Origin of the sequence: Bacillus kalamii, from assembly GCF_047238185.1 — a bacterium.
Lineage (GTDB): Bacteria > Bacillota > Bacilli > Bacillales > DSM-1321 > Bacillus_AD.
On the sequence record NZ_JBDFMI010000006.1, the window covers coordinates 846,412 to 904,082 of the forward strand.

The following is a 57,671-nucleotide window of genomic DNA, read 5'->3' on the forward strand; positions in this document are numbered from 1 at the left end:
CCACAGACAGACTGGTCGGCATTAGTGAACATGCCTAATGGAGATTGGATTGGAGGCGTATTGCCGGCAATCTCTATCATTATTGCAGGTTCCGCACTGAGCTGGGCTATGTGCGCAAGTGATTACTCTTGCTATCAAAGTCCAAAATCAAGCAATAAATCCATTTTTATCACAACGACGTTAGCATCATCTATTCCATTGTTTGTGATTATGTTTCTGGGTATCCTAATGAATGCAACAAACCCTGAATTAATCAGCTCAGCTGATCCAATTGCAGCATTGGCACAGCAAATGCCAGCATGGATGGTCATCCCTTACTTTATCACAGCTTTAGGCGGTATCATTCCACCTGCTGTAATCTCACTGCGTTCTGCACGGAATGCATTAGAAGCAACAAATATTAAAATCTCTGACCGGACTTCAATCATTTTCCATGGTATTATCATGATTCTTCTGCCGATCTACGTTTTATTCATTAATGGCGATTTCCTTGGATCATTCCAAATGTTCCTAGGATTGGTTGGAATCGGTTTGGCTGCCTGGACAGCTGTCTTCATGGTTGACTATATCGTCCTTCGTAAAAAACAAGGATACGATCCGGAGCTCCTTTCGGAAGGATCGGCTAATAAAGTCAATAAGGGAAATGTCGCAATCTGGTTTGCTAGTGTAGTAATCGGATTCTTGTTTACATCTAACCCTGTGTTCCCGGCTCCATTCGCAAAAGGAATTTTCGCGGACAATAGCTTGGGTGTTCTATTAACCTTTGCTGCTGGATTTATCATGAGCTTGATATATGTTCAATATCAGAAAAAAGCCCAAGGAAAAGGGACAGGAAGCATCAAGAAAGCTTCTTAAAAACAGATAACTACCTATAGATCATTCAGGAGGAAAATATATCATGAGTATCCATTTAAACGCTAAAGAAGGCCAAATTTCTGAAAAGGTATTAATGCCGGGAGATCCGCTAAGAGCAAAATATATTGCGGATACATTCCTTGAAAATGTAGAGTGCCATAATACAGTCCGTGGAATGTACGGTTATACGGGCACATATAAAGGGCACAAGATTTCCATTCAATCATCAGGTATGGGTGCTCCTTCAATGAGCATCTATGCTACTGAATTAATTAAAGATTACGGTGTTAAAAACATTATCCGCATCGGTACAATCGGGGCGATGAAACGTGAAGTGAAAATCCGTGATATTATCATGGCTATGGCAGCAACGAATGATTCCAAAATGCAGAATTTGATATTCCCGCAAATCAATTACGCTCCAAATGCCAGCTTTACATTACTGGAAAGAGCATTCCGCCTGTCTAAGGCATATGAAGATATGACTGTCCGTGTTGGCAATGTATATACAGGGGATGCTTTTTATGAAGATGATGATTCAATGATTCATAAATTGGCTGATTACGGTGTATTGGGAGTCGATATGGAAACGTCCGCCCTTTATACATTAGGTGCTAAATACGGCATTGACGTATTAAGCATTATGACAGTCAGCGACCATGTAATCACTGGTGAAGAAACAACAGCGGAAGAACGCCAAACGACGTTCAATGATATGATTACTGTGGCGTTGGAAACGCTTGTGAACGAATAAGGAATAAAGTCCAACCGGATTGCACATGCTGCAATCCGGTTTTTTTCTGCGTTCCCATGGGTAAGAGGTAAGTGGCTAACGTATGGATGAAACGGAGATATATAGTAAGATAAAAGAGTTGAAAAGATCCTTCGGAAATGATTAGCGAAGGTTTACTAGAAATATAGAATTAGTGGGAGTGTAGAGTATGTTTACCATCTTCATCGCAGTCAGTCTGTTTATTCTTACATTAGTGCTTGTCATTTGGCAGCCGCGTGGGCTGGGAATCGGCTGGTCCGCTTGCGGAGGAGCCTTTTTGGCATTGCTTTTTCAGATTGTCAGCTTACAGGATGTATGGGATGTCACAAGTATTGTATGGAATGCCACTCTTACATTTGTCGCACTCATTATTATTTCATTGATTTTGGATGAGATCGGTTTCTTTGAATGGGCAGCTCTCCATATGGCCCAATTCGCCAAGGGAAACGGTATTCGTATGTTTCTCTTGATTTCTATTTTAGGGGCGGTCGTTTCGGCTTTATTTGCGAATGACGGAGGAGCTTTAATATTGACGCCTATTGTTCTGGCAATGGTGAAAGCCCTCAACTTCAGGGACCGGATGATCATCCCTTTTATCATGGCTAGCGGTTTTATTGCAGATACAACGTCTCTGCCTCTAGTCGTCAGCAATTTGGTGAATATTGTATCGGCTGATTTCTTTGATATTTCTTTTGGCGAATATGCCTCGAGAATGATTATCCCGAATTTTTTCAGTTTAGCTGGAAGTATGCTGGCTCTCTTTCTATTATTCAGGAAGGATATCCCAAAAGTATATGAAACCGAGAAATTGAAAAAGCCGGAAACAGCTATTAAGGATCCGCTTATGTTCCGCTATTCGTGGCTAGTACTTTTACTATTATTAGTCGGGTATTTTGGAGGCGAATCCATTGGCCTGCCGGTCTCTTTCATTGCATTAACGGTTGCATTCCTATTTTTGCTTCTGGCCAAAAGAAGCAGGGCAGTCAATATTCCTGTTATTTTAAAGGGCGCTCCCTGGAATATTGTCTTTTTTTCAGTGGGAATGTATGTTGTGGTATACGGTTTGCGCAATGCAGGTTTAACGGGCTTACTGGCAGGTTTCATTCAATCCCTTACAGAGCACGGTTTGTTTGCAGCTACTTTGGGGATGGGATTCTTATCCGCTATCTTATCTTCTGTGATGAACAATTTGCCGACTGTGATGATAGATGCATTGGCCATCAATGATGTCCATGCCGTTGGAGCTGTCCGTGAAGCATTAATCTATAGCAATATAATCGGCTCTGATCTAGGGCCGAAGATTACACCGATTGGTTCTTTGGCTACGCTTCTATGGCTGCACGTATTGAGAAATAAAGGATTTCATATCTCCTGGGGATATTATTTCAGAGTAGGTTTAATATTGACGATTCCTACACTTTTTATCACTTTATTAGGATTATACATATGGTTGCACTTTCTGCATTAATTGATTGAGGAAAAGGTCATTCATCTACTTGTAGCCGGTCAAGGAATGTTAGGCTATTCATAGATAATTGTTTCTTTATCGTTCCTGTACGAACAACGTACATAGCCTCTGAATTGATTTTCAAGCAATTCGCCCAGCTGAAAGATGGCATTCTCATTTTTGGGGGAACTGATAATTTGGACGGCAATCGGCATTCCTTCCCGATCTTCACCGACCGGAACCGTCAGGGATGGCAGACCCCATACATTTGCATAAGCAGTGAAGGGCATGAATGTTTGGAAGGTTCTACGCGGTGAGAAAAGCTCTTTGAATACCTGGCCATGTTTAGGCGCTGCAGAGTGATATACAGGAAGAACAAGCAGTGATTGATGGAAGAACTCCTCTACTAGGGTATTTCCTTGCTCTATCGTTTTTTCGATTTCTTCCAGTTGTTCTTTTTTGGGCTGAAGCCATTTTGCTCCAATTAACGCCCAAGTTAAAAAGCGGTGGTGGTCGGAAACTCTGAGGAGTTTTTCTTTTACATATTCCTTCCATATTGGCGGTTTTGGATGGGAAAAAGCAGTTCTGGCAATATCATTGGCGCCATCAATGGACATGATTAGTTGCCACATCAAGGCAGAAGCTTGATAATAAGGAGGTTTTTGATCCGATACAGGGAAGGATTTTTGAAGAAAATCCCGTATATCCATAAGAAGTGTACGTGTTTTGGAGCTGATAGGATAGTTGATTTGGCCGAGAGGAAGAATGATTTCATACGAATGCAAATCTTGATTATCAGGGATTTTCTCTGATAAGACCTCGTTTATAAGCTTTGCATCGCGAACAGATTTAGCGATGGCCCCTACACCAAGCATTCGCTTTTGCAAAGGAATCGTCACTTCAGGGAATCCCCCTTCATAGCTGATTTTTCCATAGCTGCTTTTGAAGCCTACTGTACCGTTAAAATGGCTGGGTATACGAATAGAACCTCCAATATCTGAACCGATTCCAACTGCTGCGCCTCCAGATGCGACCAAGGCTGCTTCGCCCCCAGAAGAACCGCCTGCAGTCCGCGCTGTATTCCACGGATTATTTGTTCTGCCAAACAGTTTATTATCTGTTTCCTGGTAAAAGCACATAGCTGCCGTATTGGTTTTGCCGATGATAATAGCTCCTTCATTCTTTAATAGGTGAACAATATGGGCATCATCCGTACTTTGATGGTTTTTACGAGAACGGAGTCCTCCGGTGGTTTTCATTCCTGATACATCCAGGCATTCTTTCATGCTAATGGGGACGCCGGCTAATCTTCCTGCGTATACCACCCCTTGGTCCAATAAATGATCCATTTCTTCTGCTTCCGCAAGAGCTGCTTCAAAGCGGTCTTCTATCACGCAGTTTAACACAGGATTTATAGTAAGGATGGCTTTTATATATATGTTGACTGCATCAACTGAACGTATGGAACGGTTCCTGATTTGTTCAGCTATAGCAGTGGCATCCATATCAAGAATAGCTGATGGATTACTATTATTTTTTAATTCAATCATATCATCGCTCCTATTTTCTGAAATTTCAAAAACTGTCTATATAATTAAGTATAATGTTTTTTTGCCCGGGACCCAATAAATATATTATAGAAAGGAGTGGTTTGTTTTCAGCAGCTGGAAGGAGCCATTATGTCAAGATTGTATTTTGGGCAAGGTCAAGATATGATATGTGAAAGGAGGAATGATAAGTGAAATTCTTGAAAATTAGCTTCCTAATTATTGTGATTCTTGCAGCAGCAGGATATGGCGTTTACTATTTCGGTACGAATTATGCCTCAGATAAAGTAATGAATATGGTTTCAGACCAGTTAGAAAATAGCGGGCAAGTGGATGAAGTGAAAAAGGCGATTGAAAAAGATCCAGATCTTAAAAGGTTTGTCCAAGAAGGTGCAAATGCCGATGAAAGCAAGCTGCCATTCAATACGAAAGAAGAAGCTACACGCGTTCTTGTTAAGAAGGTGGGAGTAAGTGAATTAAAGCGGATTTCTACTGAGGTCAAAAATGGGACAGCTTCCAAACAAGAGATTATGAATGAAGTAGAAAGTAAGTTGTCACCGGAAGAAATCCAAGCTCTTAAAGTGATTGCATATAAAGAACTATCAAAGAAATAAAGAGTAAAAGCATTGCAACCTGTGCAGTGCTTTTTTGTTTGGAGTTTTTCTGGGCATGCGTCTTTTTTTAGGGGAAAAAAGATTGCTTGTTCACAAGTTGTTCCTTTTTTTCATAATATAACCAGAAAAACATAGAAAGGGTGATCATATAGTGGGGAAAAAATATTCAAATTGCTATTCGGATAATTATCAACATTTTTGTCCACAAGGCGGATTTCCCGGGGCAGGCGGTATAAGACCACCTTTTCCTCCTGGACCGCCATTTTTAGGACCAACAGGGCCAACAGGGCCAACAGGTGCAACAGGAATAGGATTAACAGATGTTGTGGTGTTTGACCCAGCATTGGCACCGACTTATCTAGCTGGTCAAATTGTTTACTATGAAGGCGGTTTATACGTAGCGAATGTAAATGGACCAGTCGGAGAACCAGGTGTATCACCAGATTATACAGTTATCCTCCCGGCAGGATCATTGGGAGGAAGCGGAACTACCGGAGCAACAGGTGCGACCGGAGCGACAGGAGCCGATGGAGCGACAGGCCCAGCAGGAGCCACGGGAGCAGCCGGAGCCACAGGAGCAGCCGGAGCCACAGGAGCAGATGGAGCCACAGGAGCAGATGGAGCAACAGGAGCAGCCGGAGCCACGGGAGCAGCCGGAGCCACAGGAGCAGATGGAGCCACAGGAGCAGATGGAGCCACAGGAGCAGCCGGAGCAACAGGAGCAGATGGAGCAACAGGAGCAGCCGGAGCAACAGGAGCAGATGGAGCAACCGGTCCAGCCGGAGCCACGGGAGCAGCCGGAGCCACGGGAGCAGATGGAGCAACAGGAGCAGATGGAGCCACAGGAGCAGCAGGGGCCACAGGAGCAGATGGAGCAACCGGTCCAGCCGGAGCCACGGGAGCAGATGGAGCAACTGGTCCAGCCGGAGCCACGGGAGCCGATGGAGCAACAGGAGCAGCCGGAGCCACGGGAGCAGCCGGAGCCACAGGAGCAGCCGGAGCAACCGGAGCAGATGGAGCCACAGGAGCAGCCGGAGCCACGGGAGCAGCCGGAGCCACAGGAGCAGATGGAGCAACCGGTCCAGCCGGAGCCACAGGAGCCACAGGAGCAGCCGGAGCAACAGGAGCAGATGGAGCAACAGGAGCAGCCGGGGCCACAGGAGCAGATGGAGCAACCGGTCCAGCCGGAGCCACGGGAGCAGATGGAGCAACTGGTCCAGCCGGAGCCACGGGAGCAGCCGGAGCCACGGGAGCAGATGGAGCAACAGGAGCAGCCGGAGCCACGGGAGCAGCCGGAGCCACGGGAGCAGATGGAGCAACCGGTCCAGCCGGAGCCACGGGAGCAGATGGAGCAACTGGTCCAGCCGGAGCCACGGGAGCAGCCGGAGCCACAGGAGCAGATGGAGCCACAGGAGCAGCCGGAGCCACGGGAGCAGCCGGAGCAACCGGAGCAGATGGAGCCACAGGAGCAGCCGGAGCCACGGGAGCAGCCGGAGCAACCGGTCCAGCCGGAGCAACCGGTCCAGCCGGAGCAACAGGAGCCACAGGAGCAGCCGGAGCAACAGGAGCAGCAGGAGCCACAGGAGCTACTGGAGTTACGGGAGCGACTGGAACGGGAACGACTGCAACGAATGCTTATGCAGCTAACACAAGCGGTTCTGTCATTGCGGTCGTTTTAGGAGGAACAAATATACCTCTTCCGAATTCGCAGGACATTGGCCCTGGTATTACATTTGCGACGGATACGTTCACACTTGCTGAAGCAGGAACATATTATATGGAATACACGATACAACTAACGGCAGGCCTATTAGTGGGTTCACGATTAGTAATTGGGGGAACTCCAAATACAGCTTCAACTATTGCACCGGTCCTAACGTTATCAGGATTTAAGAATAGTGTTATTGTAACTGTGCCTGCAGGAACTACAGTCGCATTGCAGCTGTTTGGTTTATTGGGTGCAGCAACGCTAGCATCTGCAGGAACAGGAGCTAATGTCGGTATCATCCGGCTTTCATAGTTCCGGCGATTGATGAATCATTAGGAAATAAAATAAGGGGATCGATACTTTTTAGTGTTGGTCCTTTTATTTGCTTCTAAATAAATCTAGGGAAAACATGCTTATGAGAGCTAAGACATTCCTATACCTGCATACATTGATAACAGCTTTTGAATAGGAGGGGGTTTTTTGATTTCGGTCAGTTTATGCATGATCGTCAAAAACGAGGAGAAAGTATTGTCCAGATGCCTGGAAAGCGTAGCAGATATGGTAGAAGAAATCGTTATAATCGATACAGGTTCCACTGATGAAACGAAGAAGATTGCAAAAAGGTATACAGATAAAATTTATGATTTTGAATGGGAAGATGATTTTGCCAAAGCGCGCAATTATGGATTCAGTAAAGCAACTAAGGAATATACACTATGGCTGGACGCCGATGATGTAATTCTCGAAGAAGACCGAAAAAAATTTCAAGAGCTTAAGGAGTCGCTAGATCCTTCCTATGATTCTGTCCAGATGGTGTATGTATTGGCTACCGATGGAAATGGTGCAGCTACCAGCAGTTTAAATAGAAATCGTTTGGTGAAAACGTCTAGAGGATTCAAATGGATCGGTGTTGTACATGAGTTTTTGGAAGTGTACGGAAAAATATTTTACAGCGATATCTGTATAACACATAAAAGTGTAAAGACAGGAAAGTCGGATCGCAACCTTAAAATATATGAAAAGAAATTGGCGCAAAAAGAGGAATTCAGTCCGAGGGATTTGTATTACTTTGGGAATGAGTGCTTTGATCATGCATTGTTTGATCGGGCGGTTGAGAACTACCGTGCCTTTCTTGATACTAAAAAGGGATGGGTGGAAGATTGTATCAGGGCATGTGACCAAGCGGCTGAAGCCTTAATTCAGTTAACCAAAAACAAAGAAGCGGAACAATATATCTATGAGTCTTTTTCGTATGATCTGCCAAGGGCAAGCCTTTGCTGCAAATTAGGATATCTTCGTCTAGCAGAAAAGAAGTTCGAACAGGCTATTTTTTGGTATAAACAGGCTGCAGAATCTGATTTTGACAGAGTAAAAGCAACGGGGACGATTGTTAACTATGCGTATTATACATGGCTCCCCCATCTGCAGCTATGCGTCTGCTACGACTCTGTAGGAAAATACGAGCAAGCCTATTATCATAACGAGATGGCAGGCCTTTATCAGCCTTTCAATCCAAGTGTGCTGCATAATAAGCGTTATCTGGAAAGCTTACTGTCAGCCAAGGAGGTGTAGGAATTGCCGACAAGTTGGTATCAAGCAGTTCCGGCAATTATTGATTTAGTTGTAATGGACCAACCTAAGTCTGTATTGGATATTGGAGTTGGTTTTGGAAAATATGGACTTTTGCTCCGTGAAGCATTCGATATTCCGTACGAAAGGTATGAGAAAGCGGATTGGCATTTGCAAGTGGACGGCATTGAAGGATTTGAAGGGTATAGAAACCCAGTACATGATTATGTATATGACCGCATGCATTATGGGAATGTTTTTAACATTCTTCCCGAGTTGGACCAGAAGTACGACACTTTATTATTAATCGACGTCCTTGAGCATTTTGAAAAAGAAGAAGGGCTCCGGTTAATTGATGACCTATTATCGATCACGAACACATCATTGATCGTCTCGACTCCCATCATTCCTTCTCCACAAGGAGAATATTTAGGGAATGTCTTGGAAACGCACAGAAGCCGATGGTCGATTGTAGACTTTGCCGATTATGATTATCACTTTAGTGAAGTGAAAGTAGGCGATAATGGAGCTTATATTTTTAAGTTCTACCCTACTCCAAAAAAAAAGGCTGAAACAGGGGATCCTTTAAAGATTGGTTATTTATTGCCTCATCATGGCATGACAGGCGGCATGAAAATGCTATTGAACCAAATGGATTTACTTCGCAAGAGAGGGCATCATGTAACAGCTTTTTTTAAAGGGGAGGAGGGATGTTCAGTATTGCCGGATTGGACAGATGTAATCGTGGATAAGGAAGTTTTGGTGCCGCACCACCATCTGTTGAAGGACCACACGGATGAGTGCGATGTAGTGGTTGCAGGTTGGATCTATCAATTGGTAGAAATGCAGAATTGGGAAGGGGCAGTCTTTTACTGGGAACAAGGCCACGAGTCCTTGTTTGGGGATATTCCTGAATACTCGCATATAAACGGCATCCGGAGTAGCTTGGCGCTGTGCTATAAAACAGGCATCCCGATCATCAGTGTATCCCGTTTTGTGTCGAGAGTACTGTCTGCCCGTTATGGTCTGGAATCAGAAGTTCTGCCTAATGGGATTGATCCGGATAAGTATGCCCCGGCCGAAACGAAGGCTATCAGCAGCGAGCCTACTATTCTATTGGTCGGTAATCCGAATTTGCGATTCAAATCTTTTAATGATGCTATCAAAACATTGAATATCGTATGGGCGCGCGGACACCGGTTTAAGGTGAAATGGATTTGCCAGGCCCGCCCAAATGTAACGGCCGCTTTTCCTATTGAATATATTGTCCATCCAAAAGAAACGGATTTGATAAACCATTATCAGCAGGCAGATTTATTTTTGTATACTTCCTGGTATGAAGGCTTCGGCATGCCGCCGTTAGAGGCAATGTCCTGCGGGGTTCCAGTGATAACGACAAATTGCGGAGGCGTTGAAGAATATGCCTTCAATGGCTACAATTGTTTGATGGCAGAGCCAGGGGACAGTTGGAAATTGGCGGAACATGTCGCTGCACTTTTAGATGATCCGGCGAGAAGGGAAACACTGGCGGCTAACGGCAGAAGGACTGCTACTACGTTTCATTATGATCAAATTATCCCGCAGCTGGAATCTTATATGAGAAAACTGCTGCATGAATAAAGAAGCCCCAGCCAGTTAAATGGCTGGGGCTTGCTTTACTAGTAGGAAACTTCATCTGTGAATATCTTTAGCTGCAAGCGCCATCCCCCTTGAGGTCATCATCCAAGCTACTGTCAAAGGCAAAGAGCCTTCTTTGACAGTGTCCCGTTTTATGCTTTCCGGGGATAAGCGGGCGTTTTCCACAGTAGTGGTTAATCAAGTGCAGATTGGCTTGACGCCCGAGACTTGCCGGCTAGTGAAACGATCCCGATTAAAATGGCTGCTAAGACTAGATAAATAAGCAGGATAGCCATATTGCCCCATGCCGAACTGAGATTATCCAAGGATATGAGGGCGCGGAAGCTATCGATTGAATAGCGCATCGGCAGCCATGCACTTAGTGTGCGCAGGCCTTCAGGAAGCATGGCGACAGGCAAGCTTGCCCCTGTAGTGGATAATTGAAGGACAAGGAATGCAACAGCAAGAAAACGACCGATGTTTCCGGCAAGTGCGATCAGGAAGAAGACAATTGCTAAAAACGTAATACTGGCTACAATCGCAAAAATCATCAAAAGAAGGCCATTGGTGACATTTAATTTGATAAAGAATAAAGTAAAAGCACTCATGACTATAGCTTGTATAGCAGCAAGCCCAGCCAATTTAGAGAATGTGATTCCAAACCATTTCAAAGCAGAGATTTCACTGTCTGCCGGTCTTCTGATGTCAAATAATAAGGTCAAAATAAGTACGCCTACAAAAAGGGCAAGAGACAGGATATATGGAGCATTAGCATATCTGTACATCGGAAATGAATGAATGGTTTTACCCTGAAGTTCAACAGGGGAGGCGAACATTTGAATATTATTATCGTTCACGCTCAGCTCATTGACCCGATCTCCGCCGCTTTTTAATCCGGAAGCCAGTTGCATACTGCCGTCTTCCAGCTGGCCAATGCCCGCATTCACTTTTGTGACACCATCTGTAAGGGCTGTCCATCCGGTTTTAACAGTTTGGTTCCCGTCATTTACTTGAACCATGCCCGTATTTAATTTTTGGGCGCCGTCTGTAAGCGTTTTCCATCCGCTGTTTACTGATTGGTTTCCATTGCTGATTGTTGCCATTCCGTTATCCAGTGTAGCGACAGAAGAGGTTAACTTATTCCAAGAACCCGTTAAGGAAGCGTTTCCATTTGAAAGCTGGCCTGCTCCGTTTGCTAATTTGGAAGAACCCTGTACGATTTGTGTTTGTCCTTCTACTAATTTAGCAAGGCCTCCATTTAATTGTGCAGCTCCTGGAACGGCCTGTGCAAGACCTCCGGCTACTTGATCGGCCCCTGCTTTCAGCAATCCGGACTTATCCTTTAATTGATTCAATCCGCCTGCTAATTGTTTACTGCCTGTGAGCAATTTTTGGAAGTCTGGGCTGGCAGCCAAAATCGGCCCCAGTAAAGGATGTTTGGCCATTTGTTCAAGCCCAGCCGCAATTTGCTGTGCTCCCGGTTCCAATTGGGTTCCGATAGCGCTGGCGGCAGCGCCTACTCCATTGGCTAATTCTTTGCTTCCCGGGGCTAATTTGGATAAGCCGTCATTTAAAGCGCTGCTTCCATTTTGAGCAGATTTAAGGCCGGATAGAACCTGGCCTGATCCTGCCTGAAGGGAATTGGCACCTTTCTCAAGTTCCTTTGCACCGGCGGCAAGTTGATTGATGCCTCCTGATCCTCCGCGCAATGCTTGCAACAATTGGCTTGTTCCGTTTTTGGCCTGAACAGTCCCAGCAGCCAATTTGGAGATATCGGATGTTTTCGACTGAAGAGATTGAAGCATTGTGTTTGTGCCATTTTTCAATTCATTTGTTCCGTCAGCCAATTTAGAGATATCAGCGGATTTTGTTTGGAGAGACTCAAGAATCTTTCCTGTTCCGTCTTTTAATGTAACTGAACCTTCATGGAGTTTATTGGAGCCTTCTGCGCCGTCAGTAAATCCGGATGCTACTTGTCCCAGTTGTGCAAACATGTTCTGGGCGTAAGTTGCCGTGATTTTGTTGGCTAATTGTTCCCGAATTTTTTCAGTGGCACTCTTGGTGACTTGAGCTGCCATGAAATGCAATCCTTCATTTTGAGTGTATTTCAGTTCGGGAATGGTCGGATTGGCTGTTAATACGGTAGTGACTTTCTCTGAAAAATCTTTAGGAATTTCGATGACCATATAATAGTCTAAGTTTTTCATGCCTTCTTTTGCTTCTCGGGCACTGACGAAATCCCATCCCATTGTCTTGTTCTGCTTTAAATCAGCTACTAAATCTTTTCCGACATTGACCGGTGTATCGCCTGACATAGCACCATGATCTTCATTGACGACAGCGACAGGCAAATTGGACAGGTTGTCGTAAGGGCCCCAGGAAGGTGTTAAAATAATGGCTGCAAAAATGAGGGGAACCAGGATAGCGGCAATGAGCGCAATCATCACGCCTTTCCTATCTTTCATTCTAGCTAATGATACAGCAGAATCTTTCATACATAACCTCCAATATATTTAGTTTTTGGTTAAGAGTAAAATGAATGACCATTCATTTTACTCTTAATTATATAATATTCTGAATAGTATATAAAAAACCTCTTTTTATTCATCAAATTTTTTCTGTTTTAGACAAAAAGCATGTCTAATGCACTAACACCAAAGTATGGCGAACATATAAAAGGCGATAGATTAGAAGAGATTTTTTCATCAAGTTAGCTTTATTCACACTGGTATCATATTGCTGTTTTTGGATTAATACAGGAAAAGTGCTTGTTCCCGCCCTTCATTAAAGGACTATCGACAGGTTATATGCAGAGTGCGGCAAGGTATGATTGATGCTTGTTGGAATTGCGGTAGTGGTTTTAGCTGGGCACTATTTTTACCGTTATTTGAAAAGTACTTGTGTACGAGGATTACAATTCCCTTTTTGTGGTAAATCTTCTAAAAAGGAGATGACGAATATGGATGATGAAAAAACAATTTATTATATTAGTATACAAAGTGGGGAGATTTCAGAGCAAGCTGGAGAAGCAGATAGCCAGTTCTGTATTGTAGCAACGCAAAAGGAATATCAAGATTTGCAATTATTGTCCAACCAATTGTACGAAAGTGATGTGAAAACGTACGGAAGGTCGCAGATTCCCTTTTTGGAGTATCATCATGATCCCCAGAACGATGAATACGATCACCGATTGATTAAACTATATAGCAAAATATATGAACTGGGGGATGAAGAGACCAAATCCCATATCGGAGCGATGGGCATCCTGGAAAAAACCTCACTGAATAATGAAGATACCTTTTAATAGTGGTGCAAAAAAAACAGTTTTCAAATGAAAGCTGTTTTTTTGATATAGTGACCCAATCCGGGAAAGAAAAAAGTTTTAAAAACATTCGCTAAAACCATTGACAAGCGGTAATGATAATCATTATCATTTATAGTGTAGTTATATTCTCAATATTGGTAAGTAAGGATAAGAATAAGATTTCGCGAAATCATAGAAGATTTATTTTTTTTGCTGATAAATGAGAATGATTATCTTTTGAAGAGAAAATGTCATCAAATGGCAGGTTGTTGAAGAGAGGATACTTATGAAGAAGAGATACTTACTTGTGGCATTGATCCTATTATCATTTATAAGCATCTTCATCGGAGTGAGTGATGTATCTCCCTTGGATTTGTTCAGCTTGAGCGATGAACAAGCTGAAATTCTATTGATCAGCCGATTGCCCCGGCTCGTCAGCATAATTGTGGCAGGAATGAGTATGAGTCTTGCCGGATTGATTATGCAGCAGTTGACAAGGAATAAATTTGTTTCGCCGACAACGGCGGGAACAATGGACTCCGCCCGGTTGGGGATTATGGTGAGTATGCTTGTTTTTACATCGGCTTCCCAAATGGAAAAGGTGATTGTCGCTTTTGTTTTTGCATTGGCGGGCACACTTATTTTCATGAAAATACTCGATAGGATAAAATTCAAGGATGCGATTTTTATTCCTCTTGTAGGCTTGATGTTCGGTAATATCGTGAATTCGATTACCACGTTTTTTGCCTATAAACACAATCTGATCCAAAACATGTCTGCATGGCTGCAGGGGGATTTCTCCGGCATTATGAGAGGCAGATATGAAATGATCTATATTTCGATCCCTTTGATGATAATTGCTTATTTATTTGCCAATAAATTCACAGTTGCAGGGATGGGCGAGGATTTTGCCTTAAATCTGGGACTGAAATATAAGAGAGTAGTCAATACCGGCTTGATTTTAGTGGCAATGATTACAGCTGTTGTGATCCTGACAGTCGGGACAATCCCTTTTCTAGGGCTGATCATACCGAATATCGTTTCAATCTATAAGGGAGATCATCTGAAGAATAATCTTCCCCACACAGCTCTGTTGGGGGCAGTGTTTATACTTGCTTGCGATGTGCTCGGCCGTTTGGTCATCTTCCCATACGAAATTCCGATTGGAATGACAGTCGGTGTGATAGGCAGTGCCATCTTTGCTTACTTGCTATTAAGGAGAAAGGCCTATGAATGATAAAGCAAAACTGGGATTAGTGGCAATGATTGCTGTTGTCCTGATAGGAGTGTTCATGTTTACGGAAATGGGCAACTACCCGGATTATGTGTTGCCAAGGCGCGGATATAAGATGCTGGCGGTTGTTCTGACAGGTACATGCATCGCTTTTTCAACAGTCGTCTTCCAGACCATCACAAATAACCGTATATTGACACCGAGCATCATTGGGCTTGATTCGCTCTATATGCTGATCCAGACGGTGCTGATTTTTGCATTCGGGTCAACAACTTTAACGGTAGTTAATAAAAATGTCAATTTCCTGATAACAGTCGTTCTGATGATTGTGTTTGTCGGCTTCCTATACAGGTTGCTTTTCAAGCGTGAAGGGCAAAATCTCTATTTCTTGCTTTTATTGGGGCTGGTCTTTGGGACACTCTTTCAAAGCGCTTCCACCTTTATGCAAGTCCTTATCGATCCGGATGAGTATACAAGAATTCAAGATAAAATGTTTGCGAGTTTCAATAACGTGAATACAGATTTATTAACCATTTCCATTATAGGAGTGGTGGCCATTGCCTTATATTCATTGAGATTCATTAAATATTTGGATGTACTGGCACTGGGAAGGGAGCAAGCCATTAACCTGGGAGTCCCTTATGACTATGTGGTTAGAAGGCTGCTTGTTGTTGTAGCGGTCCTGATTTCCATTTCAACCGCATTGGTAGGCCCGATCACATTTTTGGGCTTGCTTGTCGTAAATGTAGCCTATCAATTCATTAAGACATATAAGCATACGTATTTGATCCTTGCTTCTGTATTAATCAGTATTGTTTCTCTGGTCGGCGGCCTTTTGTTGGTGGAGAGAGTATTCACTTTCTCCACTACACTGAGTGTCATCATTAATTTCATCGGTGGCATTTACTTTATATACCTTCTACTAAAGGAGAATCGGACATGATAGAAGTAGCGAATGTAACGAAGTTGTATGGTGCGAAAAGTGTTGTGGATGATGTTACTGTCAGCATTCAGAAGGGGAAGATCACGTCTTTCATCGGACCGAATGGCGCCGGTAAAAGTACGTTGTTGTCGATGATCAGCCGTTTGATTGCCAGAGATACTGGCGAAGTGTTGATTGAGGGCAATGATATAGGCAAGATCAAAAGCAATGAACTTGCCCGCAAAATTGCAATCCTAAAGCAATCGAACCATATCAATGTTCGTTTGACTATTCGCGAGCTTGTATCGTTCGGGAGATTCCCATACTCCCAGGGCCGTCTCAAGAAGGATGATTGGGAGAAGGTAGATGAAGCCATCGCATATATGGAATTGACGGATCTTCAGGATAAGTATCTGGACCAACTCAGCGGCGGCCAAAAGCAGCGGGCATACATAGCAATGGTCATTGCCCAGGATACAGAGTATATTCTGTTGGATGAGCCGCTCAATAACCTGGATATGAAACATTCCGTCCAAATCATGAAAATCCTTCGCCGGCTTGTAAATGAATTGGATAAGACGATTGTGATCGTCATCCATGATATCAATTTTGCCTCCTGCTATTCCGACTATATTGTGGCATTGAAGGACGGCAGGATCGTAAAGGAAGGACCGGCCGATGATATTATCAATTCGGATGTACTAAGAGAAATTTATGATATGGATATTGCTATACAAAATGTAAATTGCCAAAAAATATGCGTATATTTTACGTAAATAATGGACAGAGGTGCAGAAAATGAAAAAATCGTTAATAACGATTATGTTTGCTCTATTTACACTACTATTGGCGGCATGCGGCACGCAGGAGAAAGCCGATGGCGAGAAGAGCAGCGGCAGCAATGGAGAACAGAAAGAAATAACGGTTAAGCATGATTACGGCACGACAAAAGTGAAAGTGAATCCGAAAAAAGTCGTTGTATTCGACTTTGGTACTTTGGATACTCTTGATAAATTGGGTATTGAAGTGACAGGCGTCCCTAAACAAAATATCCCATCCTATTTGAAGCAATATAACGATGATAAGTATAAGAATGTCGGCGGCTTAAAGGAACCTGATTTTGAAGCAATCAATGAAATCCAACCTGATTTGATCATCATTTCTGGAAGACAAGCAGATTCATACGACCAATTCAGTGAAATTGCCCCTACTATTTATATGGGGGTCGATACGAAGAAGTATATGGAATCATTTAAGAAAAATGTAGAAACAATCGGCCAAATTTTTGACAAGGAAGACCAAGCAAAAGAAGAATTGGCGAAGGTTGATAACTCTGTGGAAGATTTGAAAGCGAAGGTGGATCCAAGCAAGAAAGGGTTAATCCTTATTTCTGCAGGCGGCAAGATCAGTGCATTTGGTCCTGGCTCACGCTTTGGAATTATACATGATGAGTTCGGTGTAACGCCAGTGGATAAAAAAATAGATAACTCTACACCACACGGCCAAACAGCCTCATTTGAATATGTTTTGAAGGAAAACCCAGACTTCTTATTCGTAGTTGACCGCGATAAAGTTGTACAGGAAAGCGGCAAGGAATCTTCAACAAAGAAAACAATCGAGAATGATTTAGTTAAAAAGACAAATGCTTATAAAAATGGGCATATTGTTTACTTAGATCCTGATTATTGGTATTTATCCGGAGGCGGATTGGAATCTGTCTCTGAAATGGTCAATGAAATTTCTAGCGCCATTACAAAATAAGTGTTGAAAAAAGAGCCCCCCTCTTTTTTTTATAAAAAAACCCGCATCCATATCCCGGATGCGGGTTTTCATGTGGGTAAATGACTGTAAGTCTAGCCAAAAAGGTTTCTGGGAGTAGAAGCTCTCTCGGGCTGCATTGTTCTCCGTCGCCTACACTCGGCAGGCAATGCGGGCTAATTCATCCAATTGATCAAAATGGATGCTTGGCGGCGTCTCTGCCTCATTAAACATCTTTTTTTGGACCATCCGCAATATAAAAGAATCAAAGCGTGTAGCGTTTTGCATCGGCAGCTCTCCGCCCATCACCGCTTTTACCAGAGCATGGCCGGATAACTCTTTCGGGAAGTTCGCTTGAAAGTACTGCTCTGCCTGCTTTTCTACTCCACAACATAGAAATAGGAGCACATTGCGGTTCATTAAAGCTCTTTCATGCTGTGTGATAAATTGCCGGACCGCTTTATGTATCTGCCCAAATCGGATGGGTGTTCCAATGATGATTGTATCCATGTCAGTAAGCGAAGGGTCTGTATTTTCCAAATTGGCAATTTTGGAATCTGGAATTTGTTGTTGAAGATATTCAGCGCATCTTTCAGTCGAACCGTACTTAGTCGCATAAACGATAAAACAACTCATGGAAGCTCACCTTTTTCTTGATAGAATGACTACAGATAAAGCTTAGTATATATTTTTCTAGAATAATTTAAAATGCGTAATTTTTCTTGCGCTGCATGAATCCTTCTGAGCGATGGGAGAAAACTAAATGTGCAGCATCAGCATAAAAACAGTTCGATATTGTTTGAAAAAATGTCGGGAGTGAATACATAAAGAGAATGCGTTCCTTAAAATTAGGATGCATGGAAGAAGAATTATGTGTATCCATAAAATTTGTTGTCGAAATTTAGGAATTTCTATTGAAGTTTTGCAACAATCTTGTATAATTGCTAATGGTAAAAGTAAACTTGGAGTAAGGTAACAATAAACAATAGTTACTCGGGGTTTACTAACTTTAAACAATATTGAGGTTATTTAATCATGCAATTAATCGGCAGGAAAATTAAAAATCTACGATTGAAGAAAGGTTTAACCCAAGAAGAATTGGGAGAACGGACCGATTTGAGCAAAGGATATATATCCCAGCTAGAGAGGGATTTAAGCTCTCCTTCCATTGAAACTTTCTTTAATATCCTGGAAGTGCTGGGCTGTTCACCTAAAGAGTTCTTTAATGAAGAAGACCAGATTCAAAAGGTTGTCTATACGGAAGAAGACCAAACGTGCTTCGAGGATGAAGAGAGGGGCTATCATATCCAGTGGCTGGTTCCGGAATCCAATGAAAAAGAAATGGAACCGATTATTCTTACTTTCCAAAAGGAAGGGGAATACAAGGTGTTTGAACCATCATTATCAGAAACATTCGGTTATGTACTTGAAGGAAAAGTGAAGGTGTATTTAGGAAAAAATGAATATGATGCGAAGGCAGGGGAAGCCATTTACTTCCATGCTTCGGAGAGGCATCAAATTGTCAATAGAAGCAGTGGCCAATCGCAGTTAATTTTGGTGGCTACCGATTCATACTTATAATCCGATATGCCCTTACCAGATGGAGAATACCGAGAAAAGGAGACTACAATGACAGAGCAAAGCATTATTCGATTTGAAGGCGTCACTAAACAATATGATGACGACCCTCCCGTATTAAATGAAGTGAATTTTGAAATTGAGCGTGGCAAGTTCTACACACTCCTTGGCCCGTCCGGTTGCGGAAAGACAACGATTCTTCGCTTGATTGCAGGTTTTATCAGCCCTTCCAGCGGTAAAATCTATTTTAATAACAAGCTGATCAATAAAGTTCCCGCGAATCAAAGGCAGGTTAACACTGTATTCCAGGATTATGCCCTTTTTCCGCATTTGAATGTGTTCGAGAATGTAGCGTTCGGCCTGAGAATCAAAAAAATGAAAAATAGTGCCATTACCCAAAAGGTAAAGGAAGCTTTGAAGTTCGTTAACTTGGAAGGATACGAAAACAGAGAAATCAGCGAAATGTCCGGCGGTCAAAGACAGCGCGTCGCCATTGCCAGAGCAATCGTAAATGAACCTGAAGTTATTCTGCTCGATGAACCGTTATCGGCATTGGATTTGAAATTGCGGACTGAAATGCAATATGAATTGAGAGAGCTTCAGCGCCGTCTCGGGATTACATTTATTTTCGTTACTCATGACCAGGAAGAAGCGCTTGCCATGAGCGATGAAATCTTTGTTTTGAACAAAGGCAATATCGAACAAAGCGGTACGCCTATTGATATTTACGATGAGCCGATTAACCGTTTTGTGGCCGATTTCATTGGTGAATCAAATATCGTCAAAGGTAAGATGATCGAGGATTATTTAGTGGAATTTACCGGAAAACAGTTTGAATGTGTAGATGCCGGGTTGAAGCCCAATGAAGCCATTGAAATAGTCATTCGCCCCGAAGACCTGGAGATTACACAGCCGGAGCACGGAAAGCTTCAGGTGAAGGTGGATACTCAATTATTCCGCGGAGTCCATTACGAAATCTCTTGCTATGATAAAGATGGCAACGAATGGCTTGTCCACTCAACCAAGAAAGCTTTGGTGGGCGAGGAAATAGGACTGTTCTTTGATCCGGAGGCAATTCACGTCATGCGTCCAGGCGAGACGGAGGAAGAATTCGATGCGCGTCTGGAAGCCTATGAAGAGGCTGACCATGAAGATTAATCGATACCTATACTCCATTCCATATTATTTATGGATTTTGATGTTCGTCATTGCGCCTATTGCTCTCGTTGTCTACTTTTCGTTTTTTGATATTGAAGGCAGCTTTTCACTCGTTAATTATCAAAAATTCTTTACGCCTGTTTATTTAAAGATGGTCTTGAGCTCATTTTGGTATGCTTTTTTGATCACGGTGTTTTCATTATTGGTCGCATACCCAACTGCATACTTGCTGACCAAAACAAAGCATAAGCAATTATGGTTATTATTAATTATTTTGCCTTCATGGATCAATTTGTTGTTAAAGGCATATGCATTCATCGGAATCTTTGGCACGTATGGTCCTATCAATTCATTTTTTGATATGATCGGCATCGGTTCAAAACAGATTATGTTTACAGACTTTAGCTTTATTTTTGTATCTGTCTACATTTTCATACCATTCATGATTCTGCCGATTTTCAATGCGTTAGAAAAATTGAATCCATCCTTGCTGTCTGCGTCACTTGATCTTGGGGCATCGAATTGGATTACATTCAAGCGTGTCGTCTTCCCTTTGACAATCGAAGGGGTCAAGGCAGGCTGCCAAGCTGTATTCATTCCGTCGCTTTCACTCTTCATGATCACAAGATTGATTGCCGGGAACCGGGTCATTACATTGGGAACTGCTATCGAGCAGCATTTCCTTGTGACCCAGGATTGGGGAATGGGAGCCACCATTGCCGTATTTTTAATTATTGTCATGTTTATCATCATGGGCGTGACTGGGAATCGGAAGCGGGGGATGAAACATGAAAAAAAATAGTAAGCTATCTACTATTTATTTGTTTGTTGTATTCTTCATACTTTATGCGCCGATTTTCTATCTGATGTTCTATTCGTTTAACAGTGCCGGCAACATGACCGGATTTGATGGATTCACATTGGACTGGTATAAAGAGGTGCTGCAGGATACACGCTTATGGATTATTGTCTTGAATACATTGGTCATTGCCTTATTATCCTCCGCTATTTCGACTATCATCGGCGTATTGGGAGCTTTGTCAATCATGTATGTAAAGAATAATAAAGCAAAAAACACCATTCTTTCGTTGAATAATGTTTTGATTGTAAGCCCGGATGTAATTATCGGTGCTTCCTTCCTGATCCTATTCACGATTATCGGAATTAAGCTTGGATTTGTATCCGTGTTGATGTCCCATATCGCTTTTTCCATACCGATTGTTGTCATCATGGTATTGCCGAAACTCCAGGAGATGAGCACTTCCTTGATTGATGCTGCAACCGATTTGGGAGCGAGCAAATGGGATGTCTTATCGAAGGTCATCATCCCTTATATTACGCCTGGGATTTTTGCGGGTTTCTTTATGGCGTTGACGTATTCCCTAGATGATTTCGCTGTTACATTCTTTGTGACAGGCAATGGATTCTCTACACTGTCAGTTGAAATCTACTCACTGGCAAGACGGGGAATATCCTTGCAAATCAATGCATTGTCAACTTTGATTTTCCTATTTACAATCGTGTTGGTCATCGGATATTACTTTATTAACCAACGCAATAATCGCCCGAAAGTGGGTGTGAAGAAATGAAACAATTGACTAGAGTATTCATACTTGTTTTTGTCATCTCATTTGGGGCACTGTATGTTATCCATCATCTTAATGCCTCGGAAGGGTATTCCGGAGATAAAACAGTGACCATTTTTAACTGGGGGGACTATATCGATCCTGATTTAATCAAAAAATTCGAGAAGGAAACAGGCTATAAGGTCATTTATCAGACATTTGATTCCAACGAAGCAATGATGACAAAGATCGAGCAGGGAGGAACCACTTTTGATATTGCGGTTCCGTCGGAATACGCCATTTCAAAAATGAAGGAAGAAAAACTGCTCATTCCCATCGACCATAGCAAGCTGCCTAATCTGAAGAATATCGACAGCCGTTTTATGGATCTTCCTTTTGACCAGAAAAACAAATATTCAATCCCTTACTTCTGGGGTACAGTCGGTATTGTATACAATAAAGAGATGTTGCATGGAAAAACGATCACCAGCTGGAACGACCTTTGGGATAAAGACCTGAGAAACAAAATTCTCCTAGTGGACGGAGCGCGTGAAGTAATGGGAATGGGGCTGAACAGCCTGCATTATTCATTGAATGACCGCAATAAAGCCCATCTGGTCCAAGCGAAAGAAAAGCTTGATAAAATGACTCCGAATGTCAAGGCGATTGTCGGTGATGAAATCAAAATGCTGATCGCCAATGAAGAAGCTGCTGTTGGGGTTGTTTGGTCAGGGGATGCTTCCGAAATCATGAGCGAAAATGATAAGTTGGATTATGTAGTGCCGAAAGAAGGATCCAATCTTTGGTTTGATAACATGGTTATTCCGAAAACAGCGAAAAACCTAGATGGCGCGTATGCGTTCATGAACTTTATGCTTGATCCGAAAAACGCCGCTAAGAATACCGAATATGTGGGATATTCAACACCAAATAAAGCGGCATTGGCGTATTTGCCGAAAGAGATTTCCGGCGATAAACGGTTCTATCCGAATCCGGAATTGACCGATAAATTAGAGGTCTATGAAAACCTCGGTAAACGGATGCTGGCTTATTATAATGAGCTCTTCCTTGAATTCAAAATGCATAGTAAATAAAAAACGTGAAATATGCGGTTTTCAATTAAAAAAACATCAACTGCCCAATGGACAGTTGATGTTTTTTACTGTTTGCATTCATTGCAATAATGGACAATCGCATTCTTCATAAAGGCGGCCAATCCTTTCTGATAACGGTCTATATTGGCGGTGAAGCGCTCGTCATCCACATACAAATCTGCCAGGCCGCGGAAGATTTCCAATGTGCAGTCATAGAAATGGCCGCTTATATATTTCCTCCATTCGGAAGCAGCCGTCTGTGCCTCGGTTGAATCGTGGCCAAGAGGCATAGCCTTAACAAAAAGGAAGTAGATCTGCTCCATTTCATGCTGGATGGATTGCCAATCTTCTTGTTGATAGGAATTTGTTTTTTTCTCAGTTTCCGTTATCGCTTCTTCACCATAACGGTCGATCGCTTCCTGGCGATATTTCTTTTGGTGCTTTTCTATTTCTTTCATGCTGAATCCTTTGAATAACTCTTTTTCACTCATAGCAGTCTCTCCTTTAGTATGGTCGAGAGTGAGATCGATTGTTGATATCATGGATTGAAGCCTTGCAACTTTCTTTTCCAAAAGCTCCCGATGCTGGTGGAGGGCCTTTTCTCTATCGAAGGATGGACTATGGATGATCGCTTTGATTTCCTGCAAGGGGAAACCGATTTCCTTGAAAAAGAGAATTTGCTGCAATGTTGCGAGGTTGTCAGCAGAGTATAACCGATAGCCTGATTCCGTCAATGTATCGGGCTTCAGCAATCCGATGGCATCGTAATGGTGCAGTGTCCGTACGCTTATATCGGCAAGGGCCGCCAATTCGCTGATTCTATACAAATCAATCACCTCCTGATTTAATCGTAAGCTATGACGTTGCGTTAGAGTCAAATATTTTTTTGAAAAGGTCCTTGAATGTTTAGTAGGGCCTATAGGGATTACCTTGCTGCATGCTAAAGGCGAAAAAGAACCTATGTCTGCCGCTGGCGAATGATACGGAGAGACCGTTGGGCTTCTTTTCTAATGGTCGACTGGCTATCTTGTTTTGCTATCAATGTTAATGTATGGAGAATGTCTTCGCTATAAAAGCTTTCGAAAGCTCTGACCACTTTCCAGCGGATAACGGCATCATCCTTAAAGAGTTCTAAGCAAGCCGCTAAGGCGGCGGCAATTTGCGTTTCGGTTTCGGAGCTGATTTTATTATGAAAACAGATGAATCCTATTGCATCGATCGCTTCGCTGACGGCAGAGGCGCGGCCGGTTTTGAGAACATTGAGAAGAACAAGGAGAATTTCCGGCCCCATATGAGAAAGAGTTCTGGCAATAATATCTCTCGGCAAGGGATAGCCTGTTTTTTTGGAAGGCTCCGCGGGCAGGCAGGTGTGCTGGTTCGAGCCTATTTTTCCAAGATAAGCTACCATTCTTTCGGCAGAAATGATGCCGCCTTTTGATAGGGCTTCGCATAAAGCAAGCTTTGTATACAGTTTGTCTTCCTGTTTGAGAGATTGGAGAAAAAGGATGATTACATCATCGTTTAATCCATCGTTTTCAACCAATTGTGTGATGGCGATGGTCCTTATATGCGCTTTAGGCGAAGCAAGCAGTGCCGTTAATTCTTCTTTTGTATAATGGGTAAATGGCTGTAATTCTGCGGGTGTAACCTTGCCTCGCGCCAGTAACTGAGCATGGGAACTTTTCATACGTACCTCCCCGGTGGAATAGTCTATAAAAAGAAAGCCTGAAGCAGGATTCCAGATTCCTATGCTTCAGGCTTTCTATGTGTGTAGCGTATTACATCTTTCTCATATGGTCGGCAACAAATTCAACATCTGTCCCAACAATAACTTGAAGATCTGTTTTGTTTAGTTTGATGACACCTTTAGCGCCGATTTTCTTAAGTTCAGCTTCGTTGACTTTACCCATATCATTTACTTTCAAACGCAGGCGAGTCACGCAGTTGTCAATATTGCTTAAGTTTTCTTTGCCGCCAAGAGCTTCCATATAACGGGCGCCAAGAGCCGCATATTTATCTCCGCCGCCATTTCCTTCCTCATCCACTTCAATTTCATCCGCTTCATCTTCACGACCAGGAGTCTTGATGTTGAACGTACGGATCAAGAAGTAGAATAGAACAAAGTAGATCACTCCATAAATGATACCGATCAATAATAGCAGCCAAGGCTTAGTAGCGATGTTGAAGTTCAGTAAGAAGTCAATACCGCCGGCACTGAATGTAAATCCATCCTTAATGCCCAGGAAGGCTGTAAGTGCCATGGATGTACCTGTAAGGACAGCATGGACACCGTATAGAGCAGGAGCCAGGAACATGAATGAGAATTCGATAGGCTCTGTGATACCTGTAATGAAGGCAGTCAATCCAAGTGAGATCAACATACCAGCAGTTGCTTTACGTCTTTCAGGTTTAGCAGTAGCAATCATCGCAAGTGCCGCTGCAGGAAGTCCGAACATCATGATTGGGAAGAACCCTGTCATATATAGACCTGCTGTTTTGTCTCCAGCGAAGAAACGGGCGATATCCCCTTTAACCACTTCGCCAGCAGCGTTCGTGAATGTTCCGAAGTCAAACCAGAACAATGTATTGACTACATGGTGCAATCCGATAGGAATCAATAGACGGTTAACTAGACCGAAGATACCTGCACCGATTGAACCAAGGGAAATAATCCAGTTACCGAATGCGTGGATAGCGTCCTGGATTGGAGGCCATACATAACCGAAAGCAAAAGCAAGAACCAGCATCGTAACAGAAGTAATAATGGGAACGAATCGTCGTCCGCTGAAGAATCCTAAATAATCTGGGAGTTTAATGTTATGAAAACGGTTGTATAAAGCCCCAGAAACAAGACCGGCTATAATACCGCCAAGTGCACCCATATTAATATCAGGATTGATTGCTTGTGTGCCATTTGTTAAAACTAAATAACCAACTACCCCGGCAAGACCAGCGGCACCACTGTTGTCTTTTGCCCAGCCGACGGCGACGCCGATGGCGAATATAAGAGCTAAGTTTGCAAAGATCGCGTCCCCAGATTTCGCAAGGAATGGGATGCCCAATAAGTCATCTTGTCCAAAGCGAAGGATCAGACCTGCTGCAGGAAGAACTGCGATTGGAAGCATCAATGACTTACCAATACGTTGTAAGAAACCTAACATAAGTTGTTTCCTCCTAAAAATAAGTGTTGCGAAAAACAAATTATAAGAAAAAGTTCGGAGATTTTTCGAGTTGAAAATTCTCAATTTCGCACTGTTTCATTATATCAGTATAAATACTGGTATAGACCGATTATAAACCACATTATATGTCTGTTTTGTGAATTTAAATAAATACATAAATGTAATTATATGAAAATAAAGCGTTACCAATTGTGTTCAATTTGTTAAAACTGTAAGTTTATTATGTGAAAATCATAACAAACAATAAAAATCAAGAATAAAGTTATTGTAATATTATTCCCTTGGTGAAGGAGTTTATGCATAGCAAAATTGAATCGGCTAAATTAAATAAAAAAAGAAGCCCTTGACCTTTTTTTCAGTACATACTATAATTCCGATTATTAATTAATATTGATCGAGCGAGGATAAGATCCCATGTAAGCCAGTCTCCCTGTTAGGAAGAGAATCAGTGGTTGGTGCGAACTGATACAAAGATATGGCCAATTTCAATCTTGGAGCTCTCTTTGCACATATCCCGGGATTGTTGTGTAAAGACGGTTGGAGCCGTTAATTCTTTAAGCGGGAGATATGTTTATCTCCAATTAGGGTGGTACCGCGTGATAAGCCACGTCCCTATCTGAATGATAGAGACGTGGCTTTTTTTATGGTTTAAAACAAAAAAGACAGGACTGATACATCATGCAAGAGACAGAACAATGGTCATCTAAAATTGGTTTTATTTTGGCAGCTGCCGGTTCTGCTATTGGAATCGGGGCTATATGGAAACTCCCGTACGTAACGGGCGTAAGTGGAGGAGGAGCCTTTTTCCTTCTGTTTATCCTATTTTCTTTATTCATCGGGTTTCCGTTATTGTTAGCTGAATTTATTATAGGTAAAAGTACGCAGAGCGAGGCGATTACGGCATATCGAAAAATCGCTCCAAATACAGCGTGGCCATGGATAGGTAAATTAGGCGTTTTTACTTGTTTCTTGCTATTGTCCTTTTACAGTGTGATTGGTGGATGGATCATCATTTATTTTGTTAAGGGTTTATTTGGGGGCGTTATTGAGGATGGAGCTAACTATGGCAACTTATTCAATGAAACAATCAGCAATCCTCTGCTTGCAATCGTGGCTCAGGGAGTTTTCCTTGGGTTGACTGTATTAGTAGTGGCAAAGGGAATACAAAATGGCATTGAGAAGGCGAGTAAAATATTAATGCCAGCTTTATTTATCCTGTTTGTTGTCTTAATAGTCAGATCTTTGACTTTGGACGGGGCTATCGAAGGAGTTAAGTTTTTCCTTGCCCCTGATTTTTCGCATATATCTTCCGAGAATATATTGTTTGCGATGGGACAATCTTTCTTTTCTCTGAGTGTCGGCGTTTCCGTTATGGTCACATACAGCTCGTATCTTCCGAGAAAATCGAATCTGATACAGCCAGCCATTTCCATCGTGTCGATGAACTTAGTAATTGCTCTTTTGGCTGGATTGGCCATTTTCCCGGCAGTCTTTTCATTGGGATTGGAGCCTGCCGAAGGACCGGGGCTTTTGTTTGTTGTACTGCCTTCCGTATTCGACCAGATCATGTTTGGTGAATTTTTCTTAATTTGTTTCCTGGCACTCTTTTTATTCGCTACATTGACCTCAGCGTTCTCGATGCTGGAGATTATTGTAGCCTCTGTCGTGAAAAATAAGGAAGATAAAAGGAAAAAGTATTCCTTATTGATCGGTATTCTCATTTTTGTGGTTGGTGTGCCTTCCGCTTTATCGTACAGTTTGCTGGATGATGTAACTATTTTTTCAAAAAGCATTTTTGACAGCGCCGATTATTTGGTCAGCAATATTCTTATGCCGCTTGGCGCTTTGCTTATTTCGATTTTTGTACCGCTTCGCATTAAAAAGAAGGTGTTGGAAACGGAGCTATTGGCCCAGTCAAAATTAGGCTCTGCTGCATTCCACACATGGTACGTCATCCTAAGATATATTATTCCGATTGTTATTGTAGTCGTCTTTTTAAATATGATCGGTGTCTTTTAAGCGACACGGTTTTTAGGAGACGAAGAGTCAAAGGAAAAGTAAGTAAGAATCGCCACTCCATAGGGGTGGCGATTTCTTCTTTATTTAGATACCTTGGAAGGAGAAAGCTTTTGAACTAGTTTTTCTGCCAATGCCGCGCTGGATTGGGGATTTTGGCCAGTTAACAGCTTGCCGTCACATTGGACGTGGGATTCCCAATTAGGTGTTACGATAAAATGTGCCCCCAGTTCACGCAATCGGCTCTCTAATAAAAATGGCACATCTTCCGTTAATTCCATTTCCTTTTCTTCTTCATTTGTAAAACCCGTCATTTGCTTGCCGGAAACAAATGGCGTGCCATCAGAATATTTAGCTTGCACAAAAGCAGCAGGCCCATGGCATACAGCGGCAACGTATTTATCTTGTTCTACAAAATCCATTAATAGTTCGGCGACTTCTGTATTTTCAGGAAGGTCGAACATGACTCCGTGGCCTCCGGGGAAAAACAAGGCATCGAAATGATCCGCAATCATTCCATTAATGCTCTTTGTCTGTTGCAGAGCCTGGAAACTATCCTTCCAATCGTCTTTTTGTTGGTCTGATATATTTAAACTGGCAGGGTCAATCGGTGCATTTCCGCCCCTTGGACTGACAACTTCCAATTGGTAGCCTTCTTTTTTGAATCGTTCATAAGGGATAGCGAATTCTTCCATATACACCCCTGTTGGATGATCTGGTGTAAGGGAGGGGTGGCTAGTTACAACAAATAATACTTTCTTCATTATATCTCTCCTTTTCTTCTAAAATAGTAGTGAAGATACTAGGATGAAAAATGTACTTCTCGTAGATTCTTTCCACTAATCATCACCTACTAAACGTATTTGGGAGAAATAGGGACTATTGAATGGTCATTTCTTTCTGTTAAAACCTGCATAATAAGACACATTTCTTCTTTATATGATAAAAAATCGTACTTTTATTCAAACATTGTCATTTATTTGTAAACATTTGAAGTATTTTAGTTTAAAATGAAAGTTGAGTCTATTTTTATGGCATGAAAGAAAAAGTATAGCAGCAGTAGGTACTTGTACTATTATGATTAAAATATTGGAGGATGAAAAATGACCTTCCGGATACAACCATTGAAAGGATTCTTTAGACCGGGAACGTATGGCTATCAGTTGCAGGAAGCAGAGGCAGCTAGTGGATATAAGCGGAATTTGATTCTTCTGTTTCTCATTAGTGTATGCATCTATGCCATCAGCGCCGTCTTTGGAATAGGAAACGAATCATTATCAAAAGAATTAACGGCTTTAAGCGATGGAGAGTTTGAAGTCAGAAAACAGCTTTTCTTTATTGGAAGAGTAGTGTTGGGAATATTAATACCGGCTGTATATGTCATGCTGAGTGCCCTATACTTTTGGACATTTGTTAACATACCATATCAGAAGCTGGTCATCATTAATATGACAGCTTTTTGCTTGTTTTTGGCAGAAAAATTGATTGAAATTCCAATGTTTGTCCTTATGCATATCGATGGGGCATCTAATCCTTTTTCATTGGGTATTATTGCTCAATACATAACGGATAAAGAGTTGATTGTTCATTTTTTCAGTGAAATTACTATTTTTCAAGCAGGAATGATTGCTGTCATCTGTTACTATATTCTTCGGTTAACGGATCGGAGCAAAAAAGCTGTTATTCCGTTTATTATTGCTTTCTTCGTCGTTTGTTGGCTTTTATCGAGTTTGTTTTCGTATATAAAAATTGGAGTCTTTTTTTAAGGAGGAGGGATCTGCATGAAAAATTGGAAAGTCTATACGATTGCTGCTATAGCCATTCTGTTTATCGGCTGCAATCTCTATCTTCTATTAAAGGAAGACAGTAAAGCAACAAGAGTCACGTACGTAAATGATTGGACACGAGTCAAGAAAGATGATGTTAAAGAAACATTCAAAACAAAGGGTGTCATCAAGCCTGAAAACAAAGAATATGTCTACTATGATGAACAACGAGGTTCGGTGGCGTCTATTCTTGTGAAAAAAGGCGACAAAATCACATCCGGCACACCGCTGTTTTCCTATGGTTCTGATTCGCTTGAAAATGAAAAAAGCGAAAAAGAGGCTGAAATCAAACAAATAAATGATGAAATTAGCGGCATTGACAGCCAAATTTCAGAATTGAAAAGAATTACACCTAAAACGCCAACATCAAGCAATAGCGCATCAACTGATGAAAAGGAGCCTAAGGTTGAAGTGAATGTAGATGTCTCGCCGATTGTCGAAGGAGATGTCGAAAAAGAAATCATTGCAGCGCAATCCGAGAAAGATAAGCTGTCTGCCAAACTTTCAAAAAGTGAAGCAGACCTGAGCCGCATCACTGATCGACTGAATAAAATCAGTACTCCGAGTGAGGTGGAGGGCCAGGTTATCGCAATTAATGAAAATATGAAAAATCCAATCATAACGATTGCTTCTCCTAATGTAGGAGCCGAGGGAGAACTGAACGAAAAACAAATCAATAAAACAAAAATCGGCCAAAAAGTTAAGGTTTACTCGATATTAAATAAAAAAACTTATACAGGAACCATCCAAGGTATCGTAGAATATCCGAAAAGCGGTGTAGATGTTGAAAAAGAAGCGAAATATCCATTTACTATTGCCTTGGATAAGAAGAACGATCAATTGATTCCTGGATCAAAAGTGAAGCTTACAGTAACAACTGCTGAAGCGTTGGATGTTCCTGTCGTTGCGAAATCTAACACATTTAAATCAAAAAAACAAAAGAATGTATATCAGATTTCCAACAAAGGCACTGTTCTAAAAAAACAAATTGAACCAGGCCTTGAATTCGATGGAAAACAGGAAGTGCTGAATGGACTGGTTGCGGGTAACTATGTAGTAACAGATCCTAATAAAGTGAAACAGGCGGGAACTTCATTCATTACACCGATGACAACTGCCTCTGTCGATAAAAAAGCGCTGAAAAAGCTATCCAAAAAGCAAGTTATGAAATATACAGTTATGGGGATTTTTGAGAAATAATATAGAGAGAACGCCGGCCAATTGGCCGGCGTTCTTTTGTCGGGGCAAAGCAGGCGCTCTCCGCTTTTCTATTATCCAGCTGCAGCGGCTAGGCCCTCAAGGTCTTAAGCCAAGAATAGTCAAAGGCAAATACCAGCCTTTGAGCGATTCTCGTCTTAAGCTTGTCGGGCCTGACCAAGCCGCTTCCGCTTTTCTATTGTCCAGCTGAGAGCGCCAACCCCTCGAGGTCTTAAGTCAATCCACTGTCAAAGGCAAAGAGCGGCCTTTGTCAGTGCCTCGCCTTAAGCTTGTCGGGGCAAAGCAGGCGCTCTCTGCTTTTCTATTCTGTATGGGACATGTCGCCTTCGTATTCTATGTGGAGGGTTTCTCCGTCGTATTGGACTTTTGTCAATGATGTATTGCCTGGAGGATCTTGTTTAAAAATGTCTGAAATCGGTAATTGTTTAATATAGGCAAATGCCATGCGCAGGAAGATGGAATGAGCTACGACAAGGACTGTCCCTTCCTCATTTTCTGCGATGATTTTATCAATTGCTTTTTTTACCCGTTCCAGAAGGTCTGTAAATTCTTCTCCGTTTATGGATTTAAACAGGTGCGGGGTTTCCCAGAAGCAGGAGAAGTCATCCGGGTATTTGGCGATGATATCGTCACGCAATTCGCCATCCCAATCGCCGAAATACATTTCTCTGAAAAGGTCATCTCTTGTAATCGGAATTCCTCTGCCATTATCTATTATCTCCGCTGTTTCATAGGCGCGTTTGCTTGTGCTGGCATAAATGCGGTCAATGTGGGTATCCTTTAATCGAACTGCTAGATTTTTGGCATCGGATATGCCTTTTTCTGTTAGTTCACCGTTTCCCCAGCCTTGCATGCGGTGAAGGACGTTCCATTCTGTCTGGCCATGTCTGGTTAGGTATATCGTTAGCATTGTATAAAAACTCCTTCTGTTTTGGTTTGAGTATATGAATAACGTCTTATGAATCGATTGTATCGCATTCTTCCTGAAACTTTAATCGCTGAAGCCTAGAGAAATGATGGAAAATGGGCTGAAATATTTAAACAAATCTATTTACATAGGGTAGGGGGGTATGGTAAATTAAAATAGCAGGGAGGGAAAAAGATGAGCGCTGAAGAAAATAATCCTTTGTTGGAAGAGAGCGTTTCTTGTTGCTTGGAGCATCCTGAAAGATCGAGCCATCATAGTGATAAGGTTAAAAAAAATCTGGTTACTCGCTTGAATAGGGTAGAAGGGCAAATTAGGGGTATAAAGGGTATGATTGAAAAAGATGTTTATTGTGATGATATAATCACGCAACTGGCAGCTACGCAGTCAGCTCTCAACTCTGTAGCAAAGCTCCTGCTGGAGGGGCATATGAAATCATGCGTCCTTGAAAGAATACAACAAGGGGATACAGATGTAGTGGATGAAGTCCTTGTAACCATACAAAAATTAATGAAAAAATAAGGAGAGATTCAATATGGAAAAAACAACTCTTACAGTAAAAGGCATGTCTTGCGGACATTGTGTTAAAGCAGTTGAAGGTAGTGTAGGCGAAATGAACGGCGTAAAAGATGTAACTGTTCACTTGAAAGAAGAAAAAGTCGATGTAGAATTTGATCCAGCTGTAGTATCTTTAGGCGATATTAAAGAAACAATCGACGATCAAGGGTATGACGTTCTGTAATTCTGGAAGATAACCTTCTTTTGCAGTGATTCGTGTTACTGAAGTCAACATGCCAGTGGGGACAGTTGAATAACCGTTAGCAAAAACGGTCCGGACTGTCCCTTATTCAGATATAAAATATACCCCCAATGGGTATGGAAGGTGAAGGTAATGAGCGAAATTAAAAATGAACAATCGAAAGAAACGACTTTTGCCATAACTGGAATGACATGTGCTGCGTGCTCAACCCGCATCGAAAAAGGGCTGAATAAAATGGAAGGCGTCGACAAGGCCAATGTCAACCTGGCTTTGGAACGTACAACTATCTCATATGATCCTTCCAAATTGAAGCCTGAGGATCTGCAATCCAAAATAGAAAAGCTTGGCTACGGTGTGGCGCTTGAACAGGCGGATTTCAATATTACAGGTATGACATGCGCCGCATGTGCCAACCGCATTGAAAAAGGGTTGAATAAAATGGACGGAGTCACGGCCGCCAATGTCAATCTTGCGCTGGAAACAGCAGCTATCACCTATAATCCTGGAATGGTCTCACCCCAGGACATTATAGGTAAAGTAGAAAAACTTGGCTATGGGGCACAGAAAAAGAATGAAGAAGGAGAAGAAGTGGACCACCGCCAAAAGGCGATTGTGAAACAACAGCGCAAATTTATTATTTCTGCCATTCTGGCATTGCCGCTTTTATATACGATGGTAGGCCATTTCTCCTTCACTTCCTGGATTTATATGCCGGATTTCCTAATGAATCCATGGTTCCAATTTGCATTGGCAACACCAATCCAGTTCATAATCGGAAGCCAATTCTATATCGGCGCATATAAGGCGTTGCGTAATAAGAGTGCAAACATGGATGTTCTTGTTGCTCTCGGTACATCTGCTGCGTATTTTTACAGCCTGTATGAAACGATAGCTTCAATAGGGAAACACACACATGGATTGAACCTCTATTACGAAACAAGTGCTGTCCTAATAACGTTGATTCTGTTAGGTAAATTATTTGAGGCAAAAGCAAAAGGCCGTTCCTCTGAAGCAATCAAGAAACTGATGGGATTACAGGCTAAGACAGCCATTGTCGAAAGAGACGGCAAAGAATTAGAAGTCCCTTTATCTGAAGTAGTGAGTGGGGATACGGTACATGTTAAACCAGGCGAAAAAATCCCTGTGGATGGAATTATTGTAGAAGGCCGATCAGCACTTGATGAATCCATGATTACCGGAGAAAGTGTTCCGGTCGATAAGGCAGCCGGTGACTCTGTCATTGGTTCTACCATCAATAAAAATGGCTTTTTGAAAATAAAAGCTACAAATGTCGGAAGTGACACAGCTCTGGCTCAAATTATTAAAGTAGTAGAGCAGGCGCAAGGATCCAAAGCGCCGATTCAACGATTAGCGGATAAAATATCAGGCATTTTTGTACCGATTGTCGTATCGATTGCGGTTATTACGTTTCTTGTTTGGTATTTAGCTGTAGATCCAGGCAACTTTGCAGAAGCCTTGGAAAAAATGATTGCAGTCTTAGTTATTGCTTGTCCATGTGCACTTGGCCTTGCAACGCCGACTTCCATTATGGCTGGTTCCGGCCGTGCAGCTGAATACGGCATTTTGTTCAAGGGTGGCGAGCATCTAGAGCAAACGCATAAGATTGATACTGTATTATTGGATAAGACAGGTACTGTGACGAACGGTAAACCTGTATTGACTGATATTATACCGGCAGCAGGCTATGAAGAACGATTATTCCTGCAGTTGGTGGCAAGTGCAGAAAAAAGTTCAGAGCACCCGCTTGCAGAAGCTATCGTAAAAGGAGTCCAGGAGAAAGGGATTGATCTTGTAGCCTCACAAGCTTTCGATGCAGTTCCTGGATACGGAATAGAAGCAAAAATAGATGGAAGAGATATTTTGGTCGGCACTCGGAAGCTCATGAATCAATCCAATATTGCTATGGATGAAGCAGATCTACAATCTATGCAAACATTGGAGGCGGAAGGGAAAACAGCAATGCTTGCAGCAATCGATGGCCGTTTTGCCGGTATTGTTGCAGTGGCCGATACGATAAAAGATTCCTCCAAAAAAGCGATCCAGCGGCTCCACGATATGGGTATCCACGTAGTCATGATCACAGGAGATAACGAACGTACGGCAGCAGCAATCGGTAAAGAAGCGGGAGTCGATCAAATCATTGCAGAAGTTCTGCCTGAGCAAAAAGCAGAGGAAGTCAAAAAATTGCAGCAGAACGGAAAGCATGTGGCGATGGTCGGCGACGGCATAAACGATGCACCGGCACTCGCCATGGCCGACATTGGAATGGCGGTCGGCACAGGAACTGATGTAGCGATGGAGGCCGCTGATATTACATTGATGCGAGGCGATTTAAATGCTATAGCGGATGCCATTGCCATGAGTAAATATACAGTGCGCAACATCAAGCAAAATTTGTTTTGGGCATTGGGATATAATACACTAGGCATCCCGATTGCGGCATTCGGCCTCTTGGCTCCGTGGGTTGCAGGCGCTGCGATGGCATTCAGCTCAGTAAGTGTTGTGCTAAACGCATTGCGGCTTCAGAAAGTAAAACTATAAAATGTGCAAAAGGGCTCTATCCTAAAGGGTAGGGTTTTTTTGCGTCTTTAAATAGGGTTTCCGTTAACTCGTTCGAATGCTTAACAAATGAAGGAGAGGGGAAGTAAATGCGTTTATATATAGAAAAGGTGACGGAAGCGGCAGCCGCGGAAATAGCTGGATGGAAAGGTTTATGAAAAATGCGGGTTCCGCCTTGAAATAGAATGGAAGGCAGTGTCAGATGGCGATGAGCCATTAAAAAGGCCCTGAAGGTTTTAGGGCCTTTATGGTTTGGACGGAATTGATGTCCACTTATATCCTGCTCCCCATACGGTTTGCAGGTATGAATCTACGGGGAATCCTGCTTGTCGGAGTTTTTCTCTTAAGTTCCGTATATGTGAATCGACTGTCCGATCTTCAGTATGTGTCGAATATCCCCAAATGGACAGAAGAAGGTATTCCCGTGATAATACTTTGTCTTTTTTTTCGAGAAAATGGGCGATTAAAGAGATCTCCTTAGGTGTAAAATTGATGCTCTTGTCGTTGACAAAGACCTCATAGCTAGATAAATCGAGCTTTAACCCTTCGCAATAAAAAACATGCTGCTGATGCTTGTTTTCAGAACGCCTTAATAAGGCTTCCATTCTGGCCAATAGAATATCTTCATCGAAAGGCTTAGTAATATAATCATCTGCGCCAGTACGCAGCCCTTTTACTATTTCATCTTTATCAGAACGGGCTGTCAGGAAGATAATAGGGATATTGGAGAATGTTCTTATGATTTTGCTTGTTTCCCATCCATTCAAATCAGGCATCATGACGTCCAACAGCATAAGATCGGCTGAATGGTTTTTTAAGTAGTGGATAGCCTCTTTTCCGGATTTGAATTTTTGGCATGAATACTGGTCATTTTCTATAAAAAGAGCGAGTAAATCAAGCATCTTTTTTTCATCATCAACTAATATGATTTTTTTCATAGTCCCACTCCTTGCAGATAATCTCGAATGTTGTGCCGACGCCTAATTCGCTGGAAACAGCTAACTGGTCTCCGTGGGACTCAACAAGTTCCTTTGCGATTGCGAGCCCTAGGCCAAAACCGCCATGGTCACGGGATCTTGAGGCTTCAACCCGATACATTTTATTGAAAATAAAAGGAAGGTCTTTTTCCGGTATGCCCATCCCTTCGTCGCGAATGGCAATATGAAGCGATTTTTTTATAAATACGGATACCGTTACATTCGTATCGGCAGTTGAATATTTCCTGGCATTATCCAGGAGGTTTAGCATAACTTGCTCCAACGCCTGGCGATCTCCTTGGATGATGTACGGTTTATCGCAAATGACTCTTAATGAAATAGAGCAATCATTAAAGGCAGGCGTCAATTTTCTTTCCATATTAATTAGGAAGTTCTGAAGATTAATTGGCTCTTTATGGATTTCGAATGAGTGTTTGCCAATCTTGGCTAGATCGAATAAATGCTGGATCAAATCATTCAATCGGTCACTTTCCTCTTTTATGATAACAGCATACTCTCTTTTTTCCTGCTCGCTTTGCTCTCTTTTTTGCAGCAGGTTTGCGTAGCCTTTTATATAGGTCAGCGGTGTTCTTAGCTCGTGTGAGACGGCAGCGAGAAATTCATCACGCTCTTCATTCATGTGCTGCAAGTCCCTCCCCAATGTTTCAATCGTACCAGCCAATATGCCAAGTTCATCTTTTCTCCTGTAATTTGTAGAAACGTGATAATTGCCTGCACTGATGGATTGTGCCGCTTCCGTAATGTTGAGGATGGGCCGGGTGACAGCGCGGGAAATGAATAAACAGGCGAGTAGAGTGATTGTCAGTGTAATGGCCATCGCATATACATAATGTTCATTTAAGGATTGAATCATGGATTGGATGCTATCTGTGCTTTTGAACATAACGATATAACCGAGCAAATGCCCATCCGAGAATAGGGGGCTGCCGACTGAAAGGTAGGATGAATGGCGCCAGTCATCATTAATAATAAAGCTTGGGACAGGATGGATAGGAAAGGGATGCCCGTTCAGCTTCTTGAATTTTTGATCAAACGTTTGATTAGTGGATGTAATAATAGTCCTTTTTTCATCTGTAATGACTACTGCTGTATCTGTATGGTCTTCCATTTGGACAACATGGTCCATCGTTTGCGGATTAAAGGCTTTCTGCAGGACGTTCCGATGGTTGATTGTTCTGGCGGATAATCGCTGGAATTCTTCATCGACACGTGTTTTAACCATCCCGTGGTGCAAGTAAATCATTAGGATAATTTCCATCAGCAGAACCGTTATGAAAAATAAGGCGCCTAATTTTACCGAGATTTTATTCATGATACAACCTCCTGACATACGCCCTCATCTTACTATATAATTGTGCATAAAGTATGTAGGGCATGCAAGTCGGCTGGTCTTTTTAGGTGTTTTGGCAAAAATATGGGCATATGTACATATAACATATACCGTTTCAAGGTCCTGCTTTAGTTCAGTTTCATTTTTTGATATACTTTAGGAAGGTAAAAGAACGAAAATGGATTTGGGAATATTCTGTTAATGGTTGTCTTCTTAAGTACGGAATAGCCCCTGTGCATTGAATGAAATATTGGCATTCGATCGTGTTCTGGGAGGCTTGCTTAATGAATAAAGAATTAATCTATATCCACTTGCATACTTCAGAACGTTTTGTCCTTTCCAGCGGTATAACATTTGAGGATTTTTATTTATCAACGGTTAAGCCCCTTCAGAACGTTTTGTTGTTAAAGCATCATTTTAAAGATGCCCAATATAATATGAATACATTGTTAGAATACGTCTATCAAGAAGATGTGGCAAGCTTGGTCAAACATCACGGCAATGAGGGCGGCGATTTTTGCTGGATTGATTTCGAGGATGAAACAGGGCTGTCTGCCCTAGAGGGCCAGGATTTAGCCGAGCTCTTGTATTTAGGTCATTGCAAGCATCATTTGCGGGCTCCATTCTATCGGTTGCTGAACAATGATTATGTCTATTTATCATACGAGGATGGACTTTGGAATAAGGTGTACTACCGGACTTTGATTGATTTTTATCAAATGCTGGGAGAGCTGATTCCTGAAAAAATAGCTGCTTTGAAGGTTGAGAAAACCTGGCTTGGATTCCGGAAAAAAGCAGATTATCCACCTGTTCCGGTGGATATCATGAGGCGCCTTTCTTCTTTAATGGAGGAGGGATTGATGATCTCCTTTGAAAAAATAGTGCAGACAAGGAATAGGCTGGAAATTCCTCTGTGGATTATTGGCGATTATTCGGATATGGATGAGGCTGAAGAAGTATATTCAGGTCTAAAAGGTGCGGAATCGGATGCCAAGCTCATTTTTGTGAAAAAAACGAGGGAGTGGGCATTGGCCTTGCGTTAGCAAAAGAAAAAAGCCGGTAAAGAACCGGCTTTTTTCTTTTGCTATTTAAGCGGCCTTTTCCGCAGTCTCAAGATTCTCTTCTTTACGTTCAGAGAATGTATCGGTGATGACTGTTATAGCGCCATCTCCTGTTACGTTGCAAGCAGTTCCGAAACTGTCTTGCGCCAGATAGAGGGCGATCATAAGAGAAAGCATTGTGTCCGTGAATCCAAGCATTGTCTCTAATAGGCCGAGTGCTGCCATAACGGCACCGCCTGGCACACCGGGTGCGGCGATCATCGTGATGCCAAGCATTAGAATAAAGGGCAGAATAGCTGTCCATTCCGCAATATTCCCTTGAATCACCATGACTGCCATAGCGCAGCTGACAAGTGTAATTGTACTGCCGGAGAGGTGTATAGTTGCCAGCAATGGGACAGTGAAACCGGCGATACGGTCTCGGACCCCTAATTTTTTTGCTTGGGCCATAGTTACAGGGATGGACGAAGCGGAGGATTGCGTGCCTAAGGCAGTGAAGTAGGCAGGCATCATTTGCTTCATCATGCGGAATGGGTTTTTCTTCACACATGCTCCTGCAACGATGTATTGAACAGTCAGCATCATAAGATGCAAAGCGATGATCATGATGAATACCTTTGCGAATACACTCATAATGGCTGTGATTTGCCCGCCCTGGGTCATATTGGCGAAAATGCCGCAGATATGGACAGGCAGTAAAGGAATAATAACCGTTCCGATGACCTTTTCAATAATTGAACGAAAATCATCCATCGTGCCCTGAAGTGTATGGCCTTTAATGGAAGCCAAGCCAAGTCCGATTGTGAATGCCAGCAAAAGAGCGCTCATCACGCCCATTATAGGAGGCATATCCACGGTGAAGAAGGGTTCCAGCAAAGCTTCCTCGGGATTTGAAAAACGGGCGCTGCTTACATTGTTAAGTATGAATGGATAGATGGCAGATGCTGTAAAAAATGCCAGTATGCCGGCTGTTATGGTGGATAGATAAGCAAGCCCTGTTGTCAATCCGAGCATTTTTCCGGCTCCTTTTCCCATTGAGCCGATCCCTGGAGCGATAAAGGCAATTATGATCAAAGGGATGGCAAACCCTAAAAAGTTGCCAAAAATTCCATTGAATGTTGCGAATACGCGTATAAACCACTGGGGTGCAATCATGCCTATTCCGATTCCCAAGGTGATTGCGAGGAGTATTCTTGGAAGTAAACCGAACTTTTTCATATTGTCCTCCTTCAAAAAACAACTGTATTTCTAAGAAGGATTATACGTGAAGATACTAAAAGTGTTAATAGGTATATTAAAAATAGATATATTCGAAAAAATAAAAAAATTAAAATCCGTACTATTCTTGATGTACATAATCTTCATCTAGGCATAAAATAATAATCGTATATAAAACGATTTACATCGAATGGCGCAAGCCGTGTTAAGATGGAACTTAGATGTTTTTAGGAAATGATGGAGGTACTAAAAATGAAAATGAGACTTGGATTGCTTTATGGCGGTAAATCAGCGGAACATAAAGTATCGCTGCAAACTGCCTTGGCAGTTACAAAAGCGTTGGATTTTACGAAGTTTGATATATATCCTGTTTATATTACTACAGAAGGTAACTGGATTGCAGGTAAACAATTGACAGCTCCGGCTGCAGATGTAAATGAACTGGCATTGTCTGGATCCCAGGAGGGGAATGCTTCCACTTCACTCAGCACACAGCCATTTTCTGTTGCAGCTTCTGAGGAAGGAAGCAAAGGATTTGACGTGATCTTCCCGTTACTTCACGGGCCGAATGGTGAGGACGGAACTGTCCAAGGGATGCTGGAATTAATGAATCTTCCTTATGTAGGGAATGGGGTTCTTGCCTCATCTGCAGGAATGGATAAAGTCGTTATGAAGAATATCTTTGCTCAAGCAGGCCTGCCGCAAGTGAAGTACGTTTGGTTTACAAGAAAGCAATGGGAAAAGAATGAAGCGGAAGCCTACGCAAAAGTAGAACAGGAAATCGGCTATCCTTGCTTTGTGAAGCCAGCTAACCTCGGCTCAAGTGTTGGAATCAATAAATGTACGTCCGCTGAAGAATTAAAGGCTGCTTTTAAAGAAGCCTTTGAATTCGATCGACGTATCATCATCGAAGAAGGGGTAACCGCCAGGGAAATCGAAATCGGTGTGCTTGGGAATGAAGACCCTGAGTGTTCAGTCGCTGGGGAAATCATACCGAAAGACGTGGCATTTTATGATTACAAAGCGAAATATGAAGACGGCAACACAGGTCTAGTCATTCCGGCAGATATTCCTGAAGCGAAATATGAAGAATTGAAGGAATTGGCTGTCCGCGCATTCGAATCTTTGGATTGTGCTGGTTTAGTCCGTGCTGATTTCTTTTTGGCGGAGGACGGCACTTTCTACATTAATGAAGTGAATACCATGCCTGGGTTCACGCCAGTAAGCATGTTCCCGCTTCTTTGGAAGCATACAGGCTTGGCTTATCCGCAGCTGATTGAAAAATTAGTAAGCCTAGCTTTGTCTAGATACGAAGAAAAACAGCAAATTAAACATAGTTTCTGATGTAGAAATATAACGGTTTACTTAAAAGAGAATGAGGCGGAGGCGGGCTGAAACGGTTCGGCTCTTCCTCATTTTCCGTCATTATAAAGGAGAAGGAGGATTTATATGATAAAGCGTACACTGAAACAGATAGCAGATATGTTGGATGTCGAATGCCCTGAGTTTCAGGATAGGAATATTTGCGGTGTTACGATTGATTCGAGAAAAATACAGAATGGACAACTATTCGTTCCTTTTTCCGGCGCCCATACTGACGGCCATGACCATATTGTGCAGGCAATAGAAGATGGAGCAGGGGCCGCTCTTTGGAAAAAAGACCGCCCTAATCCGCCGGAGGGCCTGCCGCTTCTTTTCGTGGATGATCCTTTAGAAGCCTTGCAAACATTAGCTGAAGCTTATTTGAAAGAAACGAGTGCAAAGGTTATTGGCATTACCGGCAGCAATGGAAAAACGACAACTAAGGACATGACTGCATCCCTTTTGGCCCAAAAATACAAAGTCCATAAAACGGATGGCAATTTCAATAATCATTTGGGTATGCCGCTTACGATACTTAGTATGGATGAAGATACAGAAATAGCTGTTCTGGAAATGGGGATGAGCAGCAAGGGAGAGATTGAACTATTATCCCGATTGGCGAAGCCTTCTGTTGCAATCATAACGAATATTGGCGAATCTCATCTGTTGGATCTTGGATCCAGAGAAGCGATTGCGGAAGCCAAGCTTGAAATCACAACGGGCCTTCAAAAGGATGGTATGCTCATTTACCACGGGGACGAGCCGTTGCTGCAAGAGAAATTAGTGGGCAGTGAGTGGAATTGCCTTTCTTTCGGGCGTTCTGACCACAATAGCATGTACGCCTTGCAAATAGAAACAGATAAAGACCATACTGTTTTTACAAGCAATCTGTATCCGGAGGAGATTTCAATCCCTATACTTGGGAACCATAATGTCCTGAATGCAATGGCAGCTATTTTAGCTGCACGGCAATTCGGCATTGAATTGCCTGAAATCCGAAAAGGCCTATCTGAACTGAAAGTCACAACCATGAGAATGGAAATGGTAGAGGGCAAAAAAGGAGAAAAAATCATTAATGATGCCTATAATGCCAGCCCGACTGCCATGAGGGCAGCCATCGATTTAGTATGCGCATTAAAAGGTTTCGAGCGAAAAATCCTTGTGTTGGGCGATATGCTCGAACTGGGGCCTGAAGAAATTGAATTTCATCGAATGATCGGCCAATCCATACGCCATAAAGCTATCGACCAATTATTCACGTATGGTGAATTGGGTGCTTATATAGCTGAAGGAGCCAAGGAAGAAATCGGCGAGCAAAATGTTTATGCCTTCCAGGATAAAAAGGCGTTGATCGAGGAACTGCAAAAACAAGTCAAAAAGAATGATCTCTTACTTGTGAAAGCATCCCGTGGGATGAAGCTTGAAGAAGTAGTATTTGCTTTAAAAGCAGAATGAATGAAGCAGGCCGACGTTGGCCTGCTTTTTCTTACGTAAATAATAACAATTTCCACTTGGTTAGCCTTTTTAAACTAGCATCAAACCCAGCCACCCAGCCACCCAGCCACCCAGTCTTTAAGCAGAGGGCGCTTTCCGCTTTAGTATTTACTATTCCTTAAATATCCTTAAAATTCATATAATTGTAAGAAAATAAAAAATATGGGAAGTTTTACAGATGTATACTTTAGTAGTGGGTATTTATCCTTATTTTTATTTGTGTTGAGGAGGAGTCAAATGGCCGGTTGTCCATTTTCGTCCATAATGAAAAGTCAAAAGGGAGCTTTGGACCTGTTTAGGAAGCCCAATCACCATTCTAAGGGGAAAATCTCTCCTGCGCAGCGAAAACAAGTAAGTGGGTATTCCGGTCATGCGATGATGGATGGCGAGCTGGAAGAGCAGCTGGCATTCTTGGGTTTTGATGAAGAAGACGTGCAAAATCTTCTAACGATCAGGCCAATAGTCGAAGATAAGCTAGACCAAATTGTTCAAGCCTTCTATCAGCGGCTGTTTACTGTCCCTCGGTTAAAGTCCATTATCGATGCTCATTCCAGCCTTGATCTATTGAAGAAGGCGCTCGGGGAGTATGTAATGCAGTTGGTGTCAGGGAACATGGGAGGAGACTATGTCCAAAAGAGAAAAACGGTTGGCATGGTCCATAACCGTATCGGCCTTGAACCTGAATGGTATATAGGTGCTTACACATTGATCGAAAATGAAGTGTTTGCCATATTGTTAAACGAAATGGCGAATAAAGTGGAATGTCAGAAAGTCTATGCTTCTTTCCAAAAATTGTGCTCCATGGATAAACAAATTGCTATTTCTACCTATATAGACAGTTATACATCCTCCATGATGAAGCTGCAGGAAATGGAAAAACTTCAATACCACTTGCAGGATTCAGCTGCGACATTGGCTGCCGCTTCAGAGGAAACAGCAACAGCGCTTGAAGATAAAGAAAAGCAATGCCTGTTGCTTATGGAAGAAGTACAGGCTATCCAGAATAGAGCAAAAGAAGTAATGGTAGAAGTGGAATCGGGGAAAAAAGATGTCAGACAGTCACTTGGCCAAACGGATCGAATGATTGCTACGATCCATTCTACCGGGCAGATGATTCAGGATTTGGGCGGCAGCTCAGCTGAAATCGGAAAAGTGGTAAAGACAATAAGGGGGATATCGTTACAGACTAATATCCTCTCGCTAAATGCAGCGATCGAAGCGGCCAGAGCCGGCGTACATGGCAAAGGATTTTCAGTAGTGGCCCAGGAAGTGAGGAAGCTAGCGCATCTGACGGAGCAGTCACTTGATGATATTCAACAGCAGGTAGCGCGTGTACAGCATACCATAGACCGTTTTGAAACGGCTTTTTCTTTTATTGTTGAGGGAGCGACCCATTTTTCTGAGCGGAATAAAGATATGTTGAATGTGCTAGACAATTCCTTTGCAGCAGCGGAAGGGAATAATGAACAGATGAATTCCTTTTACGGGACACTCATTGATTTTGAAGCCACTTTTAAGGAAATTACAAAAGCTTCATTTGGAATAGCTGAAATGGCAGAGCAGCTGAGCCATTACAATAATCAATTGACCAAGAAAATCACTCGATGATTTGATTTACAGCTTGAAGACCCGCGCTTTTTTGCCCGGGTTTTTTCATGTTTAACGAAAATGGAGGCGAGGTAGAGATAAGGAGGAATATATCGTTTATGGAAGGTGATTGCATTGAGGACTGCCTGCCTTTGCATCCATGGTTTTACCGGGTCGCCATTAGAGATAGAGCCATTGTTGTCCTTTCTTCAGAAGAACGGATCCTGGGATATATTTGCGCCTACTCTTCCGGGCCATTGCGACGGTAAAGGATGTGCAGCTGTCAGGAAAGAAGAATGGCTTGATTGCGTAGAACATTGTTTGCAAAAAATATTGGAAGCCTACGAACATGTTTACTTGGTCGGATTCTCTATGGGCGGCATTATAGCATCGGTCCTGGCGGCGAAATATCCGGTGGGAAAACTGGTTTTGCTAAGTGCGGCTGCCCGTTATGGATGCCCCAAGCAATTATTTTCTGATGTGAAGGGTGTTATAAAAGACTTCCTACATGGAAAAGGTAAGAGTAATGAATTATACAGGACATACAAACCTAAATTCACGCGTACATCCATCGGTGCCCTCAAAGAATTCTGTTCAATGGTATCTGTATCTGCAGGCGTTTATGGACATTTAACGTTGCCTGTATTCATTGCACAGGGGATGAAAGACGGGATGGTTCCGTGGAGAACAGCAGAGAGCCTGTACCAAGTGATTCCCTCTGCAGAGAAGCGGTTGTATTTGGTCAGCGAAGGAAAGCATATGATCTGTTACTGCCGGGAAAATAGATTGTTATTCCAGGAAATCCAACATTTTTTGGAAAAATAAAATGTACGCGCTATCATTCGTGCTGCACTAATGCACAGGGGCTTGGATGCTTGCCGCATAAGGAAAGATGGGTGCTCGGCTTTATTGCATTAATAGTCAAGAAGTGTTATTATTTTCTTCGAGACATCATATGTTAAAAGTAGTATAATAACTATTTATGATGATAAAATGATCTAAGTGATTATTATCTATATAAAGGTTCAGACTTTACCTATATTTTGAGAAAATTTTAGGCCAATTTTGGTTTTATTTGATAAGTTAAGATCCATTAACTTTTTTAAATGTGTTTAATATGAGCAAAAACCAGCAGATTCTATGTCTAATTTTTCACCTAACACGCTTGTGACATAAGCTACTTCTCATCGGGCTAATACTTGTCTTATTTGAGAAACGCCTTATGCTGTGCAAATGGCATATCTGTATATCAGATGGTCCTGTGATATCGCGTGTCTCCTTTGTCTGTCCGGCAGATAAAGGGCTGGTGACGATTTTTCTTGAGATATATAAGTTATTTCTCGATAAAAAGGAGTTAGGAAAAATTGACTTTGTTTAGTGAATTAGGACTGCAAAAGTCCACAATGCGTTCGGTAGAAAAAATGGGATTCGAAGAGGCTACGCCAATTCAGGCGCAAACTATTCCAGTGGCGCTTGAAGGGAAGGATATTATCGGACAAGCACAAACTGGTACTGGTAAGACTGCTGCTTTCGGTATCCCTTTGATGGAAAAAATTGATACAAATGCGGAGCATGTGCAAGCGATCTGTATCGCCCCAACACGTGAATTGGCCATTCAGGTATCTGAAGAGCTATTTAAACTTGGCTATGGCAAACGCGTTCGCGTTCTTGCTGTATACGGAGGCCAGGATATTGACCGCCAAATCCGTGCATTAAAGAAAAAGCCGCATATTATTGTTGGTACACCTGGTCGCCTTCTTGACCATATCAACCGTAAAACCCTTAAATTAGGCGATGTTGAGACAGTTGTTCTTGATGAAGCTGATGAAATGCTGAATATGGGATTCATCGAAGATATTGAATCTATCCTTTCGACAGTTCCGGAAGATCATCAAACATTGCTATTCTCAGCAACAATGCCTGATCCAATCCGTAAAATCGCTGAACGCTTCATGGAAAATCCACATCACGTAAAAGTGAAAGCGAAAGAAATGACTGTAGACCGTATCCAACAATATTACGTAGAGCTGAAAGAAAACGAAAAGTTTGATGCTTTGACTCGTTTATTGGATATTCAAACTCCAGAATTGGCAATTGTCTTTGGACGCACGAAACGCCGTGTGGATGAGCTATCGGCAGCCTTGAATCTTCGCGGATATACTGCTGAAGGAATCCATGGCGATTTAAGCCAGGCAAAACGCCTTTCTGTCCTGAAGAAATTCAAAGACGGCAGCATCGATGTCCTAGTGGCTACTGACGTTGCAGCCCGCGGTTTGGATATTTCAGGCGTGACGCACGTATATAACTTTGATATCCCTCAAGATCCTGAAAGCTATGTACACCGAATCGGACGTACAGGCCGTGCAGGAAAAAATGGTATCGCCGTTTCTTTCGTGACTTACAGAGAAAGATCACAACTGTATGTAATCGAAAAAACAACAAAGAAACGTATGGAGCGCATTAAAACTCCTACAGTTACAGAAGCAATTGAAGGCCAGCAAAAAGCAGTGGCTGAAAAGATTATCAATACAATCGAAAATGAAGATCTGTCTGTTTATCTTCCAGCTGCAGAGGAGCTATTAGAGAAATATGACTCTAAAGATCTTGTTGCTACTGTGTTGAAATTGATGACAAAAGAGCCAGATGCAACTCCAGTTAAATTGACTGGCGAAGCTCCTGTATTCAATAAAAAAGACCGTAAGTCCTATAGCGGAAACGGCAGCGGCAAACAACGCAATGGCCGTGCATACAACCGCAAAGACCAAGGGTATAATAAACGCCGCAACAATGATCGTAACCGCAATGGCGGAGACCGTCGCGGAGGCGGAAGAAGAGAACAATCAAACTAATTGTTCCTTCCCCAAAAAAACCGAATGGATTCCATTCGGTTTTTTTGTCGTTAGTAGAAAATCGGAAACAGGCCAACACTAGTAAAAAACGGAGGTCTTACCCGATGACACTTTTTCGACTGGGATATGTAGCGATGAGCAATCACGTTCAGAATGCTTCCCCTTCAAAAACAATGACATTCGCGCAATTCAGCAAAATCGATGACAGAGAAGCAGCCATTAAAAAGCTGGAAAGGATTGCTCAAACCAATTTGCATAATTGCCTGAGGCTGCTAAGGCATAATGAAGTCCATGGCATCCACTTTTTTCGTTTGAGTTCAAAGTTAATCCCTCTTGCCAACCATCCAGACATTCAAGATTGGAATTATATGAAACCATTGAAGGAATCCCTTTTGGCTATCAAAACGTTTCTGGTGGAGCACCCTGCGATGCGCATTGATTTTCACCCGGATCATTTTGTGCTCCTGAATACGAAAGACCAGCATGTATTCAAAACGGCACTTACTACACTGAATATGCACTATCGTCTTTTAAAAGGCATGGGGATCAATCCTTTGCACCGTTGTGTTCTTCATGTAGGAGCCAGCTATGAAGATAAAGAACAGGCGCTTGAACAATTCATCCATAACTGGGCCCTTGTACCGAGCAAAATTCAGCAAATGGTCATTCTGGAGAATGATGATACAACCTTTACAATGGGGGATACGCTATATTTATGCGAAAAACTGGGAATCCCATTTGTGTTTGATTATCATCATTTTTTAGCCAATCATCGCAAAGGAGAATCTTTTTCTGAAGAATGGAGCCGGGTTGCTGCGACGTGGTCGCACTCCGAGCTTCCGGTGAAAATGCATATCTCGAGCCCTAGAAGTGAAAAAGAGTTCAGGGCGCATGCGGAATTAATAGATCCGCTTATGTTTTGGGATTTTGTCGAGGCAGTGAATGGTTCTGTTGATCAAATAGACGTAATGATTGAAGCGAAGGGAAAGGATGAGGCCCTTTTCCAATTAGTCAGAGATATAAGATCAAGTAAGCCGGCCACCTGGGTTAATGAGGCAAGCTTTCAGCTATAAATGGTACGGGTAATCCCGCGTGCTTGTTTTGATAAATGGCAATGAAACGGCAAAACCGATTAAGAATCCGCTGATATGGGCGACGGCATTTACATTCGGCTGTATAAAGGTCACGATAAATCCAATGAGGGCCAATGCTTTAATTAGTTTGTTATCTTGTTTGGAGATAAGAGAAGACTGCAGGAATGAGATGGACACATAAAAGCCGATTAATCCATATATAGCTCCGCTGGCGCCCAAGTGAATGTATTGGGCAGGCAAAAGAAGAAAAGTAAATACATTTGCCCCAATTCCACATGCCATATATAGCATAATAAACCGAAATTGCTTGAGCATCAGTTCGAGCGCAGGCGCTAAAATAAGCGTGGACAGCGTGTTAAACATGAAATGAGGAAATGAGGCATGTAGAAATATCGGGGAGGCCAACCGCCAATATTCACCTTCGCTAATCGATAGATTGGCGCCGATTAGCATATTGAGGAGGGACTCCCCTATTCCCGGAAATTGAATGGCTATGAAAAAAAGTGCCTGTATGAAAACGATAGCGGTTGTGGCTGGATACAGGGAAATAAAAACGGAAAAGCTTTCTTTTCGTGCAAACATAGATACAACCAACTCCCATACATTCAAAAAGTAAGATAGTATGAATGTATGCATGTACATATCTAAATAGAAGGTGATGAAATGATTAAAGGGATAGGGCTTGATATTGTAGAAACTGGACGGATCGGAAAACTGATTCAAACCCAGCCTAAATTCGTAAACCGCATATTGACCAGCAGCGAGCAGGAAAAGTTCCATAGCTTGAAGGGAAAAAGGCAGACGGAATTTCTTGCTGGGCGATTTGCTGCGAAAGAAGCCTTTTCAAAAGCGATAGGAACCGGCATTGGAAAGGAACTTGGCTTCCAGGATATTGAAATCCGGTATGGAAGCAAAGGGAAACCTTTTATTTCTGCTCCATTTTCTGAAGGGGTTCATCTATCCATAACCCATTGTGAGGCCTATGCAGCGGCACAGGTTGTTATAGAAGGGTAGAACTTTACGCTCGCGTGTCAGTACTTGGACATATTCTTGGACAATGCCTCATATACTTTTATTGCGATAGTGGAGACAAGGTCGGAAATGGGAAATGGGATACATCCTTTACCCCGCAGGATGGGCACGATTGCCGTCCTCGGTAATTGGCGTCATTCCAGAAGGATCTCGCCTGTTTTGTCTTCCTTTTTTAAGGTGAAAAAAAGAAGGGGCTGAAAAGATGAAGAAAGGCATAGTACTGCTTGTAAGCTTAATCCTGATTTTATCCTTGGCTGCCTGCGGGCAAAAATCCAAGGAGGATGTCGTGAAATCTTTGAATGAGAAAGTGAGCGATATGAAAAGCTACAAAGCCACTGCAAAGATGACTTTGAAAATGGGGGAAGATCCACAAGTCTATGATGTGGAAATTTGGTATAAGAATCCGGATTTTTATCGAGTGAAGCTTAAGAACCAAAGTAAAGACCAAAGCCAGATGATCCTTCGGAATAAAGAAGGCGTCTATGTCCTTACACCTGCTTTGAATAAGAGCTTCCATTTCCAAAGCGATTGGCCGAAAAATAGCAGCCAGGCCTATTTGTATGAATCGATTGTCAAAGATATTGTTGTAGATAAGGGAGCTGCGTTTAAATCTACAGATAAGCATTACATTTTTGATACAAAAACAAGGTACCAAAACAGCAAAATGCTTCCTACCCAAGAGATTACATTGAAGAAGAAGGATTTGACTCCCGTTTCTGTAAAAATCAAAGACCCGGATCAAAATGTGCTGGTGAATGTTGATTTTTCCAAAGTTACGTTTAATCCTTCCTTTAATAAGGATGCATTCGATATGCAGAAGAACATGACAGGCGCCCAGCTCGGCACGACTGTGACAGCTGATGCAGATAACAAAGAGTTCTCTGTTAAATATCCGTCCGATACGGCAGGAGCCACATTGGTCGATGAAAAAGAAATGAAGATGGACGATGGGAAACGATTCATCCTAACGTATAAAGGCCAACGGAATTATACCATGGTTGTTGAAAAGGCGGATGTCATGCAGACAACCTTAGCTTCCCGCCAAATGCTTGGCGATCCGGTAGATCTAGGGTTTACAATCGGAGCATTGACAGATAAGAGCATTACATGGACGTTTGAGGGAGCGGATTATACACTGGCTTCAAGCGATATGAGCAAGGAAGAATTGATGGAAGTCGCCCGTTCTGTCCAAAGTGCTGCCATCAAATAAATAGGGAAAGAAGCAGGCTGAAGAGGCCTGTTTCTTTTTTTGCTCTACGGGCTGAATGCAATCCAGCTGCCTTTTCAACACACACACTTTACGTTATGCTATATGGTAGAAAATAAAATCGTACATCAAGACAAGAGAAGGAAGGTAGCCCCCGGTGGAATCAGCTTTTTATAGAGATACTTGGGTTGAAGTCAATATTGGCCATATTAAGGAAAATGTAAATAACGTGAAACAACATCTGGACGGTAAGGTTCATCTTTGTGCCGTAGTAAAAGCGAACGCCTATGGACATGGGGATGTGGAAGTTGCTAAGGCTGCACTCGAAGCTGGAGCAGATTTTTTAGCGACAGCTTTTCTGGATGAAGCCATATCCCTCAGAAAAAAAGGGATTGAAGCTCCCATACTCGTCCTTGGAGCGATGAGGGCCTCCGATGCAGCTATTGCGGCAAAGTATAAGATATCTGCCACGGTCTATACTAATCAATGGTTGAAGGAAGCGGATCAGCACCTTGATAAGGGAGATCTTCTGCATGTCCATATGAAATGCGACACTGGGATGAACCGTCTAGGGTTCAAGAAAAAGGAAGACATCCAACAAGCGGAAGAATGGCTTTTGGATTGCGATACAATTCAATTGCAGGGAATTTATACGCATTTTGCTACTGCGGATTCATTGGATGATACGTTTTTCAATGGACAATTGAACCTTTTCAGGGATATGGTAGGTTCCTTGAGTGAAAGGCCGGCCTTTGTGCACTGCAGCAACAGCGCTGCTTCTCTCCGTTTTCAAGAAGCATGGTATAATGCCGTCCGTTTAGGCATATCTATGTATGGATTAAGTCCGTCGGAGGAAATGAAAACAGTGCTGCCTTTCGAACTGAAAGAAGCTTTTTCCCTTCATAGCCGCATTGTCCATGTGAAGAAAATCGGCCCAAATGAAAGCATCAGCTACGGGGCAACGTATACATCCTCCGAGGAAGAATGGATTGCGACTGTGCCGATCGGGTATGCGGACGGATGGCTAAGAAAGCTGCAGGGCCAGGAAGTACTGGTGGATGGGCGAAGAGTGCCGATTGTAGGAAGAATGTGCATGGATCAATGTATGATCAAGCTCCCGTGTTATTATCCTGAAGGAACGAAGGTAACGCTGATCGGACACAATAATGGAGCTGTTATATCTGCTGATGAAATCGCAGCGAAGCTTGAAACCATCAACTATGAAGTCGTTTGTATGATTAATTCCAGGGTGCCCCGTCTTTACGTGGAAAATGGAAGAGTGCAATCCATCCGTAATCCGTTGTTGTGAAATAAGGATTTATGAATAAAAACAAGAGAATAGTGCCTATACTAATATTATGGAAAAACCATTATTCTCTTTTCATATTTCCTTATTAATGGTAATATGGATTTTGAAATAGTATAAGGTGTGTAGTGATGGTGGAGGTGTATGCTTATGTCTGAATCCAGAACAGTAAGAGAAATAGTCATTCAATTGCCTCAGAATCTTCTTATGGAACTTGATGGATACGTTCAAGAGGATAACGTAACCCGTAACGAACTGCTATATCGTGCAACCAAAATGTACATTCACGATAGAAGAAAAAGAAAACTACGTGATGAGATGAAGCGCGGCTATATTGAAATGGCTGCTATAAATCTGACAATTGCTTCGGAAGCCTTTCTTGCGGAATACGAGGCTGAGCACTGTGTTGAACGATTAGTAAGCGGAGGTTGATCCTTTGATCGTTGTTAAGCGTGGAGACGTATATTATGCAGATTTGTCCCCGGTGGTCGGTTCAGAGCAAGGAGGGACCCGCCCAGTGCTGATTATTCAGAACGATATCGGTAATCGTTTTAGCCCTACTGTCATTGTGGCTGCCATTACAGCGCAAATACAGAAAGCTAAACTTCCTACGCATGTAGAAATCGATGCGAAAAAGTATGGATTCGAGCGAGATTCTGTCATTCTGTTGGAACAAATACGAACTATTGATAAGCAGCGCTTAACGGATAAGATCACTCATTTGGATGACCATATGATGAAAAAAGTAGACAATGCTTTACAAATCAGTACGGGACTAATTGAATTTTAAAATCTTTATGAAATAAAAACAAAAACCTTCCAAAATAGTTGGAAGGTTTTTTTGTGCTTGCTGAAAAGTGTGCAAATGTATTTCGAATATTTGACTCAATTCTACTAAAACAAGTATATTGAAAGTATATTGAAATTTAAAATTCCAAGAATAAATAAGCCATTTATTGCGATGGTCGGCCTATTGTTTTTTTGAAAGATGAATGGAAGTGTTTATTTGGAAAATGAACGGATTATGATAAGAAAATTACAAATTTATAACATGTATTTAACAGAATAATTTAAAATTTTGTATATGTTAAAATAGGAGGATACTATGCACAGTTCAGTTTTTAAGTATATAACAGAAAACAGAGCGGGGATTTTGGATCAATGGATCAGATTGATGAAGGAAGAAAGCGATGACCGGATAGCTAAGGTTGTTTCAAACCAAATGTTTTATGAGACAAGCAATGAATTTATCGACCTGATCATTTCGAACGTTAAAGAATCTCATGGAGAATTCATTGATAAATTAACGGATTTTGCTGAAAAAGTAGTCAGATTGGGTTGGTCCCTTCCTTTCGTCATTACCGGATTGAAGAAATTTAATTATATTGTTATGGAAGGTATGGTAAAAGAAGGCGGGATTACTCCCGATAACCAAATTGAAATGCTGGCGGATTTTGAAAAATGGTCTGATCCGATGAATACGGAAATCATCAATACGTATACGCAAACGTGGGAAAAGACAGTATCTCTCCAAAAGATTGCATTACAGGAATTGTCCGCTCCTCTGATTCCAGTCCATGAAGGAATTACGGTTATGCCGCTGGTGGGCACAATTGATACGGAAAGAGCGAAGCAAATCATGGAGAATCTTCTCAATGGAGCTGTAAAGCACCGCTCTGAGGTTGTGTTGATTGATATTACCGGCGTGCCGCTTGTTGATACGATGGTTGCTCACCATATCATTCAAGCTGCCGAAGCCGTTCGCTTAGTAGGCGCTACCTGCATGCTTTGCGGAATCAGGCCTGAAATTGCCCAGACGATTGTTAATTTAGGAATCAATTTAAATGAAGTCATCACCAAAAATTCATTGAAGCGCGGCATAGAGGCTGCTTTGAAACTGACTAATAGAAAAATTGTTGAGGTAGAGGCGGAGGAAGTTGTATGAGAATACCTATATTAAAATTGTATAATTGCCTGTTGGTATCTATACAATGGGAACTGGATGATGCAACTGCTCTTGAATTTCAGGAGGATTTGCTGCGGAAAATCCACGAAACAGGCTCAAACGGTGTTGTTATTGACATCACATCCATTGATTTTATAGATTCCTTCATTGCCAAAGTGTTGGGCGATGTAGTGAGCATGTCTAAACTGATGGGGGCTAAGGTAGTCATTACAGGTATTCAGCCTGCTGTTGCTATCACTTTGATCGAACTTGGCATTACTTTGAACGACGTTTACACAGCTCTAGATTTAGAAAAAGGTTTAGAGAAATTGCAACAGGAACTGGGGGATTGAGTATGCATCAACCCTTTGTAAAAATAGTCAATGAATGGGACATAGTGGCTGCGCGGCAATTAGGCAGAAACGTGGCGAAAGAAGTAGGCTTCGGTACTGTCGACCAAGCGAGAATTACCACAGCCATCAGTGAACTTGCCCGAAATATTTATTTATATGCAGGTACAGGAAAAATATTCATTGAAAAAATAAATGAAGCAGGAAAAATTGGAATAGTGATCCAAGCGATAGACCAAGGGCCCGGTATACCGGATATTAGACGGGTTATGGAGGATGGCTATACTACTTCCGGCGGCCTTGGAGCAGGGATGCCTGGTGTCAAACGCCTGATGGATACATTTGAGATAGATTCCATTCCGGGAAAAGGCACTGATATTCGCGCAACGAAATGGCTCCGTTAGGGGGAAGTTAAATGCTTAAGAGTGAAAATATAGAAGAGATTTATCGGGATACGCTGACTGCTTATGTAAAGGAACAGAGCGAAGAGGTTCTTTACAAGGGGCAGCAGTTGAGCAGAAAAACAATTGAACATGATATAGCGCCTGAAGAAATTATCAGTTGGCATAAAAGTGTGCTGCTTGATTTATTTCCGGATATTCAATCAGGTGTGCTGGATTCTCTTGATTTTCTTCTGGAAGTCATGATGGGGTATGGATTGGCTTATAGGGAAAATCAAAGTTTACGTCATTTCCAACAAGAGCTTAAGTCCGAAATGGAGATTGCCGCCAACGTGCAGAATACCCTTTTGGAAACAAAAATACCGGTATTGCCTCAATTGGAAATTGGGGCCGTTTCGGTGCCTGCGAAACGGATGAACGGAGATTATTATCATTTTATCCAGGATGAAAAGCAATGTGTTGGTGTAGGGATTGCGGACGTCATCGGCAAAGGGATCCCTGCTGCTTTATGCATGTCTATGATCAAATATGCGATGGACAGCATACCGGATCAACGACATGAACCAAGCCATGTATTGAAGTCGTTGAACAGGGTTGTTGAGCAAAATGTGGATCCTAGCATGTTCATAACGATGTTTTATGGTTTGTATAATCCCTCTACATCCGTTTTTTCTTATGCTTCGGCAGGACACGAAATTCCGATGTATTATAATGCTTCCACCGGACAATTCGAAGACCTTTATGCCAAGGGGCTGTTGTTGGGGGTTAACAAGGATACCAATTATCAGCAATTCGAAAGACAGGTAGAAATAGGAGACATGATTATATTGATGTCGGATGGTGTGACAGAATGCCGTACGGATGAAGGATTTATTGAGAGAGAAACATTAGTGGATGAAATAAAAAAATACATAGATCTCCATCCTCAGGAAATTGTGATGAATGTCTATAAACACTTGGAAAAACTGCAGCATTTCCAACTGCGCGATGATTTCACTATGATCATTTTAAAAAGAGCTTCTTAAAATTGTTTTGTTTCCATATTAAGTGGGTATATAACGCATAACTAAATCTAGTTAGGACTATACAAGGTGGGAAGTGCCGTATGAATATTAAGATTGATGTGAAACAAGTAGATTCTATGATTAATGTAACAGTACAAGGTGAAATTGATGCATATACAGCCCCTGAACTCCGTGAAGCCCTTTATCCCTTGGCGGAACAGGAAGAAGTTAACATAACGGTTGATTTATCCGGTGTCGGATATATGGATAGCACCGGTTTGGGTGTGTTTGTTGGTTTATTTAAAAATGTCCGTGCGCATAATGGCGATTTTAAAATTGTAGGGATGTCTGATCGATTGAAGCGTTTATTTGATATTACTGGTCTGGCGGATATTATTCATATTACAAGCGATACAAAGGGTGGATTGTGATGAAAAAAGGCTATGATTACATTGAAATGAAGATCCCGGCAAAGCCTGAGTACATTGGTGTTGTTCGCTTGACTATTTCTGGAGTAGCAAGCCGTATGGGTTTTTCCTATGATGATATTGAGGATCTGAAAATAGCTACTAGTGAAGCCTGCACAAATGCTGTCCAACACGCCTATAAAGAAGAGGAAGACGGCGAGGTGACAATTGGTTTCGGCCTTTATCAGGACCGTTTGGAGCTTATGGTTGCAGACAGCGGCCAAAGCTGCGATTTTGATGAAGTGAGACAAGGATTGGGACCTTATGAAAAAGAGGTGCAGGTGGAGTTCCTTAGAGAAGGAGGGCTAGGGCTGTATCTGATTGAAACACTAATGGACAAAGTGAAAATACATCAGTATCAAGGTGTAACGGTCTTTATGACTAAGTTTGTTCAAGGAGAGCAGGTGGAGAGTGATGCAAAGACAATCTCAACCTAATCAAGAAACAAGAGAACAAGTAAACGCCTGGATTAGAGCATATCAACTCAATCAGGACGATGAGGCGCAAAATAATCTTGTTATGCATTACAAAGGATTGGTAGAGACTATATCCAGGAAATATGCAAAAGGACGTTCCTTCCAAGAGGATATTTATCAAGTGGGAATGATCGGTCTGCTTGGAGCGATTCGCCGCTATGATGAAACGTTCGGCAAAAGTTTCGAAGCCTTTGCCGTGCCGACTATCATCGGAGAGATCAAACGGTTCTTGAGGGACAAGACGTGGAGTGTCCATGTCCCTCGCCGCATTAAGGAGCTGGGGCCGAAAATCAAAGTGGCGGTTGAAGCCCTGACAACAGATTTGCATCGTTCACCGCGCGTGGAAGAAATTGCGGATTATCTAGAGGTTTCCGATGAGGAAGTATTGGAAGCGATGGAAATGGGTAAAAGCTATCAGGCGCTGTCGATTGACCATACTATAGAAGCGGACTCTGATGGCGGTACTGTAACCTTGCTTGATATATTCGGCAATGTGGAGGAAGGTTATGAAAAAGTAAACCAGCGGATGGTTTTGGAAAAGGTGCTGCATGTACTTTCGGAGCGGGAGAAAATGATCATCCAATATACATACTTGGATAACCTTAGCCAAAAGGAAGCTGGAGAAAAACTTGGCATTTCACAAATGCATGTGTCCCGTTTGCAGAGAAGAGCGATTAAAAAACTCCGTGAAGCAATCCATGCTGAAGGCAGCTCGGAGTTTGTTAGATGATCAATGACCTTATAAAAAATGAAAAAGTTGAAGTGAATGTTAGACAGGTAGCGAAAGATAATGCAAACTATTGCGGGGATTCATACTATTTCGCCACTACTGAATCCTATTTCATATGTGTGCTTGCCGATGGCCTGGGCAGCGGAGAGTACGCATATGAATCGTCCAGCGCTGTAACAAATATAGTTGCCCAATATCATGATTTGCCTCTCGAAGAGTTGATCGATAAGTGCAATTCTGCGCTGGTCAGCAAAAGAGGAGCCGCGGTAGCTATAGTGAAGTTCTTCTTTGAAACGAAAGAAGTCCATTTCATATCTGTCGGAAATATACGCTTTTTCATGTATAAACCTTCAGAGGAGAAGGTTATCTACCCGTTGCCGATTTCAGGTTTTCTATCCGGAAAGATAAGAAAGTTTAAGGGCCAGCGTTTTAAGTATGAACCATCTTCGCGTTTCTTTATCTTTTCAGATGGCATGGAGCTGAAAGAAATTAAATCGAATATCAGTAAAAC

General features: G+C 42.2%; 54 protein-coding genes, 2 pseudogenes and 1 other annotated feature (2 of these 57 only partly in view). Of the genes and pseudogenes, 44 read left to right on the forward strand and 12 right to left on the reverse strand.

The features are described 5' to 3' along the window. From ABC357_RS22055 to ABC357_RS22065, 3 genes are all read left to right on the forward strand, one after another. Positions 1-855: the 3' portion of a purine-cytosine permease family protein gene (locus ABC357_RS22055; protein WP_412889671.1), read on the forward strand. The gene continues 540 nt to the left of window position 1, outside the view; only the last 855 of its 1,395 coding nucleotides appear in the window; the start codon falls outside the window, past its left edge; its stop codon occupies positions 853-855. Between the two features lie 43 nt (positions 856-898). Further along, the gene (deoD, locus tag ABC357_RS22060; protein WP_412889672.1) at positions 899-1,609 is read left to right on the forward strand and encodes a purine-nucleoside phosphorylase; all 711 of its coding nucleotides are present in this window, start codon (positions 899-901) and stop codon (positions 1,607-1,609) included. A gap of 187 nt (positions 1,610-1,796) precedes the next feature. After that, positions 1,797-3,095, forward strand: a complete 1,299-nt coding sequence (locus ABC357_RS22065) for an arsenic transporter (protein ID WP_412889673.1) — start codon at positions 1,797-1,799, stop codon at positions 3,093-3,095. 53 nt (positions 3,096-3,148) lie between these two features. On the opposite strand, the gene ABC357_RS22070 is transcribed toward ABC357_RS22065, so the two are convergent. Continuing rightward, entirely contained in the window at positions 3,149-4,624 is a 1,476-nt protein-coding gene (locus ABC357_RS22070; protein WP_412889674.1) for an amidase, read from the reverse strand. 188 nt (positions 4,625-4,812) lie between these two features. Between ABC357_RS22070 and ABC357_RS22075 the strand changes: the two genes are divergently transcribed. From ABC357_RS22075 to ABC357_RS22090, 4 genes are all read left to right on the forward strand, one after another. Continuing rightward, positions 4,813-5,235 carry a hypothetical protein gene (locus ABC357_RS22075; protein ID WP_412889675.1) on the forward strand — a complete coding sequence of 141 codons (423 nt, stop codon included), beginning with the start codon at positions 4,813-4,815 and terminating at the stop codon, positions 5,233-5,235. A gap of 151 nt (positions 5,236-5,386) precedes the next feature. After that, complete coding sequence (locus tag ABC357_RS22080) at positions 5,387-7,255, forward strand: BclA C-terminal domain-containing protein (protein ID WP_412889676.1); 1,869 nt, start codon at positions 5,387-5,389, stop codon at positions 7,253-7,255. 168 nt (positions 7,256-7,423) lie between these two features. After that, the gene (locus ABC357_RS22085; RefSeq protein WP_412889677.1) at positions 7,424-8,515 is read left to right on the forward strand and encodes a tetratricopeptide repeat-containing glycosyltransferase family 2 protein; all 1,092 of its coding nucleotides are present in this window, start codon (positions 7,424-7,426) and stop codon (positions 8,513-8,515) included. Between the two features lie 3 nt (positions 8,516-8,518). Further along, a complete protein-coding gene (locus ABC357_RS22090; RefSeq protein ID WP_412889678.1) occupies positions 8,519-10,132 on the forward strand; it encodes a glycosyltransferase in 1,614 nt (537 codons plus the stop codon). A 191-nt stretch (positions 10,133-10,323) separates the two neighbouring features. Here the strand turns inward: ABC357_RS22090 and ABC357_RS22095 are convergent, their stop codons facing one another. Further along, positions 10,324-12,624, reverse strand: a complete 2,301-nt coding sequence (locus ABC357_RS22095; protein WP_412889679.1) for a YhgE/Pip family protein — start codon at positions 12,622-12,624, stop codon at positions 10,324-10,326. 464 nt (positions 12,625-13,088) lie between these two features. Between ABC357_RS22095 and ABC357_RS22100 the strand changes: the two genes are divergently transcribed. The 5 genes from ABC357_RS22100 (at position 13,089) to ABC357_RS22120 (ending at position 17,350) form a co-directional block, all read left to right on the forward strand. Then, on the forward strand, positions 13,089-13,433 hold the full coding sequence (locus tag ABC357_RS22100; RefSeq protein ID WP_412889680.1) for a hydrolase: 345 nt from the start codon (positions 13,089-13,091) through the stop codon (positions 13,431-13,433). 286 nt (positions 13,434-13,719) lie between these two features. Continuing rightward, a complete protein-coding gene (locus tag ABC357_RS22105; RefSeq protein ID WP_412889681.1) occupies positions 13,720-14,670 on the forward strand; it encodes an ABC transporter permease in 951 nt (316 codons plus the stop codon). Next, a complete protein-coding gene (locus tag ABC357_RS22110; protein WP_412889682.1) occupies positions 14,663-15,610 on the forward strand; it encodes an iron chelate uptake ABC transporter family permease subunit in 948 nt (315 codons plus the stop codon). The genes ABC357_RS22105 and ABC357_RS22110 overlap by 8 nt, the downstream gene beginning before the upstream one ends. Next, entirely contained in the window at positions 15,607-16,365 is a 759-nt protein-coding gene (locus ABC357_RS22115; protein ID WP_412889683.1) for an iron ABC transporter ATP-binding protein, read from the forward strand. The genes ABC357_RS22110 and ABC357_RS22115 overlap by 4 nt, the downstream gene beginning before the upstream one ends. A gap of 22 nt (positions 16,366-16,387) precedes the next feature. Continuing rightward, positions 16,388-17,350, forward strand: coding sequence for a siderophore ABC transporter substrate-binding protein (locus ABC357_RS22120; protein ID WP_412889684.1), 963 nt, complete (start codon positions 16,388-16,390; stop codon positions 17,348-17,350). A gap of 150 nt (positions 17,351-17,500) precedes the next feature. Here the strand turns inward: ABC357_RS22120 and ABC357_RS22125 are convergent, their stop codons facing one another. Continuing rightward, entirely contained in the window at positions 17,501-17,983 is a 483-nt protein-coding gene (locus ABC357_RS22125; RefSeq protein ID WP_412889685.1) for a flavodoxin domain-containing protein, read from the reverse strand. Between the two features lie 399 nt (positions 17,984-18,382). On the opposite strand from ABC357_RS22125, the gene ABC357_RS22130 reads away from it, so the two are divergent. The 5 genes from ABC357_RS22130 to ABC357_RS22150 are packed head-to-tail and all read left to right on the forward strand — an operon-like array spanning position 18,383 to position 22,742. Next, on the forward strand, positions 18,383-18,928 hold the full coding sequence (locus ABC357_RS22130) for a helix-turn-helix domain-containing protein (RefSeq protein WP_412889686.1): 546 nt from the start codon (positions 18,383-18,385) through the stop codon (positions 18,926-18,928). 48 nt (positions 18,929-18,976) lie between these two features. After that, positions 18,977-20,083 carry an ABC transporter ATP-binding protein gene (locus ABC357_RS22135; RefSeq protein WP_412889687.1) on the forward strand — a complete coding sequence of 369 codons (1,107 nt, stop codon included), beginning with the start codon at positions 18,977-18,979 and terminating at the stop codon, positions 20,081-20,083. Next, positions 20,073-20,885: an ABC transporter permease gene (locus ABC357_RS22140; protein WP_412889688.1), complete on the forward strand. Its 813-nt coding sequence runs from the start codon at positions 20,073-20,075 to the stop codon at positions 20,883-20,885. The genes ABC357_RS22135 and ABC357_RS22140 overlap by 11 nt, the downstream gene beginning before the upstream one ends. Further along, the gene (locus ABC357_RS22145) at positions 20,872-21,672 is read left to right on the forward strand and encodes an ABC transporter permease (protein WP_412889689.1); all 801 of its coding nucleotides are present in this window, start codon (positions 20,872-20,874) and stop codon (positions 21,670-21,672) included. The genes ABC357_RS22140 and ABC357_RS22145 overlap by 14 nt, the downstream gene beginning before the upstream one ends. Next, positions 21,669-22,742 carry an ABC transporter substrate-binding protein gene (locus tag ABC357_RS22150; protein ID WP_412889690.1) on the forward strand — a complete coding sequence of 358 codons (1,074 nt, stop codon included), beginning with the start codon at positions 21,669-21,671 and terminating at the stop codon, positions 22,740-22,742. Before ABC357_RS22145 ends, ABC357_RS22150 begins: the two co-directional genes overlap by 4 nt. A gap of 65 nt (positions 22,743-22,807) precedes the next feature. Here ABC357_RS22150 and ABC357_RS22155 read toward each other — a convergent pair whose 3' ends face one another. The 3 genes from ABC357_RS22155 to nagE form a co-directional block, all read right to left on the reverse strand. After that, positions 22,808-23,578, reverse strand: a complete 771-nt coding sequence (locus tag ABC357_RS22155; RefSeq protein ID WP_412889691.1) for a MerR family transcriptional regulator — start codon at positions 23,576-23,578, stop codon at positions 22,808-22,810. A 122-nt stretch (positions 23,579-23,700) separates the two neighbouring features. Further along, the gene (locus ABC357_RS22160; protein ID WP_412889692.1) at positions 23,701-24,429 is read right to left on the reverse strand and encodes a hypothetical protein; all 729 of its coding nucleotides are present in this window, start codon (positions 24,427-24,429) and stop codon (positions 23,701-23,703) included. A gap of 91 nt (positions 24,430-24,520) precedes the next feature. Next, positions 24,521-25,903 carry an N-acetylglucosamine-specific PTS transporter subunit IIBC gene (nagE, locus tag ABC357_RS22165; protein WP_412889693.1) on the reverse strand — a complete coding sequence of 461 codons (1,383 nt, stop codon included), beginning with the start codon at positions 25,901-25,903 and terminating at the stop codon, positions 24,521-24,523. A gap of 413 nt (positions 25,904-26,316) precedes the next feature. Then, positions 26,317-26,541: a binding site (T-box leader), on the forward strand. Positions 26,542-26,602: 61 nt separating this feature from the next. Between nagE and ABC357_RS22170 the strand changes: the two genes are divergently transcribed. Next, positions 26,603-27,943, forward strand: coding sequence for a sodium-dependent transporter (locus ABC357_RS22170; RefSeq protein WP_412889694.1), 1,341 nt, complete (start codon positions 26,603-26,605; stop codon positions 27,941-27,943). An 80-nt stretch (positions 27,944-28,023) separates the two neighbouring features. Here ABC357_RS22170 and ABC357_RS22175 read toward each other — a convergent pair whose 3' ends face one another. Next, positions 28,024-28,704 (reverse strand): type 1 glutamine amidotransferase domain-containing protein, encoded by a 681-nt coding sequence (locus ABC357_RS22175; protein WP_412889695.1) that lies wholly within the window; start codon positions 28,702-28,704, stop codon positions 28,024-28,026. A 339-nt stretch (positions 28,705-29,043) separates the two neighbouring features. On the opposite strand from ABC357_RS22175, the gene ABC357_RS22180 reads away from it, so the two are divergent. Together ABC357_RS22180 and ABC357_RS22185 are read left to right on the forward strand one after the other, a co-directional pair. Continuing rightward, complete coding sequence (locus ABC357_RS22180) at positions 29,044-29,706, forward strand: hypothetical protein (protein ID WP_412889696.1); 663 nt, start codon at positions 29,044-29,046, stop codon at positions 29,704-29,706. Positions 29,707-29,721: 15 nt separating this feature from the next. Next, positions 29,722-30,966 carry an efflux RND transporter periplasmic adaptor subunit gene (locus tag ABC357_RS22185; RefSeq protein ID WP_412889697.1) on the forward strand — a complete coding sequence of 415 codons (1,245 nt, stop codon included), beginning with the start codon at positions 29,722-29,724 and terminating at the stop codon, positions 30,964-30,966. A 319-nt stretch (positions 30,967-31,285) separates the two neighbouring features. On the opposite strand, the gene ABC357_RS22190 is transcribed toward ABC357_RS22185, so the two are convergent. Continuing rightward, positions 31,286-31,894 carry a histidine phosphatase family protein gene (locus ABC357_RS22190; RefSeq protein ID WP_412889698.1) on the reverse strand — a complete coding sequence of 203 codons (609 nt, stop codon included), beginning with the start codon at positions 31,892-31,894 and terminating at the stop codon, positions 31,286-31,288. A gap of 192 nt (positions 31,895-32,086) precedes the next feature. On the opposite strand from ABC357_RS22190, the gene ABC357_RS22195 reads away from it, so the two are divergent. From ABC357_RS22195 to ABC357_RS22205, 3 genes are all read left to right on the forward strand, one after another. Next, entirely contained in the window at positions 32,087-32,431 is a 345-nt protein-coding gene (locus ABC357_RS22195; RefSeq protein WP_412889699.1) for a metal-sensitive transcriptional regulator, read from the forward strand. Between the two features lie 13 nt (positions 32,432-32,444). Further along, positions 32,445-32,651 (forward strand): copper chaperone CopZ, encoded by a 207-nt coding sequence (gene copZ, locus ABC357_RS22200; protein ID WP_412889700.1) that lies wholly within the window; start codon positions 32,445-32,447, stop codon positions 32,649-32,651. A 150-nt stretch (positions 32,652-32,801) separates the two neighbouring features. Beyond that, positions 32,802-35,231: a heavy metal translocating P-type ATPase gene (locus ABC357_RS22205; protein ID WP_412889701.1), complete on the forward strand. Its 2,430-nt coding sequence runs from the start codon at positions 32,802-32,804 to the stop codon at positions 35,229-35,231. A gap of 263 nt (positions 35,232-35,494) precedes the next feature. On the opposite strand, the gene ABC357_RS22210 is transcribed toward ABC357_RS22205, so the two are convergent. Next, positions 35,495-36,187, reverse strand: a complete 693-nt coding sequence (locus ABC357_RS22210) for a response regulator transcription factor (RefSeq protein ID WP_412889702.1) — start codon at positions 36,185-36,187, stop codon at positions 35,495-35,497. After that, positions 36,165-37,559 (reverse strand): sensor histidine kinase, encoded by a 1,395-nt coding sequence (locus ABC357_RS22215; protein WP_412889703.1) that lies wholly within the window; start codon positions 37,557-37,559, stop codon positions 36,165-36,167. Before ABC357_RS22215 ends, ABC357_RS22210 begins: the two co-directional genes overlap by 23 nt. Before the next feature lie 302 nt (positions 37,560-37,861). Between ABC357_RS22215 and ABC357_RS22220 the strand changes: the two genes are divergently transcribed. After that, positions 37,862-38,620 carry a hypothetical protein gene (locus ABC357_RS22220; protein ID WP_412889704.1) on the forward strand — a complete coding sequence of 253 codons (759 nt, stop codon included), beginning with the start codon at positions 37,862-37,864 and terminating at the stop codon, positions 38,618-38,620. Positions 38,621-38,665: 45 nt separating this feature from the next. Here the strand turns inward: ABC357_RS22220 and ABC357_RS22225 are convergent, their stop codons facing one another. Then, the gene (locus ABC357_RS22225; protein WP_412889705.1) at positions 38,666-39,856 is read right to left on the reverse strand and encodes a dicarboxylate/amino acid:cation symporter; all 1,191 of its coding nucleotides are present in this window, start codon (positions 39,854-39,856) and stop codon (positions 38,666-38,668) included. Between the two features lie 252 nt (positions 39,857-40,108). On the opposite strand from ABC357_RS22225, the gene ABC357_RS22230 reads away from it, so the two are divergent. The 7 genes and pseudogenes from ABC357_RS22230 to uvsE all read left to right on the forward strand — a co-directional run bounded on the left by ABC357_RS22230 (position 40,109) and on the right by uvsE (position 48,221). Then, a complete protein-coding gene (locus ABC357_RS22230) occupies positions 40,109-41,200 on the forward strand; it encodes a D-alanine--D-alanine ligase (RefSeq protein ID WP_412889706.1) in 1,092 nt (363 codons plus the stop codon). A gap of 105 nt (positions 41,201-41,305) precedes the next feature. Further along, positions 41,306-42,673 (forward strand): UDP-N-acetylmuramoyl-tripeptide--D-alanyl-D-alanine ligase, encoded by a 1,368-nt coding sequence (locus tag ABC357_RS22235; protein ID WP_412889707.1) that lies wholly within the window; start codon positions 41,306-41,308, stop codon positions 42,671-42,673. A gap of 417 nt (positions 42,674-43,090) precedes the next feature. Further along, a pseudogene (locus ABC357_RS22240) lies at positions 43,091-43,543 on the forward strand (protoglobin domain-containing protein); the annotation flags it as partial. Positions 43,544-43,852: 309 nt separating this feature from the next. Next, positions 43,853-44,320, forward strand: a pseudogene (locus tag ABC357_RS22245) (methyl-accepting chemotaxis protein); the annotation flags it as partial. 114 nt (positions 44,321-44,434) lie between these two features. Beyond that, positions 44,435-45,124, forward strand: coding sequence for an alpha/beta hydrolase (locus tag ABC357_RS22250; protein WP_412889708.1), 690 nt, complete (start codon positions 44,435-44,437; stop codon positions 45,122-45,124). A 539-nt stretch (positions 45,125-45,663) separates the two neighbouring features. Then, the gene (cshA, locus tag ABC357_RS22255) at positions 45,664-47,148 is read left to right on the forward strand and encodes a degradosome RNA helicase CshA (RefSeq protein WP_412889709.1); all 1,485 of its coding nucleotides are present in this window, start codon (positions 45,664-45,666) and stop codon (positions 47,146-47,148) included. A gap of 104 nt (positions 47,149-47,252) precedes the next feature. Continuing rightward, a complete protein-coding gene (uvsE, locus tag ABC357_RS22260; protein ID WP_412889710.1) occupies positions 47,253-48,221 on the forward strand; it encodes a UV DNA damage repair endonuclease UvsE in 969 nt (322 codons plus the stop codon). Here the strand turns inward: uvsE and ABC357_RS22265 are convergent. Then, a complete protein-coding gene (locus ABC357_RS22265; RefSeq protein ID WP_412889711.1) occupies positions 48,216-48,824 on the reverse strand; it encodes a rhomboid family intramembrane serine protease in 609 nt (202 codons plus the stop codon). The genes uvsE and ABC357_RS22265 overlap by 6 nt on opposite strands. Positions 48,825-48,905: 81 nt before the next feature. Here ABC357_RS22265 and acpS point away from each other — a divergent pair, with 81 nt between their 5' ends. The 13 genes from acpS to ABC357_RS22330 all read left to right on the forward strand — a co-directional run. Further along, positions 48,906-49,256 carry a holo-ACP synthase gene (gene acpS, locus ABC357_RS22270; protein WP_412889712.1) on the forward strand — a complete coding sequence of 117 codons (351 nt, stop codon included), beginning with the start codon at positions 48,906-48,908 and terminating at the stop codon, positions 49,254-49,256. Positions 49,257-49,476: 220 nt separating this feature from the next. Next, on the forward strand, positions 49,477-50,484 hold the full coding sequence (locus ABC357_RS22275; RefSeq protein ID WP_412889713.1) for a LolA family protein: 1,008 nt from the start codon (positions 49,477-49,479) through the stop codon (positions 50,482-50,484). 154 nt (positions 50,485-50,638) lie between these two features. After that, positions 50,639-51,790, forward strand: a complete 1,152-nt coding sequence (gene alr, locus ABC357_RS22280; RefSeq protein ID WP_412889714.1) for an alanine racemase — start codon at positions 50,639-50,641, stop codon at positions 51,788-51,790. A 147-nt stretch (positions 51,791-51,937) separates the two neighbouring features. Continuing rightward, the gene (locus ABC357_RS22285) at positions 51,938-52,219 is read left to right on the forward strand and encodes an antitoxin endoai (protein WP_412889715.1); all 282 of its coding nucleotides are present in this window, start codon (positions 51,938-51,940) and stop codon (positions 52,217-52,219) included. Between the two features lie 7 nt (positions 52,220-52,226). Further along, on the forward strand, positions 52,227-52,577 hold the full coding sequence (locus tag ABC357_RS22290) for a type II toxin-antitoxin system PemK/MazF family toxin (protein ID WP_050616662.1): 351 nt from the start codon (positions 52,227-52,229) through the stop codon (positions 52,575-52,577). A 315-nt stretch (positions 52,578-52,892) separates the two neighbouring features. Continuing rightward, entirely contained in the window at positions 52,893-53,732 is an 840-nt protein-coding gene (locus ABC357_RS22295) for an RsbT co-antagonist protein RsbRA (protein WP_412889716.1), read from the forward strand. Next, entirely contained in the window at positions 53,729-54,085 is a 357-nt protein-coding gene (locus tag ABC357_RS22300) for an STAS domain-containing protein (RefSeq protein WP_412889717.1), read from the forward strand. Before ABC357_RS22295 ends, ABC357_RS22300 begins: the two co-directional genes overlap by 4 nt. A 2-nt stretch (positions 54,086-54,087) precedes the next feature. Further along, positions 54,088-54,486, forward strand: coding sequence for an anti-sigma regulatory factor (locus ABC357_RS22305; RefSeq protein ID WP_412889718.1), 399 nt, complete (start codon positions 54,088-54,090; stop codon positions 54,484-54,486). Between the two features lie 11 nt (positions 54,487-54,497). Next, the gene (locus tag ABC357_RS22310; protein ID WP_412889719.1) at positions 54,498-55,508 is read left to right on the forward strand and encodes a PP2C family protein-serine/threonine phosphatase; all 1,011 of its coding nucleotides are present in this window, start codon (positions 54,498-54,500) and stop codon (positions 55,506-55,508) included. A gap of 80 nt (positions 55,509-55,588) precedes the next feature. Continuing rightward, complete coding sequence (locus tag ABC357_RS22315) at positions 55,589-55,918, forward strand: anti-sigma factor antagonist (protein WP_412889720.1); 330 nt, start codon at positions 55,589-55,591, stop codon at positions 55,916-55,918. Continuing rightward, entirely contained in the window at positions 55,918-56,391 is a 474-nt protein-coding gene (rsbW, locus tag ABC357_RS22320) for an anti-sigma B factor RsbW (RefSeq protein WP_412889721.1), read from the forward strand. Before ABC357_RS22315 ends, rsbW begins: the two co-directional genes overlap by 1 nt. Further along, a complete protein-coding gene (gene sigB, locus ABC357_RS22325) occupies positions 56,369-57,160 on the forward strand; it encodes an RNA polymerase sigma factor SigB (RefSeq protein WP_412889722.1) in 792 nt (263 codons plus the stop codon). The genes rsbW and sigB overlap by 23 nt, the downstream gene beginning before the upstream one ends. Then, positions 57,157-57,671, forward strand: partial view of a PP2C family serine/threonine-protein phosphatase gene (locus ABC357_RS22330; RefSeq protein WP_412889723.1) — the 5' portion only. Its footprint extends 94 nt past the window's final position; the window shows 515 of its 609 coding nt (coding positions 1-515); its start codon is at positions 57,157-57,159; its stop codon lies off the right edge, out of view. The genes sigB and ABC357_RS22330 overlap by 4 nt, the downstream gene beginning before the upstream one ends.

Excerpts from the sequence above, each read along its gene's own strand:
- deoD (WP_412889672.1), top strand. The coding sequence starts at position 899 with ATGAGTATCCATTTAAACGCTAAAGAAGGCCAAATTTCTGAAAAGGTA.
- ABC357_RS22065 (WP_412889673.1), top strand. The coding sequence starts at position 1,797 with ATGTTTACCATCTTCATCGCAGTCAGTCTGTTTATTCTTACATTAGTG.
- ABC357_RS22070 (WP_412889674.1), bottom strand. The coding sequence starts at position 4,624 with ATGATTGAATTAAAAAATAATAGTAATCCATCAGCTATTCTTGATATG.
- ABC357_RS22095 (WP_412889679.1), bottom strand. The coding sequence starts at position 12,624 with ATGAAAGATTCTGCTGTATCATTAGCTAGAATGAAAGATAGGAAAGGC.
- ABC357_RS22100 (WP_412889680.1), top strand. The coding sequence starts at position 13,089 with ATGGATGATGAAAAAACAATTTATTATATTAGTATACAAAGTGGGGAG.
- ABC357_RS22105 (WP_412889681.1), top strand. The coding sequence starts at position 13,720 with ATGAAGAAGAGATACTTACTTGTGGCATTGATCCTATTATCATTTATA.
- ABC357_RS22110 (WP_412889682.1), top strand. The coding sequence starts at position 14,663 with ATGAATGATAAAGCAAAACTGGGATTAGTGGCAATGATTGCTGTTGTC.
- ABC357_RS22115 (WP_412889683.1), top strand. The coding sequence starts at position 15,607 with ATGATAGAAGTAGCGAATGTAACGAAGTTGTATGGTGCGAAAAGTGTT.
- ABC357_RS22120 (WP_412889684.1), top strand. The coding sequence starts at position 16,388 with ATGAAAAAATCGTTAATAACGATTATGTTTGCTCTATTTACACTACTA.
- ABC357_RS22125 (WP_412889685.1), bottom strand. The coding sequence starts at position 17,983 with ATGAGTTGTTTTATCGTTTATGCGACTAAGTACGGTTCGACTGAAAGA.
- ABC357_RS22130 (WP_412889686.1), top strand. The coding sequence starts at position 18,383 with ATGCAATTAATCGGCAGGAAAATTAAAAATCTACGATTGAAGAAAGGT.
- ABC357_RS22135 (WP_412889687.1), top strand. The coding sequence starts at position 18,977 with ATGACAGAGCAAAGCATTATTCGATTTGAAGGCGTCACTAAACAATAT.
- ABC357_RS22140 (WP_412889688.1), top strand. The coding sequence starts at position 20,073 with ATGAAGATTAATCGATACCTATACTCCATTCCATATTATTTATGGATT.
- ABC357_RS22145 (WP_412889689.1), top strand. The coding sequence starts at position 20,872 with ATGAAAAAAAATAGTAAGCTATCTACTATTTATTTGTTTGTTGTATTC.
- ABC357_RS22150 (WP_412889690.1), top strand. The coding sequence starts at position 21,669 with ATGAAACAATTGACTAGAGTATTCATACTTGTTTTTGTCATCTCATTT.
- ABC357_RS22160 (WP_412889692.1), bottom strand. The coding sequence starts at position 24,429 with ATGAAAAGTTCCCATGCTCAGTTACTGGCGCGAGGCAAGGTTACACCC.
- nagE (WP_412889693.1), bottom strand. The coding sequence starts at position 25,903 with ATGTTAGGTTTCTTACAACGTATTGGTAAGTCATTGATGCTTCCAATC.
- ABC357_RS22170 (WP_412889694.1), top strand. The coding sequence starts at position 26,603 with ATGCAAGAGACAGAACAATGGTCATCTAAAATTGGTTTTATTTTGGCA.
- ABC357_RS22175 (WP_412889695.1), bottom strand. The coding sequence starts at position 28,704 with ATGAAGAAAGTATTATTTGTTGTAACTAGCCACCCCTCCCTTACACCA.
- ABC357_RS22180 (WP_412889696.1), top strand. The coding sequence starts at position 29,044 with ATGACCTTCCGGATACAACCATTGAAAGGATTCTTTAGACCGGGAACG.
- ABC357_RS22185 (WP_412889697.1), top strand. The coding sequence starts at position 29,722 with ATGAAAAATTGGAAAGTCTATACGATTGCTGCTATAGCCATTCTGTTT.
- ABC357_RS22190 (WP_412889698.1), bottom strand. The coding sequence starts at position 31,894 with ATGCTAACGATATACCTAACCAGACATGGCCAGACAGAATGGAACGTC.
- ABC357_RS22195 (WP_412889699.1), top strand. The coding sequence starts at position 32,087 with ATGAGCGCTGAAGAAAATAATCCTTTGTTGGAAGAGAGCGTTTCTTGT.
- copZ (WP_412889700.1), top strand. The coding sequence starts at position 32,445 with ATGGAAAAAACAACTCTTACAGTAAAAGGCATGTCTTGCGGACATTGT.
- ABC357_RS22205 (WP_412889701.1), top strand. The coding sequence starts at position 32,802 with ATGAGCGAAATTAAAAATGAACAATCGAAAGAAACGACTTTTGCCATA.
- ABC357_RS22210 (WP_412889702.1), bottom strand. The coding sequence starts at position 36,187 with ATGAAAAAAATCATATTAGTTGATGATGAAAAAAAGATGCTTGATTTA.
- ABC357_RS22215 (WP_412889703.1), bottom strand. The coding sequence starts at position 37,559 with ATGAATAAAATCTCGGTAAAATTAGGCGCCTTATTTTTCATAACGGTT.
- ABC357_RS22220 (WP_412889704.1), top strand. The coding sequence starts at position 37,862 with ATGAATAAAGAATTAATCTATATCCACTTGCATACTTCAGAACGTTTT.
- ABC357_RS22225 (WP_412889705.1), bottom strand. The coding sequence starts at position 39,856 with ATGAAAAAGTTCGGTTTACTTCCAAGAATACTCCTCGCAATCACCTTG.
- ABC357_RS22230 (WP_412889706.1), top strand. The coding sequence starts at position 40,109 with ATGAAAATGAGACTTGGATTGCTTTATGGCGGTAAATCAGCGGAACAT.
- ABC357_RS22235 (WP_412889707.1), top strand. The coding sequence starts at position 41,306 with ATGATAAAGCGTACACTGAAACAGATAGCAGATATGTTGGATGTCGAA.
- uvsE (WP_412889710.1), top strand. The coding sequence starts at position 47,253 with ATGACACTTTTTCGACTGGGATATGTAGCGATGAGCAATCACGTTCAG.
- ABC357_RS22265 (WP_412889711.1), bottom strand. The coding sequence starts at position 48,824 with ATGTTTGCACGAAAAGAAAGCTTTTCCGTTTTTATTTCCCTGTATCCA.
- acpS (WP_412889712.1), top strand. The coding sequence starts at position 48,906 with ATGATTAAAGGGATAGGGCTTGATATTGTAGAAACTGGACGGATCGGA.
- ABC357_RS22275 (WP_412889713.1), top strand. The coding sequence starts at position 49,477 with ATGAAGAAAGGCATAGTACTGCTTGTAAGCTTAATCCTGATTTTATCC.
- ABC357_RS22285 (WP_412889715.1), top strand. The coding sequence starts at position 51,938 with ATGTCTGAATCCAGAACAGTAAGAGAAATAGTCATTCAATTGCCTCAG.
- ABC357_RS22295 (WP_412889716.1), top strand. The coding sequence starts at position 52,893 with ATGCACAGTTCAGTTTTTAAGTATATAACAGAAAACAGAGCGGGGATT.
- ABC357_RS22300 (WP_412889717.1), top strand. The coding sequence starts at position 53,729 with ATGAGAATACCTATATTAAAATTGTATAATTGCCTGTTGGTATCTATA.
- ABC357_RS22305 (WP_412889718.1), top strand. The coding sequence starts at position 54,088 with ATGCATCAACCCTTTGTAAAAATAGTCAATGAATGGGACATAGTGGCT.
- ABC357_RS22310 (WP_412889719.1), top strand. The coding sequence starts at position 54,498 with ATGCTTAAGAGTGAAAATATAGAAGAGATTTATCGGGATACGCTGACT.
- ABC357_RS22315 (WP_412889720.1), top strand. The coding sequence starts at position 55,589 with ATGAATATTAAGATTGATGTGAAACAAGTAGATTCTATGATTAATGTA.
- rsbW (WP_412889721.1), top strand. The coding sequence starts at position 55,918 with ATGAAAAAAGGCTATGATTACATTGAAATGAAGATCCCGGCAAAGCCT.
- sigB (WP_412889722.1), top strand. The coding sequence starts at position 56,369 with ATGCAAAGACAATCTCAACCTAATCAAGAAACAAGAGAACAAGTAAAC.